The sequence below is a fragment of the Thiohalospira halophila DSM 15071 genome, from assembly GCF_900112605.1.
In the GTDB taxonomy this organism is placed as follows: Bacteria; Pseudomonadota; Gammaproteobacteria; order Thiohalospirales; family Thiohalospiraceae; genus Thiohalospira; species Thiohalospira halophila.
Genome location: NZ_FOMJ01000003.1, coordinates 57,672 through 111,138 on the forward strand (window position 1 = coordinate 57,672; position 53,467 = coordinate 111,138).

The 53,467-nt window shown below is 70.5% G+C and carries 59 protein-coding genes and 1 tRNA gene (2 of these 60 only partly in view); 7 read left to right on the forward strand and 53 right to left on the reverse strand.

What is annotated here, in order from left to right:
* Positions 1 to 904, forward strand: the 3' portion of a protein-coding gene (locus BM272_RS14170) for a DUF3427 domain-containing protein (protein WP_093427821.1). It extends 2,405 nt beyond the left edge of the window; 904 of the gene's 3,309 nt are visible here — the last part of the coding sequence; the start codon falls outside the window, past its left edge; the stop codon is at positions 902 to 904.
* On the opposite strand, the gene BM272_RS05750 is transcribed toward BM272_RS14170, so the two are convergent.
* From BM272_RS05750 to aspS, 25 genes are all read right to left on the reverse strand, one after another.
* Complete coding sequence (locus BM272_RS05750) at positions 901 to 1,512, reverse strand: class I SAM-dependent methyltransferase (RefSeq protein WP_093427822.1); 612 nt, start codon at positions 1,510 to 1,512, stop codon at positions 901 to 903. The genes BM272_RS14170 and BM272_RS05750 overlap by 4 nt on opposite strands.
* Positions 1,509 to 1,733 carry a hypothetical protein gene (locus tag BM272_RS05755; protein WP_143613189.1) on the reverse strand — a complete coding sequence of 75 codons (225 nt, stop codon included), beginning with the start codon at positions 1,731 to 1,733 and terminating at the stop codon, positions 1,509 to 1,511. Before BM272_RS05755 ends, BM272_RS05750 begins: the two co-directional genes overlap by 4 nt.
* Before the next feature lie 30 nt (positions 1,734 to 1,763).
* Positions 1,764 to 2,732, reverse strand: a complete 969-nt coding sequence (locus tag BM272_RS05760; RefSeq protein ID WP_093427824.1) for an SPFH domain-containing protein — start codon at positions 2,730 to 2,732, stop codon at positions 1,764 to 1,766.
* Positions 2,733 to 2,765: 33 nt separating this feature from the next.
* Positions 2,766 to 3,248, reverse strand: coding sequence for a hypothetical protein (locus BM272_RS05765; RefSeq protein WP_093427825.1), 483 nt, complete (start codon positions 3,246 to 3,248; stop codon positions 2,766 to 2,768).
* A 191-nt stretch (positions 3,249 to 3,439) separates the two neighbouring features.
* Positions 3,440 to 3,515: transfer RNA gene (locus BM272_RS05770), tRNA-Lys, on the reverse strand.
* Between the two features lie 60 nt (positions 3,516 to 3,575).
* Positions 3,576 to 4,841, reverse strand: coding sequence for a YeeE/YedE family protein (locus BM272_RS05775; RefSeq protein ID WP_093427826.1), 1,266 nt, complete (start codon positions 4,839 to 4,841; stop codon positions 3,576 to 3,578).
* Positions 4,842 to 5,005: 164 nt separating this feature from the next.
* Positions 5,006 to 5,698 carry a 7-cyano-7-deazaguanine synthase QueC gene (gene queC / locus BM272_RS05780; RefSeq protein WP_093427827.1) on the reverse strand — a complete coding sequence of 231 codons (693 nt, stop codon included), beginning with the start codon at positions 5,696 to 5,698 and terminating at the stop codon, positions 5,006 to 5,008.
* Complete coding sequence (gene queE / locus BM272_RS05785; protein ID WP_093427999.1) at positions 5,695 to 6,336, reverse strand: 7-carboxy-7-deazaguanine synthase QueE; 642 nt, start codon at positions 6,334 to 6,336, stop codon at positions 5,695 to 5,697. Before queE ends, queC begins: the two co-directional genes overlap by 4 nt.
* 17 nt (positions 6,337 to 6,353) lie before the next feature.
* Positions 6,354 to 7,163, reverse strand: a complete 810-nt coding sequence (ybgF, locus tag BM272_RS05790) for a tol-pal system protein YbgF (RefSeq protein WP_093427828.1) — start codon at positions 7,161 to 7,163, stop codon at positions 6,354 to 6,356.
* A complete protein-coding gene (gene pal, locus BM272_RS05795; RefSeq protein ID WP_093427829.1) occupies positions 7,160 to 7,753 on the reverse strand; it encodes a peptidoglycan-associated lipoprotein Pal in 594 nt (197 codons plus the stop codon). The genes ybgF and pal overlap by 4 nt, the downstream gene beginning before the upstream one ends.
* A 16-nt stretch (positions 7,754 to 7,769) precedes the next feature.
* On the reverse strand, positions 7,770 to 9,095 hold the full coding sequence (gene tolB, locus BM272_RS05800; protein WP_093427830.1) for a Tol-Pal system beta propeller repeat protein TolB: 1,326 nt from the start codon (positions 9,093 to 9,095) through the stop codon (positions 7,770 to 7,772).
* Entirely contained in the window at positions 9,095 to 10,096 is a 1,002-nt protein-coding gene (gene tolA, locus BM272_RS05805) for a cell envelope integrity protein TolA (RefSeq protein WP_093427831.1), read from the reverse strand. The genes tolB and tolA overlap by 1 nt, the downstream gene beginning before the upstream one ends.
* Complete coding sequence (gene tolR, locus BM272_RS05810) at positions 10,083 to 10,517, reverse strand: protein TolR (protein ID WP_093427832.1); 435 nt, start codon at positions 10,515 to 10,517, stop codon at positions 10,083 to 10,085. Before tolR ends, tolA begins: the two co-directional genes overlap by 14 nt.
* 4 nt (positions 10,518 to 10,521) lie before the next feature.
* Positions 10,522 to 11,175, reverse strand: a complete 654-nt coding sequence (gene tolQ / locus BM272_RS05815; protein WP_093427833.1) for a protein TolQ — start codon at positions 11,173 to 11,175, stop codon at positions 10,522 to 10,524.
* Complete coding sequence (ybgC, locus tag BM272_RS05820) at positions 11,172 to 11,600, reverse strand: tol-pal system-associated acyl-CoA thioesterase (protein ID WP_093427834.1); 429 nt, start codon at positions 11,598 to 11,600, stop codon at positions 11,172 to 11,174. Before ybgC ends, tolQ begins: the two co-directional genes overlap by 4 nt.
* A gap of 388 nt (positions 11,601 to 11,988) precedes the next feature.
* Positions 11,989 to 13,350, reverse strand: coding sequence for a sigma 54-interacting transcriptional regulator (locus BM272_RS05825; protein WP_093427835.1), 1,362 nt, complete (start codon positions 13,348 to 13,350; stop codon positions 11,989 to 11,991).
* Positions 13,340 to 13,825, reverse strand: a complete 486-nt coding sequence (locus BM272_RS05830) for a hypothetical protein (protein WP_093427836.1) — start codon at positions 13,823 to 13,825, stop codon at positions 13,340 to 13,342. The genes BM272_RS05825 and BM272_RS05830 overlap by 11 nt, the downstream gene beginning before the upstream one ends.
* The gene (locus BM272_RS05835) at positions 13,807 to 15,213 is read right to left on the reverse strand and encodes a sensor histidine kinase (protein WP_093427837.1); all 1,407 of its coding nucleotides are present in this window, start codon (positions 15,211 to 15,213) and stop codon (positions 13,807 to 13,809) included. Before BM272_RS05835 ends, BM272_RS05830 begins: the two co-directional genes overlap by 19 nt.
* Positions 15,214 to 15,235: 22 nt before the next feature.
* Positions 15,236 to 16,264 (reverse strand): Holliday junction branch migration DNA helicase RuvB, encoded by a 1,029-nt coding sequence (ruvB, locus tag BM272_RS05840; RefSeq protein WP_093427838.1) that lies wholly within the window; start codon positions 16,262 to 16,264, stop codon positions 15,236 to 15,238.
* Positions 16,265 to 16,268: 4 nt separating this feature from the next.
* A complete protein-coding gene (gene ruvA, locus BM272_RS05845) occupies positions 16,269 to 16,892 on the reverse strand; it encodes a Holliday junction branch migration protein RuvA (protein ID WP_093427839.1) in 624 nt (207 codons plus the stop codon).
* Entirely contained in the window at positions 16,889 to 17,395 is a 507-nt protein-coding gene (gene ruvC / locus BM272_RS05850) for a crossover junction endodeoxyribonuclease RuvC (RefSeq protein WP_093427840.1), read from the reverse strand. The genes ruvA and ruvC overlap by 4 nt, the downstream gene beginning before the upstream one ends.
* 37 nt (positions 17,396 to 17,432) lie before the next feature.
* On the reverse strand, positions 17,433 to 18,182 hold the full coding sequence (locus BM272_RS05855; protein WP_093427841.1) for a YebC/PmpR family DNA-binding transcriptional regulator: 750 nt from the start codon (positions 18,180 to 18,182) through the stop codon (positions 17,433 to 17,435).
* A 74-nt stretch (positions 18,183 to 18,256) separates the two neighbouring features.
* On the reverse strand, positions 18,257 to 18,958 hold the full coding sequence (locus BM272_RS05860; RefSeq protein ID WP_093427842.1) for a PP2C family protein-serine/threonine phosphatase: 702 nt from the start codon (positions 18,956 to 18,958) through the stop codon (positions 18,257 to 18,259).
* Positions 18,959 to 19,003: 45 nt separating this feature from the next.
* Positions 19,004 to 19,639 (reverse strand): esterase/lipase family protein, encoded by a 636-nt coding sequence (locus BM272_RS05865; protein WP_093427843.1) that lies wholly within the window; start codon positions 19,637 to 19,639, stop codon positions 19,004 to 19,006.
* 1 nt (position 19,640) lies between these two features.
* Entirely contained in the window at positions 19,641 to 21,437 is a 1,797-nt protein-coding gene (gene aspS / locus BM272_RS05870; RefSeq protein ID WP_093427844.1) for an aspartate--tRNA ligase, read from the reverse strand.
* 232 nt (positions 21,438 to 21,669) lie between these two features.
* On the opposite strand from aspS, the gene BM272_RS05875 reads away from it, so the two are divergent.
* Positions 21,670 to 23,400, forward strand: a complete 1,731-nt coding sequence (locus BM272_RS05875; protein ID WP_159433029.1) for a sensor domain-containing diguanylate cyclase — start codon at positions 21,670 to 21,672, stop codon at positions 23,398 to 23,400.
* Between the two features lie 70 nt (positions 23,401 to 23,470).
* On the opposite strand, the gene BM272_RS05880 is transcribed toward BM272_RS05875, so the two are convergent.
* Genes BM272_RS05880 through BM272_RS05895 form a run of 4 tightly spaced genes read right to left on the reverse strand, consistent with a single transcriptional unit; the run spans position 23,471 to position 27,686 of the window.
* Positions 23,471 to 24,064 carry a nucleotidyltransferase family protein gene (locus tag BM272_RS05880; protein ID WP_093427846.1) on the reverse strand — a complete coding sequence of 198 codons (594 nt, stop codon included), beginning with the start codon at positions 24,062 to 24,064 and terminating at the stop codon, positions 23,471 to 23,473.
* Entirely contained in the window at positions 24,061 to 25,026 is a 966-nt protein-coding gene (locus tag BM272_RS05885) for an XdhC family protein (RefSeq protein ID WP_205407760.1), read from the reverse strand. The genes BM272_RS05880 and BM272_RS05885 overlap by 4 nt, the downstream gene beginning before the upstream one ends.
* Positions 25,027 to 25,029: 3 nt before the next feature.
* On the reverse strand, positions 25,030 to 27,213 hold the full coding sequence (locus tag BM272_RS05890; protein WP_093427848.1) for a xanthine dehydrogenase family protein molybdopterin-binding subunit: 2,184 nt from the start codon (positions 27,211 to 27,213) through the stop codon (positions 25,030 to 25,032).
* Complete coding sequence (locus tag BM272_RS05895; RefSeq protein WP_093427849.1) at positions 27,213 to 27,686, reverse strand: (2Fe-2S)-binding protein; 474 nt, start codon at positions 27,684 to 27,686, stop codon at positions 27,213 to 27,215. The genes BM272_RS05890 and BM272_RS05895 overlap by 1 nt, the downstream gene beginning before the upstream one ends.
* A 155-nt stretch (positions 27,687 to 27,841) precedes the next feature.
* On the opposite strand from BM272_RS05895, the gene BM272_RS05900 reads away from it, so the two are divergent.
* From BM272_RS05900 to BM272_RS05910, 3 genes are read left to right on the forward strand one after another with little or no spacing between them, the layout of a single operon-like run.
* Positions 27,842 to 28,222 carry a DsrE family protein gene (locus tag BM272_RS05900; RefSeq protein ID WP_093427850.1) on the forward strand — a complete coding sequence of 127 codons (381 nt, stop codon included), beginning with the start codon at positions 27,842 to 27,844 and terminating at the stop codon, positions 28,220 to 28,222.
* 30 nt (positions 28,223 to 28,252) lie between these two features.
* Positions 28,253 to 29,809 carry a thymidine phosphorylase family protein gene (locus BM272_RS05905; protein ID WP_240308042.1) on the forward strand — a complete coding sequence of 519 codons (1,557 nt, stop codon included), beginning with the start codon at positions 28,253 to 28,255 and terminating at the stop codon, positions 29,807 to 29,809.
* The gene (locus tag BM272_RS05910; RefSeq protein ID WP_093427851.1) at positions 29,809 to 30,681 is read left to right on the forward strand and encodes a ribose-phosphate diphosphokinase; all 873 of its coding nucleotides are present in this window, start codon (positions 29,809 to 29,811) and stop codon (positions 30,679 to 30,681) included. The genes BM272_RS05905 and BM272_RS05910 overlap by 1 nt, the downstream gene beginning before the upstream one ends.
* A gap of 4 nt (positions 30,682 to 30,685) precedes the next feature.
* Here BM272_RS05910 and BM272_RS05915 read toward each other — a convergent pair whose 3' ends face one another.
* From BM272_RS05915 to BM272_RS06000, 18 genes are all read right to left on the reverse strand, one after another.
* Positions 30,686 to 31,858: a Fic family protein gene (locus BM272_RS05915; RefSeq protein ID WP_093427852.1), complete on the reverse strand. Its 1,173-nt coding sequence runs from the start codon at positions 31,856 to 31,858 to the stop codon at positions 30,686 to 30,688.
* Between the two features lie 148 nt (positions 31,859 to 32,006).
* Positions 32,007 to 33,404 (reverse strand): ribosome biogenesis GTPase Der, encoded by a 1,398-nt coding sequence (gene der, locus BM272_RS05920; protein ID WP_093427853.1) that lies wholly within the window; start codon positions 33,402 to 33,404, stop codon positions 32,007 to 32,009.
* A gap of 41 nt (positions 33,405 to 33,445) precedes the next feature.
* Positions 33,446 to 34,636 (reverse strand): outer membrane protein assembly factor BamB, encoded by a 1,191-nt coding sequence (gene bamB / locus BM272_RS05925; RefSeq protein ID WP_093427854.1) that lies wholly within the window; start codon positions 34,634 to 34,636, stop codon positions 33,446 to 33,448.
* On the reverse strand, positions 34,633 to 35,280 hold the full coding sequence (locus tag BM272_RS05930; RefSeq protein WP_093427855.1) for a YfgM family protein: 648 nt from the start codon (positions 35,278 to 35,280) through the stop codon (positions 34,633 to 34,635). Before BM272_RS05930 ends, bamB begins: the two co-directional genes overlap by 4 nt.
* A gap of 39 nt (positions 35,281 to 35,319) precedes the next feature.
* Positions 35,320 to 36,624: a histidine--tRNA ligase gene (gene hisS, locus BM272_RS05935; protein ID WP_093427856.1), complete on the reverse strand. Its 1,305-nt coding sequence runs from the start codon at positions 36,622 to 36,624 to the stop codon at positions 35,320 to 35,322.
* Positions 36,617 to 37,342 (reverse strand): type IV pilus biogenesis/stability protein PilW, encoded by a 726-nt coding sequence (gene pilW / locus BM272_RS05940; RefSeq protein ID WP_093427857.1) that lies wholly within the window; start codon positions 37,340 to 37,342, stop codon positions 36,617 to 36,619. The genes hisS and pilW overlap by 8 nt, the downstream gene beginning before the upstream one ends.
* The gene (gene rlmN / locus BM272_RS05945; protein WP_093427858.1) at positions 37,339 to 38,448 is read right to left on the reverse strand and encodes a dual-specificity RNA methyltransferase RlmN; all 1,110 of its coding nucleotides are present in this window, start codon (positions 38,446 to 38,448) and stop codon (positions 37,339 to 37,341) included. Before rlmN ends, pilW begins: the two co-directional genes overlap by 4 nt.
* A 25-nt stretch (positions 38,449 to 38,473) precedes the next feature.
* Positions 38,474 to 38,902: a nucleoside-diphosphate kinase gene (ndk, locus tag BM272_RS05950; RefSeq protein WP_093427859.1), complete on the reverse strand. Its 429-nt coding sequence runs from the start codon at positions 38,900 to 38,902 to the stop codon at positions 38,474 to 38,476.
* Between the two features lie 92 nt (positions 38,903 to 38,994).
* A complete protein-coding gene (iscX, locus tag BM272_RS05955) occupies positions 38,995 to 39,192 on the reverse strand; it encodes a Fe-S cluster assembly protein IscX (RefSeq protein WP_093427860.1) in 198 nt (65 codons plus the stop codon).
* Between the two features lie 200 nt (positions 39,193 to 39,392).
* Positions 39,393 to 39,731, reverse strand: coding sequence for an ISC system 2Fe-2S type ferredoxin (fdx, locus tag BM272_RS05960; protein ID WP_093427861.1), 339 nt, complete (start codon positions 39,729 to 39,731; stop codon positions 39,393 to 39,395).
* A gap of 21 nt (positions 39,732 to 39,752) precedes the next feature.
* Positions 39,753 to 41,636: a Fe-S protein assembly chaperone HscA gene (gene hscA / locus BM272_RS05965; RefSeq protein ID WP_093427862.1), complete on the reverse strand. Its 1,884-nt coding sequence runs from the start codon at positions 41,634 to 41,636 to the stop codon at positions 39,753 to 39,755.
* Positions 41,637 to 41,669: 33 nt separating this feature from the next.
* Complete coding sequence (hscB, locus tag BM272_RS05970) at positions 41,670 to 42,218, reverse strand: Fe-S protein assembly co-chaperone HscB (RefSeq protein ID WP_093427863.1); 549 nt, start codon at positions 42,216 to 42,218, stop codon at positions 41,670 to 41,672.
* Positions 42,211 to 42,534: an iron-sulfur cluster assembly protein IscA gene (iscA, locus tag BM272_RS05975; RefSeq protein WP_093427864.1), complete on the reverse strand. Its 324-nt coding sequence runs from the start codon at positions 42,532 to 42,534 to the stop codon at positions 42,211 to 42,213. Before iscA ends, hscB begins: the two co-directional genes overlap by 8 nt.
* 10 nt (positions 42,535 to 42,544) lie before the next feature.
* Positions 42,545 to 42,955 carry a Fe-S cluster assembly scaffold IscU gene (gene iscU, locus BM272_RS05980; protein WP_093427865.1) on the reverse strand — a complete coding sequence of 137 codons (411 nt, stop codon included), beginning with the start codon at positions 42,953 to 42,955 and terminating at the stop codon, positions 42,545 to 42,547.
* 21 nt (positions 42,956 to 42,976) lie between these two features.
* On the reverse strand, positions 42,977 to 44,194 hold the full coding sequence (locus BM272_RS05985; protein ID WP_093427866.1) for an IscS subfamily cysteine desulfurase: 1,218 nt from the start codon (positions 44,192 to 44,194) through the stop codon (positions 42,977 to 42,979).
* Between the two features lie 62 nt (positions 44,195 to 44,256).
* Positions 44,257 to 44,739, reverse strand: a complete 483-nt coding sequence (gene iscR, locus BM272_RS05990; RefSeq protein WP_093427867.1) for a Fe-S cluster assembly transcriptional regulator IscR — start codon at positions 44,737 to 44,739, stop codon at positions 44,257 to 44,259.
* 66 nt (positions 44,740 to 44,805) lie between these two features.
* On the reverse strand, positions 44,806 to 45,645 hold the full coding sequence (gene cysE, locus BM272_RS05995) for a serine O-acetyltransferase (RefSeq protein WP_093427868.1): 840 nt from the start codon (positions 45,643 to 45,645) through the stop codon (positions 44,806 to 44,808).
* Positions 45,646 to 45,650: 5 nt separating this feature from the next.
* Positions 45,651 to 46,421, reverse strand: coding sequence for an RNA methyltransferase (locus tag BM272_RS06000; protein ID WP_093427869.1), 771 nt, complete (start codon positions 46,419 to 46,421; stop codon positions 45,651 to 45,653).
* 203 nt (positions 46,422 to 46,624) lie between these two features.
* On the opposite strand from BM272_RS06000, the gene BM272_RS06005 reads away from it, so the two are divergent.
* Complete coding sequence (locus tag BM272_RS06005) at positions 46,625 to 47,425, forward strand: inositol monophosphatase family protein (protein WP_093427870.1); 801 nt, start codon at positions 46,625 to 46,627, stop codon at positions 47,423 to 47,425.
* An 80-nt stretch (positions 47,426 to 47,505) separates the two neighbouring features.
* A complete protein-coding gene (locus tag BM272_RS06010) occupies positions 47,506 to 47,853 on the forward strand; it encodes a hypothetical protein (protein ID WP_093427871.1) in 348 nt (115 codons plus the stop codon).
* A 69-nt stretch (positions 47,854 to 47,922) separates the two neighbouring features.
* On the opposite strand, the gene secF is transcribed toward BM272_RS06010, so the two are convergent.
* The 6 genes from secF to BM272_RS06040 all read right to left on the reverse strand — a co-directional run.
* Complete coding sequence (gene secF / locus BM272_RS06015; protein WP_093427872.1) at positions 47,923 to 48,855, reverse strand: protein translocase subunit SecF; 933 nt, start codon at positions 48,853 to 48,855, stop codon at positions 47,923 to 47,925.
* Between the two features lie 13 nt (positions 48,856 to 48,868).
* Positions 48,869 to 50,734 carry a protein translocase subunit SecD gene (gene secD, locus BM272_RS06020; protein ID WP_093427873.1) on the reverse strand — a complete coding sequence of 622 codons (1,866 nt, stop codon included), beginning with the start codon at positions 50,732 to 50,734 and terminating at the stop codon, positions 48,869 to 48,871.
* 7 nt (positions 50,735 to 50,741) lie between these two features.
* Entirely contained in the window at positions 50,742 to 51,071 is a 330-nt protein-coding gene (gene yajC, locus BM272_RS06025; RefSeq protein WP_093427874.1) for a preprotein translocase subunit YajC, read from the reverse strand.
* A gap of 148 nt (positions 51,072 to 51,219) precedes the next feature.
* Positions 51,220 to 52,320 carry a tRNA guanosine(34) transglycosylase Tgt gene (gene tgt / locus BM272_RS06030; RefSeq protein ID WP_093427875.1) on the reverse strand — a complete coding sequence of 367 codons (1,101 nt, stop codon included), beginning with the start codon at positions 52,318 to 52,320 and terminating at the stop codon, positions 51,220 to 51,222.
* Positions 52,320 to 53,375 (reverse strand): tRNA preQ1(34) S-adenosylmethionine ribosyltransferase-isomerase QueA, encoded by a 1,056-nt coding sequence (gene queA / locus BM272_RS06035; RefSeq protein ID WP_093427876.1) that lies wholly within the window; start codon positions 53,373 to 53,375, stop codon positions 52,320 to 52,322. The genes tgt and queA overlap by 1 nt, the downstream gene beginning before the upstream one ends.
* Before the next feature lie 25 nt (positions 53,376 to 53,400).
* Positions 53,401 to 53,467, reverse strand: partial view of a DUF4870 family protein gene (locus BM272_RS06040; protein WP_093427877.1) — the final stretch only. The gene runs 290 nt beyond the window's last position; the window shows 67 of its 357 coding nt (coding positions 291-357); its start codon lies off the right edge, out of view — the gene reads right to left on this strand; its stop codon occupies positions 53,401 to 53,403.

Genomic DNA, 53,467 nt, shown 5'->3' on the forward strand with positions numbered 1-53,467 from the left:
GTCCTCCGGGGCGTCCTCCCGGGCCTCCGCCGCCGAGCGCGGTCAGGTCATCCCCTTCCCGAACCAGGAAGACCGGACCGAGGTCCCCTACTACCCCGATCTGGGGATCGCCTGCGGCCACTTCCGCAACAGTCGAGCCGAAGACGAGGAGCGGGTCGCGGTGCCACCCGGCCAGGGGCGGCTGGACCCGGAGCGACACTTCGTCGCCCGTGCCAGCGGCGATTCCATGAACGGGGGCAAGAACCCCATCCGGGATGGCGACTACCTCCTGCTGGAGTGGGTCACGCAGACCTCCGCCGGCTCCATCACCGGGGATACCATGGCCCTCGAGCGCCAGGACGAGGCCGGTGACACCCAGTACCTCCTGCGCGGGATCTCCAAGACCGCGGATGGCCGTTACGTCCTGCAGGCCCGGAATCCCGATTACGAGGATCGGGAGGCCGATGAGTCCATGCGCACCTTCGCGCGGCTCAAGGCGGTCCTGGATCCCCTGGAGCTGGCCAAGGGCGAGAGCTTTCAGCGCGAGGAGATCCCGGCACTATTCGGCGCCACCTTCAACCAGGGCGTGTGGAACAGCGGCCACATCGTCCTCTCCGACCGCACCCACATCCTGCTGGTCACCCTGAACAAGCAGGGCAAGCAGGATGAGCACCGCTACCTCGATTACTTCATCGACGAGCAGACCTTCCACTGGCAGAGCCAGAACCAGACCACCCCCGAGAGCAAGCGCGGTCGGGAGATCGTCGAACAGGCCCAGCGCGGGACGAAGATCCACCTCTTCGTCCGCGATCAGAAACTGGGGCCCGATGGTCGTGGAGCCCCGTTCCGCTATCTCGGAACCGTGGACTACGTCTCCCATGAGGGCTCGGCACCCATGGGAGTCACCTTCCGCCTGAAGGGCTAGGCCGGCTTTCGAAGCGCCACCTCCCCCCAGGCCACCTCCGGACGGCCCAGGGCATCGGCGCTCACCCCGTTGTGGACCAACTCCAGCCCGTACGCCGCCCCGAGGGCCACCAGCTCTTCGTTGGTAACTTCCGTCATGCCCCGCTCGGCATCCGGCTCCCCCAGCCGCAGCGTAACCGCCAGCAGCCCACCCGGCCGCAGCAGTGAGACCAGGGTCTCGAAGGCGCGCTCCCGCTCCACCGGCAAGACATGCATCCAGACGGCCGAGACGAGGATCAGCGAGAAGGTCTGCCCCCTCGCCGTCACGGCCTCCAGCTCGGGGAGGCGGTCATCCAGCCACGCTATGGATGGCTCGGGATGCCGCGCCCGCGCCTCCGCGCGCAGGTTCGCCGCCGGCTCCACCGCCACTACGAAATACCCGCGCGCCGCAAACCAGGCCGCATCACGCCCGGAGCCGGCCCCGATATCCAGGACCGGCCCGTCCGTCGAGCCATCGAGAAGGGGAAGCAGCCATCCGTGGACCGTCTCGAAATCGGCCCCCTCGTACTGGTCCGCCAGCCCCGGGGCATTGCGGTCGTACCAGGCGACACCAGCACCGGAGGACGTCATTGCGGGGGCGTTTTGGGGGCCCAGTCGTTATGCCGGATCACGGCGATGGGCGCGATGATGATGGAGAGGATCCAGGCGCCAATCGGCGCGACGAGCGTTGGCCAGCCGAAGATGGTGACCAGCAGGAGGATGACCCCACCCACCGGGGTCGCGTAGATTAGCCCTATCGGGCCGAGGAGGACGGCCAGCAACAGCGCCAGGATCATGGATTTAGGGCGCATGGTCAGCCTGCGTGAGTGTGGGCCAGACCATCACCGAACCACGCCCGGGGCGCCGGCCTTCTCCCCCAGACCTGTGAACAAACCCTGGATGGACTCGATGCTGCCCATGAGGCCGGTCGCCTCGTAGGGCACCAGCACTCGTTCCCCGTCCTTGGCGATCTCGGGCAGCTTCTTGATGTATTCCTGTGCGATGAGGTAGCTGATCAGGGACTGCGGCTGGAGCTCGGTGCCGGTTTCCTGGCCCGCGGCGAGCAGTTGCTCGATGGCCTTGCGCTCCCCCTCCGCCCGGGCGATAGCAGCGTCACGATCGCCTTCGGCCTCGCGCACCTGCGCCTCCTTGTAGCCGTTGGCCTCGGTTACCGTGGCCCGGCGCTTGCGCTCGGCGGTCATCACCTGGCGCATGGCATCCTCCACCTCTTCGGGGAGAACGATATCCTGGATCTCCACCCGGTTGACCTTCACGCCCCACTTGTTGCCGGCGTCGTCCATCACCGTCTGGAGCTTGTTGTTGATCTCGTCCCGCGACGAGAACAGGGTGTCCAGCTCGCGCTCACCCACCACCGCACGGAGGGTGGTCTTGGCCAGCACTTCCACTGCCTGGATCAGGTTCTCCACCTCGTAGACGGCATCCCGAGGCGACTGGATCTGGAAATAGAGCGCACCGTCAATCCGGATGGAGACGTTATCGTTGGTAACCACCGGCTGCGAGGGGAAGTTGAGCACCGTCTCGCGGGTATCGATCTTGGTCTCCTCCACCACCCGCTCCTGCAGCTCCTTGGAGCCAATCCCGGCGCTCTCGTAGCGGCGGATCTTGATGGGCCGTGCGCGCTCGAGGACGGGGATGAGGAAGTTGATGCCGGGACCGAGGGTCCGGTTGTAGCTGCCCAGCCGCTCGACGACCACCGATTCGCTCTGCTGGACGATGAACAGGCCCTTCGCGATGAAGGCGATGAGGCCGAGGCCGATGACTGCGGCGGCGATGAGACCGATATCGAGCATGGTTCCTTCCTCCTACTGTGAGGCCCGGCAGACTCAGCCGGCCTCCGGACGATGAGCGACCAGGGTGATCCCGTCCATGTGCTCCACGATCAACTCCTCTCCCTCCACCGGTTCGCTGCCGTCGCTGAGACGAACCGGGAAGTGATCACTCTTGAGTTTCGCCACCAGTCGATCACCCTGGGCGACCACCGTGACGCGGACCCCCTGTTCCCAGCCCGGATCACGCGGAGCCACCTCCCGGCGCGTAAAACGGGTCCGGAACAGATGGATCATCAACGGCACCAGGACTGCTGTCGCCAGGACAAAGCCCCAGCCCTGCCCGGCCACGCCGAAACCGATGGCCGCCAGGCCCGCCGCAACCAACGCCGCAAGACCGGTAGCAACGAGGATGAACTGCGTCCCGACCAGAGTGAGGTCGACGACGACCAGTGCGACCGCCGCGATAACCCACATCAACCAGGCGGGTAGAACCATGGACCCCAAGGGCTGCTCCTGTTCGGGGAATGGTTTCAGCATGCATGCGCACCCTCGGTGACGCAATGCGGCTACTTGCCAGAGTGAATCGCCCCCCACCGGGAGCGATACAAAAAAGCCCCCGTCGAGGCGGGGGCCGGGAAGTCCGTCGAGTCGACGCGTCACTGGAGATGTGACTTTTCTGTGACTCGGGGGATAGGGAGTCACACCCTTCGTTGTAACTCCCTGATTTTTGGTGGGCCGTGCTGGTCTCGAACCAGCGACCAATGGATTAAAAGTCCACTGCTCTACCAACTGAGCTAACGGCCCGAAAGACCCGGGATCATACCCGAGCCCCCGCCCGTCCGGAAGGGCGGGGGCTTGCGGCCGTTAGATGGCCTCGAGCTTGCGCAGGCCCGGGGGCAGCAGCTTGAGATCCACCAGGGCGGTCACGAGGGCGCGGCCGAAGGTGGCTTCCTCCTCGTAGACCATCTTGTAGTACTGGATCTTCATGGTCGTGGCCGCGCCGAGGACGATGGAGACGAAGGTCAGCATCGAGCCCACGGAGAGGGTGGAGAAGCCGGTCACGCCCTGGCCGATGGTGCAGCCCAGGGCCATGACGCCGCCGATGCCCATGAGCACGGCGCCGATGGCGTGGTTGGCGAAGTCCCCCTTGGAGGCGAACCATTCCTTGCGGAAGGTGCCGCTGAGGATGGCGTAGAGGAACGAACCCACGATGACGCCGGCGAAGGCGGCCAGGCCGAAAGTCACGAAGGCCTTGCTGAAGCCGGAGCCAACCCAGCCCACGGCCTGGGCCGTGGGGTTCACGAAGGTGTAGGACTGGGTATCCACGAAGGCCGAGCGGATGGGCTTCACCGCGTCGGCGCCGGGGCTGTTCATGCTCCAGTCGGCGGCGAAGCCAGCGAGGTTCGTGGAATCGAACATGCCCTGCACCTGAATGGTCCCGGAGAAGTACCAGCCGGCGGTGACCACCAGGCCGACCACCAGGCCGCCCAGGATGTTGTCGAAGTTCTGGCGGAAGTCGGTGGACCGGACCACGAACAGCAGCAGCGCCAGGGCGACGATGACGCCGATGACCAGGCGGCCGGTCATGGCGGCATCAGCCCCGGCGATGAGGCTGCCCAGGTCCTGGCCACCCTCCAGCGTCACCCGCGACCAGGAGAGCAGGGGCAGGAAGAAGTTCATCAGGGTCACGTCGGTCCCCGGGAAGGGGAAGATCATGAAGTAGGCGGCGATGCCGACGATGGCGAGCACCACCAGCGACTTGAGGTTGCCGCCCCCCAGACGCACCAGGTTCTTGTTGGTGCAGCCGGAGGCCAGACTCATGCCGACGCCGAACATGGCGCCGCCGATGATGTTCTCCAGCCAGATGAAGTTGGCGCCGCGGTAGGCGGGGAAGGTGGAATCGAGATCCACCAGGCCGGTCCCCTCGATGACCAGGGCACCCACCAGGGCGACGGCGATGGCGAACATCCAGGACCGGAAACGGCCGGTGTCACCCATGTTCACCCAGTCGGAGACGGCACCCATGGTGCAGAAGTTGGTCTTGTTGGCGACGGCACCCAGGACCAGGGCGGCGACGAAGGACGTCCCCACCAGGTACCACAGGGCCGTGGTATACGACTCGAAAAGCATGTCGGGATCCTCGCTCTGGCTCCTCGTGAACGGCAGACGACGGTGGAGGGGGCTCTTTATCAGAATCTTGTAATACGAATCATTCCGCCCCACCGAAACGCCCGGTTACTATAAACCACGCGTTACGGTCTGTCATGGCGGGGGATGCCGGGTCGGGGCGCCGGTCAGTCCTGGTAGGGAGTGGGGTCGGGCACGCCGGCCTCGGCGAAGCCCGCCGCCCGCAGGCGGCAGGAGTCGCAGACGCCGCAGGCGCGGCCCGCCTCGTCGGGGTTGTAGCAGGAGGTGGTGAGGGCGTAGTCGACGCCCCGGTCGTGGCCAGCGGCGATGATCTGCGCCTTGCTCATGTCCATCAACGGCGCGCGAATGCGTAGATAGCCCTCCCCTTCCACCGTCGCTCGCAGGGCGCGGTTGGCCATCTGCTCGAAGGCGGCGATGTACTCCGGGCGGCAGTCGGGGTAGCCGGAGTAGTCCACGGCGTTGGCGCCGATGAAGATGTCCCACGCCCCCAGGACCTCGGCCCAGCCCAGGGCCATGGAGAGGAAGATGGTGTTGCGCGCCGGGACGTAGGTCACCGGGATCCCGGCGCCGGTCTCGGAGGGGATCTCGATGGCGCGGTCGGTGAGGGCCGAGCCGCCGATGGCGCCCAGATCGAGGTTCATGACCCGGTGTTCCGCCGCCCGGAGTTGCTCGGCCACGGCGGCGGAGGCGGCCAGCTCGCCGCGATGGCGCTGGCCGTAGTCGAAGGCCAGGGTATGGCAGTCGAAGCCCTCGGCCCGGGCCATGGCCAGGGTGGTGGCCGAATCCAGCCCGCCGGAGAGGAGGACCACGGCCCGCTGATCGGTTCCGCTCTGACTCATCGGCCCGCCTCGTCGCCCCAGAGGAGCTTGTGCAGCTGGACCTGGAAGCGGACCGGCAGGGCGTCGGTGACGATCCAGTCGGCCAGCTCCTGGGCCGCCAGCCCCTCGTGGACCGGGGAGAAGAGGACCTCGCAGCGCCGGTCCAGGCCGTGCTCGGCGACCACGTCCCGCGCCCACTCGTAGTCGGCGCGGTCGGCGAGGACGAACTTCACCTGGTCGGCGGGGCGCAGGTCCTCGAGGTTGGCCCAGCGATTCTGGTGCGCCTCGCCGGAACCCGGCGCCTTGAGGTCGATGACCCGCTCCACCCGGGGGTCGACCCCGGTGATGTCCAGGGCGCCGCTGGTCTCCAGGGAGACCCGGTGGCCGGCATCACAGAGCTCGCCGAGCAGCTCGAGGCAGCCGCGCTGGGCCAGGGGCTCGCCGCCGCTCACGGTCACGTGCTCGACCCCGTGGCCGGCCACCTCCGCCAGGATCGCCTCCCGGGTCCACGCCTCGCCGCCGGTGAAGGCATAGGTGGTGTCGCACCAGCCGCAGCGCAGGGGGCATCCGGTGAGCCGCACGAACACCGTCGGCCAGCCCACCTGGCGCGCCTCACCCTGGAGGGAGCGGAAGATCTCGGTAATCCGGAGGGTCTCCATCCGGTCCGCCACTTCGCTCACTCGGCCGCATCTCCCCCGGAGCCGTCCGAGCCGGAATCGCCCTCACCGGACGACTCCTCGGCGGCGGCCTCTTCCTCGGCGCGCCGGATGGCCTGGAGCCGCTTCTGGGCCTGCTCCGCCTCGGTGGAGTCGGGGAACTCCGCCACGACCTCCTCCAGCGCCTTGCGGGCCGCCTCGGTATCCCCCGTCTCTTCCAGGCTGTAGCCGATCTTCAGCCGCGCCTCGGCCTTCCGGGAGCTCTCCGGGTGGCTTTCCAGGAGGTCGCGATAGGCCTCCACCGCCCCCTCGAAACGGCGCTGGGCGTAGAGCGCCTCGGCCACCCAGTAGCGGGCGGTGTGGGCGTACCGGCTCTCCGGATACTTCTCCAGGAAGTCGCGGAAGGCGCTCACCGCCTCCTCGTAGCGGAGTTCGCGCAGCAGGCCGAAGGCATTGCGGTAGGCCTCGTTCTCGCCCTCCGCCTGCGGCGGGGCCAGGTCACTGACGGCCTCGCCCCCCGGCGCCGGGCCGCTTCGCTCCACCGCCAGCAGTCGGCGGTCGAGGTCGTCGTAGAGGTCGCGGATCCGCTGGCGCTGCTGCTCGATGGTATGGCCCTGCTCCTGGACCCGGCCGCGCAGCTCCTGGACCTCCCGCTGGAGGCTGGTCATGCGCTCGCGCATCTCGCGCAGCGCCCGGCTGCCCACGATCCGCTCCAGACGCTCCACACGACTGTCGAGCGCCGGCTTGGAACCACCGGCGGGCTCTTCCTGCCCCATGGCCGGCGTCGCCGCCAGCGCGCCGACCAGCACCAGATAACCCGTTCTTTTCATCGATCCACTCCGGAATACAGGATCTCCACGCGGCGGTTCTGCTGCCACGCCTGTTCGTCGCTGCCGTGGGCCGCGGGGCGCTCTTCACCGAAGCTCACCACCTCGATGCGATCGGCCGGCGCCCCTTCCAGCTCCAGGAAGTCGCGCACGGACTCGGCCCGGCGACGGCCCAGGCCGAGATTGTACTCCCGGCTGCCCCGGGCGTCGGTATGGCCCTCGAGGATGATATCCGCCTCCTCGTGCTCGGCCATGAAGGCGGCGTGGGCGGCCAGGACCTCCTCGAACTCGGCCTGGATGGAATCGCTGTCGAACTCGAAGTAGATGGTCCGCTTGTGGAGCAGGCTGTCCTCCTCCTCCAGCGCCTCCTCGTACTCCTGGCCGGCGAAGCCGAAGCGCTGGGCCGCCGCCGAGGCCGCGACGCCCTCCTCGGTGGTGCCCTCGGCCTCCTCGCCCTCCCGGGCGGTCTCCTCGCGCTGTTCGCCATCGGCCCAGCGCCCGTCACCCTCCCCCTCGCCATCGGGGGTGGAGGCACAGCCCGCCGCCAGCAGGGCGGCGAGGAGGGTCAGGGACAGTTTCTGTTGGATCTTCATGAGACGTTCTCCGTGTTCAGTTGCTCGTCAGGGCATCAAAGGGGGACCAGGCCGGCTCGCGGACGTTGCCGATATCCATCCCCAGCCGCTGCCGGGCGCGGCCGTCGCTGGAGACCGACTCCAGGACGCCTCGACCCGCCCGCTCGGCGGCATAGAGGATCATGTCGCCGTTGGGGGCGAAGCTGGGAGATTCCCCCATGGTGGTCTCGGCGACCACTTCCAGCCCCCCGCGTTCGCGATCCAGGACGGCGATACGGAAGCCATTATTATTGCGGTGCACCAGGGCCACGTGGCGCCCGTCCGGGGCGACGTCGGCGCTGGCGTTGTAGTTGCCCTCGAAGGTGATGCGCTCCGGGTTCGAGACCGGCCGGGCGCGGTCGTCCAGCTCCACCTCGTAGAGCTGGGGCGAGCCGGCGCGATCGGAGGTGAAGATGAGGCCCTCACCGCTGGGAAGCCAGGCCGGCTCGGTGTCGATGGCCCAGTGGCGGGTGACGCGCACCGGGTCGCCCCCGCGCTCCAGGTCGGTGATGTAGATATCGGTATTATCGCCGTCCTGGCGGGTCCAGGCCAGGTATCGCCCGTCCGGGGAGAAGGCCGGGGCGCTGCGCGACTCCGAGGCCGGGCCGATGCGTTCCCGGCTGCCGCTGGTCACCGTCTGGACCCAGAGACCCGGCCGACCACCCTCGAAGGAGACGTAGGCGACCCGGCGGCCATCCGGCGACCAGGCCGGCGACATCAGCGGCTGGCCGGAATCGAGGATGATCTGTTCGTTGCGGCCGTCGGCATCCGCCACCGCCAGGATGTAGCGCGGCTCGTCCCCTGTCTCCCGCTCGGTGCGGACGTAGGCCATGCTGGTGCTGAAGGCGCCACGCCGGTCCAGAACCGCCTCGTAGACCCGGTCCGCCAGGCGATGCCCCAGGCGGCGCAGGCCGCTCTGGGGGGCCTGGAAGCGGTAGCCGAAGACCTGCTCCTCGCGGTAGGGGTCCATGAGCTGGGTCCGGATGACGAGGCCGTCGGCGCCCCGGTCCACCTGCCCGACGAGGACGTGATCCTGGCCGGCCTGCCGCCACTGGTCCATGTCCATCTCGCCGCCCCGCTCGGGCCGCGCCGGGAGCTCCTCCCGGGCCATGGGCGAGAAGCGGCCGCTACGGGCGAGATCCGTGGCGACCACCTGGGCGATATCGGTGTTGGGCCGCACATCGTCCGGGTGGCCGAAGGAGACGACGGCGACGGGCCGCGCCCCGGAGACCCCCTCGGTGATCTCGATGGTGAGCACGGCTCCGGCCGCCGCCGGCCACAGGGCCAGGGCGAGGAGCAGGGCGGAGAAGTGGCGCATGGTCATTACATGTCCCTCGGTGAGAACTTCATGTTGAATTCGCGAAAGCTGCTCTCGAACAGTCGATCGTCATCCGGCACCGGCAGCGGCGAGGCGCGCAGCACCGCCCGCTCCAGGGAGCTGTCGAAACTGGGGTTGCCGGAGGACTCCAGCACCCGGACCGAGAGAACCCGCCCCTCGCGGTTCAGGCGGACCCGGGCTACCGCCGAGAGGCGACCGGCCCCCTCCGGGGGGCGCCAGCTGCGCGTCACCTTCGCCTCGATACGGGCGATCAGGCGGTTTCGCTCCCGCTCCATCCGGGCCTGGCGCTGTTGCTCCAGGCGGCGCTGTTCGGCCTCCAGCTCGGCCTGACGCCGTTCCTCCTCGGCCTGCCGCCGGGCCTCTTCGGCCTTGCGGCGCTCCTCTTCCTCGGCCTTGCGCTCCTGCTCGGCCCGGCGCTCCGCCTCCCGGCGGGCCTCCTCCTCGGCCTGGCGTTCCCGTTCGGCCTGGCGTTCGGCCTTCCGGCGCGCCTCTTCCTCGGCCTTGCGCTGCTGCTCGGCCTGGCGCTCGGCCTCGCGTCTGGCCTCTTCCTCGGCCTCCCGGCGGGCCTGCTCCTCGGCCCGGCGTCGCGCCTCTTCTTCCGCCTTCCGCTGGGCCTCGCGTTCCGCCTCCCGGCGGGCGGCCTCCTCGGCCTTGCGACGCGCCTCCTCTTCCGCGCGGCGCTGCTCCTCGGCCTTGCGCTGCTCTTCGGCGCGACGGCGGGCCTCGGCTTCGGCCTTCTCCCGGGCCCGCCGTTCGGCCTCCCGGCGTTCTGCCTCTCGACGCTCGGCCTCCCGTTGCGCCTGCTCCTGCCGGCGCCGCTCGGCCACCGGGTCCTGCTCCAGCGCCCGGGCCTGGATGACCTCTCTTCCGCTCTCCTCGACCTCCGGCTCCGGCCACGGGAGCTCGGTGAGCAGGAGGGCGAGCACCCCCAGGTGCAGCCCCAGGGAGACGAGAAAGGGCCAGCGCCCCCGGTTATTCCCGCTCATCGCCGCCGGGCTCCCGGGTCACCAGCCCCACGGAATCGGCACCGGCCTCCTGGAGCAGCGTCATGGCGCGGACCACGGCGCCGTACTCGGTGGCCCGATCGCCGCGCACCATCACGGCACTCTGCGGCGTCTCCTCGAGCCGGGCGACGGCTCGCTGTACCAGCTCGTCCTCTTCCAGCGGGGCGCCCTCGGCGCCGTCCTCGTCCAGGTAGAGCCGGCCCTGGCTGTCCACGGTCACCACCAGCGGCCGGGCATCGGAGTCCTCGATGGGCTCGGCCGTCTGTTGCGGCAGCTCCACCTGAACCCCCTGATTGAGCATGGGTGCGGTGATCATGAAGATGATCAGCAGCACCAGCATCACGTCGATGTAGGGGACGACGTTGATCTCGGCGATGGGGCGGCGCTTGCTCCGGCGAGCCATGGGTTCAGCGACCCGCGTGGCGCAGCAGCAGGGTCCCGAACTCCTCGATGAAGTTGTCGTAGCGCTCGGCGAGGCGCTCGGCCTGCTGCGAGAACCGATTGTAGGCGATCACCGCCGGAATGGCGGCGAACAGGCCCATGGCGGTGGCGAACAACGCCTCGGCGATACCCGGCGCCACCCGCGCCAGGGTCGCCTGCTGGACATCGCCCAGGGCCGTGAAGCTGTTCATGATCCCCCAGACGGTGCCGAAGAGGCCGACATAGGGGCTCACCGAGCCGATGGTGGCCAGCCAGCCCAGGCGGTGCTCCAGGCCGTCCACCTCACGATTGAGGACCACCCGCATGGCGCGCTGGACGGTGTCCAGCACCGGCGCGCCGCGGGGCAGGCGGCTGAATTCGTTGTAGCCCGCCTCGAAGATGGCGGCCTGGCCCCGGCTCTCGCCGTCGCGCACCTCGCGATGGATCTCGGCCAGCTCCCGGCCGGACCAGAAGCGCCCCTCGAAGGCCTCCGCCTCGGCGCGCACCCGGCGGAAGAGCTGCCAGTGCTGGAGGATGAGCATCCACGAGGCCACCGAGGCCGAGAGCAGGATGAGCATCACCAGCTGGACGAGGAGGCTGGCCTCACCGACGAGGTGGGCCAGGGAGAGTTCGCCGTTCATGTCGCCTCCGCCGCGTTCCGGATCACCTCGGGTATGGCACAGGGACGGAACCGCTCGCCGTCGATGCAGGCCACGCGCACACGCCCCCGGCAGAGGACCTCTCCCGCTGCCGAGCGGATCTCCTGCAGGAAGTCGATACGTGCGCGGGCCAGGTTGTCGATGGTCGCGGTCACCGTCAGTTCGTCGTCAAAGCGGGCCGGCTTCAGGAAGTCCAGCTCCATGGAGCGCACGGCGAAGAGAACCCCGACCTCCGCGGCCAGCTCCCGCTGGCCGAAACCCAGCGAGCGCAGCCACTCGGTCCGGGCGCGCTCCATGAAGGCGAGGTAATTGGCGTGATAGACCACGCCGCCGGCGTCGGTGTCCTCGTAGTAGACCCGCACCGGCCAAGAAAATTCCGTCAAGTCCGCTCTCCACAATACAGGCATCGCACTCTAGGCAAGCGGCTGCCGGCACGCAAGCCGCCGCGGATCCCGCCGCGCCGGCTGAAATTCACGGGCAAAAAAAGAGCGGCCGGCGAACCGGCCGCCAATCACCGGAGGGCGTCACCGCATCCCCATCGTCACGGCGGATACGGCTGCCCACGCTTGGCTCCCGTCGACCCGTCCCCGGGTCGCGCCACTGTGGTTGCAGCTCCCGTGCCAACTTTCGGGAAACCGCCGATCAGGGAGTTACGCGGCACTCCAGCCCTCTTCCCGGATACCGCTGTCGCACCGCGACGACAGGCAACGGCATCCGGGTCGCCATCGCACCGCGTGCCGCGCCTGTCCGGCGTCGCTCCGCGGCGACAGCCCCCTCCGGGAGGGCGACACCCGCCTATTCCTGAAACCGGGCCGGGTCGAGGCCGTGGCGACTGAGCAGCCGGTAGAATTCGGTCCGGTTGCGCCCGGCCAGCTCCGCGGCGCGGCGCACCTGGCCGGCGGTGATGGTCAGCAGGCGCTCCAGGTAGTCCCGCTCGAAGGCGCGGCGCGCCTCCGCCAGCGTCGGCATGGGGGCGGCCGCGCTGTCCAGCGCCTCGCGCACCAGGGAATCGGGCACCAGCGGTGTGGTCGCCAGGGCCACCACCTGCTCCACTACGTTGTAGAGCTGGCGGACATTCCCCGGCCAGGGCGCCTCGCTCAGGGTCGCCAGGGCCTCGGGGGCGAAGCCGGTGAGTTCGCGGCCGTAGCGCGCCGCCAGCTCCTCCAGGAAGGTCTCCGCCAGCAGCGGGATGTCCTCCCGCCGCTCCGACAGGGGCGGCAGGGTCAGGGAGACGACGTTGAGCCGGTAGAAGAGGTCCTCGCGGAAGTCCCCGGCGCCCACGGCCGCCTCCAGGTCGCGGTGGGTCGCGGCGATGATGCGCACGTCCACCGGGATGTCCTGGGTCCCGCCCACGGGCCGCACCCGCCGCTCCTGGAGAACCCGCAGGAGCTTGACCTGCAGCCCCGGCGGCATGTCGCCCACCTCGTCCAGGAAGAGCGTGCCGCCGTCGGCCTCCCGGAACAGGCCGGTATGGTCGCGCTCGGCCCCGGTGAAGGCGCCCTTGCGGTGGCCGAAGAGCTCCGACTCCAGCAGCCCCTCGGGCATCGCCGCCGTGTTCACGGCCACAAAGGGCCCCTGCGACCGCGGGCTGGCATCGTGGATGGCGCGCGCCAGCAGCTCCTTGCCGGTGCCGCTGGCGCCGCGGATGAAGACCCCCGCCTCGGTGGCTGCCACCTGGCCGGCACGATCCAGGACGGCCTGCATGGCGGGGCTGCGCGTCCGGATCCGGGAACACCACTCCGCCGCCTCCGGTCGGCGCTCGCCGCCGAGGCTCAGGGCACGCTGGATCTCGGTCAGCAGTTCGTCGGCGTCGAAGGGTTTGCCCAGGAAGCCGAAGACCCCCTCCCGGGTGGCCTCCACCGCCTCGGGGATGGAGCCGTGGGCGGTGAGGATGAGCACCGGCAGGCCGGGGTGGCGCTCCCGCAGGAGGCGGAAGAGCGCCATGCCGTCCATGCCCTCCATGCGCAGGTCGGTAATCACCAACTCCGGCCGTGCCTCGGCCATGGCCTCCAGGGCGCCCTCACCGCTGGTGGCGGTGGCCACCTCGTAGCCGTTGGCCTCCAGGCGCAGGGTGAGCAGGCGGAGCAGACTGGTGTCATCGTCCACCAGCAGCAGGCGCGGGGCGGCCACCTCGGCGGTCGCGGGGCTACTGCTCATCCCCGCGCCCCCGGTCCATGAGACGCCGTTCCAGCTCCTTGAGCGCCTCCAGGTCCTTCTGGCTGGCGGCCAGCTCCCCCTCCAGCATGCGGATCTCGGCGGCATCCCGGCTGGCGCGGCGCAGCTGGGTGTCGATCACGGCCACGAGGTCCCCCGCATCCGCCGGTGGCGCGGCCCGGCAGGGCTCGAAATCGCTCACCACCGTGGCCGGCTCGGGGGGCTCCACCGCCGGGTGGGTCCGCAGCATGGCCTGGTGGAGGCGGTCGCGATCGCAGGCCCCCTCCGCCGGCTCCAGCCGACGCAGGCGCTCCTCGGCCAGGCCGGGGGAGAGCGCCAGGAGGTCACGATAATCGGTCAGCAGTGCCGACTGCTCCAGGCCGGCCCCCGCGCCCCGGGGCAGGCCGGCGCAGCCCGCCAGCAGCAGGGCGGCCAGCGACAGGGCGACAGACAGGTGGTTCACGATGGTTCGGGACATGGCGGCAGGCCCTCCGGCTTGCGTGGCAGAGTCAGGCGGAAGTGGCTTCCCCGCTCCCTTCCCGGGACCAGCTCCAGCTCCCCGCCCAGGGAACGGGCCGACTCGCGGGCGATGGCCAGCCCCAGGCCGGATCCCCCCTGGGGCGGCGGGGTATCCCCGCGGAAGAAGGCGTCGAAGATACGCTCCCCCTCCGCCGGCGGAACGCCGGGCCCGGTATCCATCACCTCCAGCACGGCCGTATCGGCTCCGCGCCGGAGGGTGACCCGGACCTCGCCGCCCCGGGGCGTGAATTTCAGGGCATTGGAGAGGAGGTTGTCCACTATAGTCCGCAGGGTGCCGGCCTCCCCGGCCACCCGGGCCGGGGTCAGATCGGTGGTCAGCTCGATCTCCCGGGCCCGGCGCACCGGCTCGCTGGCGGCGATGACCTCGGCGACCACGCTCTCCAGCCCCGTCTCCGCCGTCGGTGGCGGCTCCTCGTCATCCCGGAGCCGATTGAAGCGTAGCAGATTCTCGATGAGGTCCTGGAGGCGCTCGGCATTGTCGCGGATGATGCCGGCGATCTCCGCCTGTTCCCGGGTCATGGCGCCGGCGGTTCCGTCGTGGAGCAGCCCCGCCCCCTCCCGGATCCCGGCCAGGGGGGTCTTGAGTTCGTGGGAGACGTGGCGGAGGAAGCGCGCCTTCTGGGCATCCGCCGCCGCCAGGCGGTGACGCAGCCACTCCAGCCGCTCGCCCAGCTCCTCCAGGTCCGCCGGACCGTGGATGGTCACCGCCTCCGGGTGCCCCTCCCCCAGCTGACGGATGGCACGATCCAGCTGGGAGATGGGCCGGTTCACCCGGTGGACCAGCAGCACCGCCACCAGCAGGGTCAGGGCGAGGACCGCCACCACGGCGATGAGGGCCACCTCGCGGCTGGAGCGGGCCTCCGCCTGCAGGGCCGCCGCCCGGTCGTCGATGCGTTCGCGCTCCTCCCGGCCGGCCGCCTGCACCGACTGCCGCAGCGCCTGGAAGTCGGAGGCCACCGCCGCCGGCCGGGGCCTCCCCTCGCTCAGCCGCTGGTGGAGCTCCGCCTCCCGGGCGCGCAGTTCGTCACCCTTCAGGCCGGTGGCCGCCTCCCGGAAGTCGGCCCGCGCCTCGTCGTAGGCGGCGAGCAGTTCCGGATCCTCGAGGATGGCGTACTGCCGCGCCAGCCGCTCCAGGCGGTTCACGGCGGCGGTGAGCTCCCCGCCACGGTGGGTGGTCTCCACCGCCTCGGCCACCACCGTCCGGCTGGCGTCGGCGAAGTGGTCCACGCGGTCGGTGACCCAGGCCAGGGCCCCGGCCAGCGGCAGCACCACCAGGGCGAGGCCGTAGAGCATCAGGCGGAGGGTGGAGCGGGGTCGGCCTGCCATGGCGTCCGTCTCCGTCGAGGTGTCAGCCGCCGCCGGGGACGGGATCCCCGGCCGGGGCAGCGTAGCCGAAGTGGCCCCAGGCGCGGCGCGTGGCCACCCGGCCTCGGGGGGTGCGCTGCATGAAGCCCTGCTGGATGAGGTAGGGCTCCACCACGTCCTCCAGGGTGTCGCGCTCCTCGCCCACGGCGGCGGCCAGGCTCTCGATCCCGGTGGGGCCGCCGTCGAAGCGCTCGATGAGGGCGGAGAGGAGCTTGCGGTCCATGACGTCGAAGCCCTCGCCGTCCACGTCCAGCAGGTCCAGGGCGCGACCGGCGACCTCGGCCGTGATCACGCCGTCGGCGCGGACCTGGGCGTAGTCGCGCACCCGGCGCAGCAGGCGATTGGCGATGCGCGGCGTCCCCCGGGAGCGGCGGGCGATCTCGGTGGCGCCCTCGACCACCGTGGCCACATCGAGGATCCCGGCGGCGCGCTGGACGATGGCGGTGAGATCCTCCACCCCGTAGAACTCCAGCCGCTGGACGATGCCGAAGCGGTCCCGCAGCGGCGAGGTGAGCAGGCCGGCGCGGGTGGTTGCCCCCACCAGGGTGAAGGGCGGCAGGTCGAGCTTGATGGAGCGCGCTGCCGGCCCCTCGCCGATCATGATGTCGATCTGGTAGTCCTCCATGGCGGGATAGAGGACCTCCTCCACCACCGAGGAGAGCCGATGGATCTCGTCGATGAAGAGGACGTCGCCGGATTCGAGATTGGTGAGCAGTGCGGCCAGGTCGCCGGGCTTGTCCAGCACCGGGCCGGAGGTCTGGCGCAGGTTCACCCCCATCTCGTGGGCGATGATGTGGGCCAGGGTGGTCTTGCCCAGCCCCGGCGGGCCGAAGAGCAGGGTATGGTCCAGCGGCTCGCCGCGACCGCGGGCGGCAGGGATGAAGATCCCCATCTGGTCGCGGACCGCCGGCTGGCCGGTGTAGTCGGCCAGGGTGTCGGGACGGATGGCGCGCTCCGCCGCCTCCTCGTCGGGAGTGGCGGCGCCGCTGATGAGACGGTCGGACTCGATCACGGCGCTATCCCTTCAGGGCGCCCTTGAGGGCGGCACGGATGAGGGTCTCGCTGGGGCTCTCGCCATCGTCCACGGCGGTCACCAGCCGGCTCGCCTCCGGCGGCTTGTAGCCCAGCGTGATGAGGGCGCTCACCGCCTCGCCGTGGGCATCGTTCCCGGCGGCGGCCGACTGCGTCTCGGCGGCGGCTCCGGCCATCTCCGCCGGCAGCTCGGTGGCGCCGGCCTCGGTCTCCAGGCGGTCGCGCAGCTCGATGAGCAGCCGCTCGGCGGTCTTGCGGCCGATCCCGGGCAACCGTGTCAGGGCGGCGGTGTCCTGCTCGCGGACGCAGCGGGCGAACTCCTCCAGGCTCATGCCGGAGAGGATGGCCAGGGCGAGCTTGGCGCCGACGCCATTGACCTTCAGCAGCGCACGGAAGAGCTGGCGCTCCCCCTCCCGGGCGAAGCCGTAGAGCAGGTGGGCGTCGTCGCGGACCTGGAGGTGGGTGTGCAGAACCACGGCCCCACCCTCTTCCGGCAGGTCGTAGATGGTACTCATGGGCGCCTCGACCTCGTAGCCCACCCCGCCCACGTCCACCAGCAGCCAGGGCGGCTGCTTGCGCAGGAGGGTCCCGGCCAGGCGCCCGATCATCGGTTCGCCTCCGCCGCCGCGCGCAGCCGATCCCGGGTGGGGCCGCTGCGGGCGTGGCAGAGCGCCGCCGCCAGGGCATCGGCGGCATCCTCGGCGGGGGCGCGGGAGAGGCCGAGCAGGGCCCGGACCATGTGCTGGATCTGGCCCTTCTCCGCCTGGCCGCGACCGACCACTGCCTGCTTGATGGCCGTGGGTGCGTACTCGCTCACCGGCAGCCCCGCCGCTGCCGCGGCGCAGAGCGCGGCGCCCCGGGCCTGGCCGAGCTTCAGTGCGGAGCCGGCATTGTTGCGCATGAAGACGCCCTCCACGGCGACCACCTCGGGCTGGTGGGTGGCGATGATCTCGGTAATGCCCTCGTGGATCCCGAGCAGGCGGCCCGGCAGGTCCCCCTCGCCCACCCGGATGACGCCGCTGTCCACGTAGACCCCCTCGAAGCCCTGGAGGTCGATGACGCCGTAGCCGGTACGGCGCGAGCCGGGGTCGATGCCGAGGATGCGGGTCATCGCGGGTCCATGGCGGGCAGTGTCCTCGCGGTCGGGTTCAGGAAGAGGCCTGCGCCAGGGCTTCGTCGTCGAAGTCGGCGTTGGTGTAGACGTTCTGGACGTCGTCCAGGTCCTCCAGGGCGTCCACCAGCTTCAGCGCCTTCTCCGCCTCCTCGCCGGCCAGGGCCACGGTGGTGGCCGGCCGCTGGGTGACCTCGGCGTGCTCCGGCTCCAGCCCTTGCTCGGTCATGGTATCGCGGACCGCGTAGAAGTCCTCCGGGGTGGTCAGGACCTCCTTGGAGCCGTCGTCATTGGTGATCACGTCCTCGGCGCCGGCCTCCAGGGCCGCCTCCATGAGGGCATCCTCGTCGGCATCGGGGCCGTAGGTGAGCACCCCGTGCTGGCTAAAGAGGTACTCCACGGAGCCGTCGGTACCGAGGTTGCCGCCGTGCTTGTTGAAGGCGTGGCGGACCTCCGCGACGGTCCGGTTGCGGTTGTCGGTGAGGCAATCGGCCATGACGGCCACGCCGCCGGGGGCGTAGCCCTCGTACCGCATGGTCTCATACTCGACGCCCTCCTCATCGCCCACGCCGCGCTTGATGGCGCGTTCGACGGTGTCCTTGGGCATGTTGTTGGAGAGCGCCTTGTCCACCGCCGCCCGCAGCCGCGGGTTGTCCTGGGTCTCACCGCCACCCAGTCGGGCGGCCACGGTGATCTCGCGGATGAGCTTGGTGAAGATCTTGCCCCGCTTGGCGTCCTGGGCCGCCTTGCGGTGCTTGATGTTCGCCCACTTGCTGTGTCCTGCCATGGTCGGTCTTCGCCGTCTCGGAATGGATGGGACCATTCTACAAAGAAGGCGGGGGCGAGGGCCATTTCTCGATGCTAACCGTATCGCGCCACCACCACGGCGACGTTGTCCGGCCCGCCGGCGGCGTTGGCGGCCGCCACCAGGGCGCGGGCCGCGGCGGGCGGGTCGGGATAGCGGGCCAGGATATCGGCGATGGCCGCCTCTTCCAGGGCACCGTGGAGGCCGTCGGTAGCCAGCAGCAGGGTGTCGCCGGGCTCCAGCGGCGCCCGGCCGGCATCGGGGGCAGCGCCGGGGGCCCCCAGGGCGCGGGTTAGCTGGTGGCGCAGGGGGGAGAGCCGCGCGGCCGCCGGCTCCAGCCGACCCGCGTCGATGGCCTCCGCGGCGGCATTGTGGTCGCGGGTCAGGGCGCGGAGTTCGCCCTCCCGGAAGAGATAGAGGCGGGAATCCCCGACATGGGCGTAGCTCACCGCCCCCGCCTCCACCCGGACGGCCACCAGGGTGGTGGCCATGCCGAGATGGGCGGGGTTGCGCCGCCCTTCGGCCAGGACCGCGTCGTTGGCCTCCTCCGCCGCCTCCGCCGGGAAGCGGCCCGAACGCAACGCCCCCATGGCGGCCACCGCGGCGGTGGCGGAGGCGACCTCCCCGGCCGGCCCGCCGCCCACGCCGTCGGCGACCACCGCGCTGCCGCCGTCGGCGTCCCAGTCCAGGGCATCCTGGTTCACCGAACGGACGCGGCCGATGTCCATCTCGCCGGCGATGAGGAGTTGGTCAGACATGTCCCGGGGATAGCAGGCCGCCCCGCCCGGGGCAAGCCGAGGAGCTCAGGCGGGCTGCTCGCCGAAGGCGCCGGTGGCCAGGAAGGTGGCGGTGAGACGGGCGGCTTCCCGGTGGAACAACAGCCCCATGTGCGATGCGGTAACGGTGGCGTGGGGCACACCGGGCAGGCGGGTCTCGGCCACGGCGACGGTCCCGTCATGGGGCCGCTCCAGCGAACCGAAAAACTGCCCGACCCCGTGGGGGCGGGTGCCGGCAATGGTCCCCAGCTCCCGGTCGCCCGTCCACGGCGGGAGGTCGCCGTCCAGGCCGTCTTCCCAGGCCCGGCCCAGGAGCCAGCGGGTGGTCCGGCGGCCGGCCAGGGCGCAAGCGACGCTGCTGCCCCGGTGGGGCGTCCCCAGTGTGACCACGCGCCCGGGGCGATCGATCCCGCGGTCGATCCCCCGATTCAGGGCATGGCGGATGACCAGCCCGCCCAGGCTGTGGCCCACCAGGTGGACCTCGCCTGCAGGGAGCCTGGTTACGAAACCAGCCAGCTCGGCCCCGTGCGCAGAGGCCGGCGCCCGGGTCGTGGGGTAGCGGAAGATCTCGGGGTGGTAGCCGGCCCGGCGCAGGCGCCGGGCCAGGAGCGCCATGTCCCGGCCCGGCATCCAGAGGCCGTGGACCAGGACCACGGTGGCCATGTCAGCCCTCGCTGCTGCCCCCCGACGGCCGGCGCAGCCGGATCCCCAGCTCGCGGAGCTGGGCCTCGCCCACCTCGGAGGGGGCCCGGGTGAGGGGGCAGTTGGCGCTCTGGGTCTTGGGGAAGGCCATGACCTCGCGGATGGAGTGGGCGCCGGCCATGAGCATCACCAGCCGGTCCAGGCCGAAGGCGATACCGCCGTGGGGCGGTGCACCGTAGCGCAGGGCGTCCAGCAGGAAGCCGAACTTGTCCTCGGCCTCCTCGGCGCCGATCCCCAGGGCCTCCAGGACGCGGCGCTGGGTGGGCTCGTGGTGGATACGCAGGGAGCCGCCGCCCACTTCGGTGCCGTTGAGCACCAGGTCGTAGGCGCGGGAGAGGCACTCGCCGGGGGCGCTCTCCAGCCGCTCCACGTCCTCGTCCCGGGGGGCGGTGAAGGGGTGGTGGAGGGCGTACCAGCGGTTGTCCTCGTCGTTCCACTCGAACATGGGGAAGTCCACCACCCACAGCGGCCGCCAGCCCTCCTCGACCCGATCCAGGTCGTGGCCCAGGCGCACGCGCAGGGCGCCCAGGGCCTCGTTGACCACGTGGTGCTTGTCGGCGCCGAAGAAGACCAGGTCCCCGGCCTCGGCGGCCGTGCGCTGGAGGATGCCGTCCACTGCCGCGTCGCTGAGGAACTTGAGGATGGGCGACTGCAGCCCCTCGCGGCCGGCGGCCGGGTCGTTCACCTTGATATAGGCCAGCCCCCGGGCGCCGTAGATGCCGACGAAGTCGGTGTAGTCGTCGATGGCCTTGCGGGTGAGGCTGCCGCCGCCGGGCACGCGCAGGGCGGCGACGCGACCGTGGGGATCCGTGGCCGGGCCGGAGAAGACCTTGAAGTCGGCATCGGCCACCAGGTCGGCGACGTCCACCAGCTCCAGGTCGATGCGCAGGTCCGGCCGGTCCGAGCCGTAGCGGCGCACGGCCTCGGCGTAGGTCATGCGCGGGAAGGGCTCGGGCAGCGCCGTCTCCAGCACCTCGCCGAAGAGCCGCCGCACCATCCCCTCCATGAGGTCCATGATGGTGTCCTCGTCGACGAAGGAGGCCTCGATGTCCAGCTGGGTGAACTCCGGCTGGCGGTCGGCGCGCAGGTCCTCGTCACGGAAGCAGCGGGTGATCTGGTAGTAGCGGTCCATGCCGGCGACCATGAGCAGCTGCTTGAAGAGCTGCGGCGACTGCGGCAGGGCGAAGAACTGGTTGCGGTGGGTGCGGCTGGGCACCAGGTAGTCCCGCGCCCCCTCGGGGGTGGCCCGGGTGAGCATGGGGGTCTCCACGTCCAGGAAGCCGTGGTCGTCCAGGTAGTCGCGCAGCACCCGGGTGATCCGGGAGCGCAGCTTCATGCGCTCGGCCATGCCGCGCCGGCGCAGGTCGACGTAGCGGTGGCGCAGGCGCAGCTCCTCGCCCACCTCGTCGTCCTCCACGTCGAGCATGAAGGGAGGTGTCTCGGCGCGGTTGAGGATGGTCATGGACTCACCCACGACCTCCACCTCGCCGGTGGGAAGGTCGGGATTCTCGGTACCCTCGGGGCGGCGGCGGACCCGACCGCTCACCTCGATGACGTACTCGCTGCGCAGCCCCTCGACGTCGGCGAAGACGGCCGGGGTCTCGTCGGGGTCGAAGACCACCTGCACGAAGCCCTCCCGATCCCGCAGGTCGACGAAGATGATCCCGCCGTGGTCCCGGCGGCGGTGGACCCAGCCGTAGAGCTGGACCGTGGAATCGATGTCGCTGGCACGGACCTCGCCGCAGTAGTGGCTACGCATGTTCTGTCCCGGGCTTGCTTGGTCGTTGACGGATCGGTCACGGGGGCCGATGGAAAGCCGGCCATGTTACGGTTGGCGGGGGTCGCAAGCAACTCGGATCCGAACCGACGGGCCTCGCGCCGGCCGATACTCCCCTCTCGATGCCAGAGCCCCCGATACCAACCTCGATACCGGCCTCGGTACCGGGATGGTAGAATGGCGGCAGACACTGGACGGGATTCCACAGGCCGCCATGGACAACCTGCCCGACAATCTGGCCGTCTCTGCCCTGGATCAGCTCGCCGACGGCGTCGTCATCGCCGAGGCCGACAACCCACCCGGGATCCTCTACGCCAACCGCGCCTGGGAGGCGATGACCGGCTTCACCCTCGAAGCGGTCCGCGGCCGAACCCCCTGCCCCCTGGATCCGGACAACGCCCATGCCGGACCGGAGCGCCTGCGCCGGGAGCTGGCGGCAGGCGGTACGGGTCGCGCCGAGTTCACCGACCGGCGCCAGGACGGTTCCCCCCTGCGGGTGGCCTGCTCGGCCTCGCCCATCCGCGATGCCAGCGGGGCCGTTACCCACTACATCCTCGTCTACCGCGATCTCGCCGAAGAGGCCGAGGCCAGCACCCGGATCCGCCAGCTGGAGGCGCTGGTCCGCATCCAGGCGGAGCTGGCCGCCGGCGACCACGACCTGGAGCGACTGCGCCAACGGGTGGTGGAGATCGCCCTGGAGCTCACCGGGGCCGAGGGGGCGGCCATGGAAGAGGTGCGTGAAGACGCGCTGGTCTATCGCGCCGTGGCCGGCATCGCGACCGATCAGGCGGGCCTGGAGGTACCCATCCAGGGCTCGCTCACCGGCCTGGCCTACTCCAGCGAGGAGAGCCTGCTGGTAGAGGACACCGCCACCGACCACCGCCTCTCCTCCGAGCTGCGGGAACTGGTCCAGAAGGTAGGCTTCCGCTCCGGGATCCTCGTCCCCCTCACCTACGAGGGCCGACCGTGGGGCGTCCTCAAGGTCTACGCCCGCCAGCCGGGCCACTTCGGAAAGGCCGAGTGCCGCCTGCTGGAGCTGGCCTCCGGCGCCCTGGCCGCCAGCCTGCACCGGGTCCAGGACCACGCCGAGGAGCGCGACAGGCGCGGGCTGCTCCTGGACGCCGTCCCCGCCCTCATTGCCTACATCGATGCCGACCAGCGCTACCGCGAGGTCAACGCCGCCTACCGCGAGCGCTTCGGCGTGGAGGGCGATGAACTGCGCGGCCGCTCCGTACTGGAGTTCGTGGGCCAGGAGGCCTACGACCGCGTCCGCCCCTACCTGGAGGCGGCCCTGGCCGGGGAGCGGGTGAGCTACGAGGACGACATCCCCCTGCCGGACGGGACTACCCGGACGCTCCACGGCGACTACCTGCCCCACCGCGACGCCCGCGGCCGGGTCCGCGGCCTCTATGCCATTGTCCGCGATATCACCGACCACCGGGATGCCAAGATCGACTACCTCACCGGCCTGCTCAATCGCCGGGAGTTCGAGGCGCAGGGCGGGCGGCTGCTCTCCGTGGCCCAGCGCTACCAGCACGACCTGGTGCTGGTCATGGGCGATATCGACCACTTCAAGGCGGTCAACGACGACCTGGGCCACCTGGTGGGGGACACGGTGCTCCAGGGGGTGGCCAATACCCTGCGCGCGGACCTCCGGGCGGCGGATCTGGCGGGGCGCTGGGGCGGGGAGGAGTTCGTCCTGGTCCTGCCGGAGACCTCTGCCGAGGAGGCCTTCAAGCTGGTCGAGCGACTGCGCGGGACCATCGGGGCCCAGGAGTTCGTTCCGGGGCGGCCCATCACCATGAGCTTCGGCCTAGCCGCCGCCGGGCCGGGAGACTCCCTGCACTCCCTCCAGGCGCGGGCGGACGAGGCCCTCTACCGCGCCAAGCATGGCGGCCGCAACCGGGTGGAGGGGGATGGCGCCGACCTCGAGGAACTGGACTGAGCCGGGGCACCGGGCCTGAGCCCGACCCCCGGCCCAGACCCGTTCAAGGCCCGTTCAAGGCCCGAAGGATTCAGCCCGTCGTTGCCCCCTCCCCGTCCTCGGGTCGATCGAGATCCCGATGGATCCCCGGGTCCTCCACCGGTATTGCCACCAGCCGTTCCCGGTGCGCTGCGACCACCGGCCGGGCCCCGATATCGCCATCGAGCCCCCGGAGTGCCGGCCCCAGTTCGGCGGCAAAGCCCACGGGATGGCCCCCCCGACCGGCGTGGAAGGGCGCTGCCAGCGGCGCCCCGTCGCGCAGTGCTCCGGCCACTGCGGCCACGGTGGCCGGGGCGATCCAGGGCATGTCCGCCAGCGCGACGACCCAGCCCGTTGCCCCCTCCGCGGCGGCAACCCCGGCGGCCAGGCTCGCCCCCATGCCGCGCTCGGCCGTCGGCGCGGTCACTACCTCCAGCCCCGCTGCCGCCAGCCGCTCGGCCAGTTGACCCGGTTCGACCTCCCCCCGGCCCGGCCGGACCACCGCCACTGCCCGGTCCACACCGCCCAGCAGGGAGGTGGCCGCGGCCGCGGCCACTGGCGTCCCATCGGCCAGGGGATGCAGGAGCTTGGAGCGCGGGCCGAAGCGCGTCCCCGCCCCGGCCGCCAGCAGGACCCCGGTGATCACGCCGAATCCACCGCACCACGCCGCTCGGCGGTCATCTCCGCCAGGATGGCCACGGCGATCTCCGCCGGGGTACGGCTGCCGATGGCCAGCCCCACGGGGCCCCGCAGCCGCGCTACCGCCGCGGCCGAGAGGCCCAGCTCACGCAGCCGCTCCCGGCGCTGGTCATTGGTCCGCTTCGAGCCCAGCGCGCCCACATAGCCCGCCGGGCTGACCAGCGCCGCCTCCAGGGCGAGATCGTCCAGGCGGGGATCGTGGGTGGTGGTGACCACCGCATCCCGGGGCGTGGGGGCGAGACCGTCCACCGAGTCGTCCGGCATGGCGGGGGTGAGTTCCACCCCCGACTCGTCGAAGGCGGCCCGGAACTCCTCCCGCGGCTCGCAGACGATGACGTGGTAGTCCAGTCGCCGGGCCATGGCGGCCAGGTGGCTGCCCAGCTCCCCTGCGCCGACGACCAGCAGCCGCCAGGCGGGGCCGAAGCGCTTGTCCACCGCCCCGCCCTCCCGGAGGAGATCCGGGCCACCGTGATCCGTCTCCACGGCGACCGTGCCGGTGGCACACACCACCCGGCGACGCACGGCCTCGCTGCGCTCCAGGGCAGCCGCCACCTCCCCGAGACCGCGATCCGCCCCGGGTTCCAGCCCCTCGGCCAGCAGCTCCAGGGTACCGCCGCAGGGGAGCCCGGCCCGCCGGGCCTCGTCACCACTCCAGGTGAGGGTGGCCGGCGGCTGCCCCGGCGCCGGGAGGTGTTCGGCGATGGCCGACTCGACGCAGCCGCCGGAGACGGAACCCACCACGGCCCCGTCATCCCGCCGGGCCATCAGGGCGCCCGGAGGGCGGGGCGAGGAGCCCCAGGTCCGGACCACGGTGACCAGATGCACGGCATGACCGTCGGCCAGCCACTGCCGCGCCGCGGCGACCACAGCGGCGTCACCGCCCCGGGCGTACCCCGAACGGGCGTCCACGGCCTAGGCGGGCTGGTAGCCGGCCCGGGTAAGCGGCAGCCGGCGCACCGGCTCCCCGGTGATGGCGCGGATGGCGTTGACCATGGCCGGGGCGATGGGCGGCGTACCGGGCTCGCCGACGCCGCCGGGCTCCTGGTCGCTGTCGACGATGTGGGTATGGACCTCGGGCATCTGATCGATACGCAGGATCCGATAGTCATCGAAGTTGCCCTGCTCCACCTGCCCACGGTCCACGGTGACGGCCTCGTGCAGGGCGGCGGAGAGGCCGTAGGCGACGCCGCTCTCCATCTGCTCGGCAATGATCTCAGGGTTTACCGCCGGGCCACAGTCGATGGCGACATGGACACGGTGGACGCGGACCTCGTTGTTATCGCTCACGGAGACCTCGGCCACCTCGGCGCAGTAGCTGCCGAAGGCGTGGACCACGGCGATGCCGCGGGCCCGCCCCTCGGGCAATGGCTCGCCCCAGCCGGCCTCGCGGGCGGCGCGCTCCAGCACCCGGCGGTTGCGATCCCCCTCGGGTAGCAGCCGCCGACGCAGCTCGAAGGGGTCTTCCCCGGCGGCCGCCGCGACCTCGTCGAAGAAGGCCTCGCGGATGTAGTCGTTCTGGGAGTGGCCCACGGAGCGCCACCACCACAACGGCACCGGGGTGTCGGTGCGGACGTAGTCCACGTGGATACTGGCCAGGCCGTAGGGGACCTCCTTGGCCGTCTCCACGGAGGTTCGATCCATGGGTTCCTCCGGCCCGATCATGCCGATATTCCCCATGATGGAGGGACCGACGATGCGGTGCCGCCAGCCGCTGACCTGGCCATCCTCATCGATGGCGGCGGCCAGCCGGTTGTAGGTGGCCGGGCGGTAGTGGTCGTGGCGGGTCGTCTCCTCCCGGGTCCACATGACCTTCACCGGGGCGCCGGCGGCCTTCGCGCAGGCCACGGCATCGGCGACGAAGTCGGTGTGGGAGCGCCGGCCGAAGCCGCCGCCCAGGAAGGTGGTATGGACCCGTACCTGCTCCTTGGGCAGGCCGCTGATCTTCGCCGCGACCTCCTGGGTCGCCGTCTGGTTCTGGGTGGGCGCCCAGACCTCGCAGACGCCGTCAGCGATTCGGGCGGTGCAGTTCATGGGCTCCATGCAGCCATGGGCCAGGAAGGGGACCTCGTACTCCGCCTCCACGGTGCGTGCCGCGCCGGACAGAGCCGATTCCACATCCCCCTCGCTGCGGGCCGTGGCCGCCTCGCCACTGTCGGCGGCCTCGCGGAAGCGGCGCTCGATGGCGATGGAGGTCAGATCCGCGTTCTCGCCGTAGTCCCACTCCACCGACAGCGCCTCGCGACCCTTGCTGGCCGGCCAGAAGCCGTCGGCAATGACCGCTACACCGGCGTCGATCTCCACCACCTGTCGCACGCCGGGGACCTGGCGCGCCTGCTCGGCGTCGAAGGAGCGGACCCGGCCGCCGATGACCGGGCAACGGACCACCTGGGCGGTGAGCAGACCGTCGAGCTGGACGTCCATGCCGTAGCGGGCGGAGCCGTCCACCTTGGCCGGGGCGTCCAGGCGATCCCGCGGGGTGCCGATGAGGCGGTAGTCCTTGGGGTCCTTGAGGAAGACCGTCTCCGGCACCTCGCGCTCGGCGGCGGCCGCGGCCAGCTCGCCGTAGGTGGCAGAACGGCCGCTGGCCGGGTGGCGAACGACCTGCCCCGAGGCCTCGCAGGCCTGGAATTCGACGCCCCAGCGCTGGGCGGCAGCGGCCACCAGCATCTCCCGGGCGGCGGCGCCGGCCTCGCGCAGGGGCCGCCAGGCATTGCGGATGGCGGTGGAGCCGCCGGTGGTCTGGCTCCCCAGGAGGCTGTTGGTATAGGCCTCGTCGGCGGGGGCGAATTCGGTGGCGATGCGATCCCAGTCGGCCTCCAGCTCCTCGGCGATGAGCATGGGCAGGGCCGTCATCACCCCCTGGCCCATCTCCGAGCGGTCCACCAGCACCGTCACCTGGTCGTCGGCGGTGATCCGGATCCAGGCGTTGGGGGCGAAGTCGGCGCCCTCGGTGGCCCCCTCCTCGGCACGGGCCATGCGCCCGCCCACCGGGAGGTTCAGCCCCAGCAGGAGGCCGCCGCCGGCGACGGCGCCGGCCTTGAGGAAGTTGCGCCGGCTGACGCGGAAACGATGTTCGGATTCGGTGCCCTGACTCATCAGCCCTGCTCCTTCATGTCCTGCGCCGCGCGATGGACCGCGCGCCGGATGCGCTGGTAGGTCCCGCAGCGGCAGAGGTTGCTGGCCAGGGCCGCGTCGATGTCGGCATCCGTGGGCTCGGGGTTGCGGGCCAGCAGGTCGGCGGCGCTCATAAGCTGGCCGGACTGGCAGAAGCCGCACTGGGGCACGTTCTCGGCGATCCAGGCCGCCTGCAGGGGGTGCAGCTCCTCGCCGTTGGCGAGCCCCTCCACGGTATCCACGCGCCGGCCGTCGGCCTGGGTCGCGGTGGTGGTGCAGGCGCGTACCGGCTGGCCGTCCAAGTGGACGGTGCAGGCGCCGCACTGGGCGATGCCGCAGCCGTACTTGGTCCCGGTAAGGCCGAAGTCGTCGCGCAACAGCCACAGCAGGGGGGTATCCGAGGCGACGTCCGCCTCGCGTGTCTCGCCATTCACGGTAACGGAAACCGCTGTCATGTCTGCCACTCCCGGAGATGCCTTGGATCTTCCCCAGCATGGTTCAGTCGGGAACCCTGGACAACCATCGGCAGTGCCACATGGGTGGGTCGCATGCGTCACCGCGCCGGCTGTGGTTAAATTCCGGGCATTCCACCCAAGCGACGGAGGCCGCCATGGAGAAGCGCAAGATCGTCATCATGCTCCTGAACACGGAGCCGGACCGGCCCTGGACCCTGGGCGCCCCCTTCTTCCAGGCCATCGTGGCGACGACCCTGGACCTGGAGGTGGAGATGTACTTCGCCTCCCGCAACGTGGCGCTGTTCAAGCCCGGCGTCGCCGAGGAGCTCTTCCCCGGCGAGGACAACCAGAAGTCGGTCTACTCCTTCATGCAGGATGCCCACGAGGCCGGGGTGAAGTTCTACGCCTGCGGCGGTGCCATGGACGAGAACGACCTCACCGTGGACAACGCCATCCCGGAGCTGGACGGGGCCGCCGGTGGCGCGGCCTTCCTCGGCGAGGTCATCGAGGACGACGTCGCCACCCTGACCTACTGACCCTGCCGGGTCCCCCAACGGGAGCCAGTCGTGAACCAGAGCAGCAACGGCACGGTGGAGGACACCCTGAACACTCGCCGGGTGGCCATCGACACCTACCGCGAGAATGTCGCCTACCTCCACCGCGACTGCGCCATCTACCGCGCCGAGGGTTTCCAGGCGCTGAACAAGGTGGCCATCACCAACAATGGCCAGACCATCTACGCCGTCCTGAACGTCGTCGACGACCCCAACCTAGTGGGGGCCGACGAGGTAGGGCTCTCCGAGCAGGCCTTCACCCAGCTGGAGCTGGACGAGGGGGCGACGGTGAGGGTGGCCCAGGCAGAGCCGCCCCGCTCCATGGAGGCCATTCGCCGCAAGATCGCCGGGGATCGCCTGGAGGTCGAGGACTTTCGAGGAATCATCGACGACATCACCGCCAGCCGCTACTCCAAGATGGAGATCGCCGCCTTCCTGGTGGCCTCCGGCCCCGGCGGCCTGGACCGGGAGGAGATCCTCCACCTCACCCGCGCCATGACCGACTCCGGCAGCCGGCTGGACTGGCACGAGCCGGTGGTGGTGGACAAGCACTGCATCGGCGGCATCCCGGGCAACCGCACCACCATGGTGGTGGTCCCCATCGTCGCCGCCCACGGCATGCTCATGCCCAAGACCTCCAGCCGCGCCATCACCTCACCGGCCGGCACCGCCGACACCATGGAGGTCCTCTCCGAAGTGGAGCTATCCCCGGACGCCATGCACCGCGTGGTGCGGCGCGAGCGCGCCTGCCTGGCCTGGGGCGGCACCGCCCGGCTGGCGCCGGCGGACGACATCCTCATCTCGGTGGAGCGCCCCCTGGGCATCGACTCCATGGGCCAGATGATCGCCTCCATCCTCTCCAAGAAACTCGCCGCCGGCTCCACCCACCTGGTGCTGGACATCCCGGTGGGGCCCACCGCCAAGGTCCGCCACATGCGCGAGGCCATGCGCCTGCGCAAGCTCTTCGAGTACGTGGGTGACCGGGTGGGCATCCACCTGGAGGTGATCATCACCGACGGTGCCGAGCCGGTGGGCCGCGGCATCGGCCCGGTGCTGGAGGCGCGGGACGTCATGCAGGTCCTGGAGAACGATCCGGACGCGCCCCACGACCTGCTGCAGAAGTCCCTGCGCCTGGCCGGCCGGATCATCGAGTTCGACCCCGACGTGCGCGGCGGCCAGGGCTACGCCATCGCCCGGGACATCCTGGAGTCCGGCCGGGCGCTGTCCAAGATGCAGGCCATCATCGCCGGCCAGGGGGCCCAGGAGCTGGAGACGACCCCGGGGCAGCTCACCGAAGAGATCGTCGCCGACTGCGACGGTACCGTGGTCGCCATCGACAACAAGCGCCTGGCCCACGCCGCGCGGCTGGCCGGCGCCCCCATGGACAAGGGGGCCGGCGTCGACCTGCTGGCCAAGATCGGGGATACCGTGCGCGCCGGCGATCCCCTCTACCGGATCCACGCCGAATTCCGGGCCGACTTCCACTTCGCGGTGGCCTACTGCCGGGAAGACAGCGGCTACACCATCGGCGAGCCCGACCAGATCAGCCGCCTCCACATGGAGCTGTAATGCACCTGGTGACCTTCCCCGACTACCTCGCCGCCGGCGAGGCGCTGGCGACCGAGCTGGGGCTGCCGGCCTCGGCGGTGGAGCTCCACCGCTTCCCCGACGGCGAGAGCCGGCTGCGGCTGCCGCCGCCGAGTCCCGAGCCCCTGCTCTTCTGCCGCAGCCTGGACCGGCCCAACGACAAGCTCATCGAGCTGCTTCTGGCCGCACGGACCGCGCGCGAGGCCGGGGCCGGGCCGCTGACCCTGGTAGCCCCCTACCTCTGCTACATGCGCCAGGATGCCGCCTTCCATCCCGGGGAATCGGTGAGCCAGCGCATCATCGGGGAATTCCTGGCCGACCTCTTCGACACGGTGATCACCGTGGATCCCCACCTCCACCGGGTGCGCGACCTGGCCGAGGCGGTGCCCGCCCACCGCGCGGTGGCGGTGAGCGCCGCCGACCCCCTGCGCGCCCACATTGGCCACCAGTGGCCCGGCGCCGTGGTGGTGGGCCCGGATGCCGAATCGGAGCAGTGGGTGCGGAAGGTGGCCGAACCGGCGGGGCTGGACTGGGCCGTCGGCGCCAAGGAGCGGCGCGGCGACCGCGACGTCACCATCACCCTGCCCCCGGCGGAGCTGGAGGGTCGCGACGTGGTCCTGCTGGACGACGTCGCCAGCTCCGGGCTCACCCTGGCCCGGGCCGCGGAGGCCGCCTTCGCCGCCGGCGCCGCCCGGGTGGACGCGGTGGTCACCCACGCCCTCTTCGCCGAGGGGGCGGAAGAGGCCATCGCCGCCGCCGGCGTGGGCACCGTCCACTCCACCGACTCCATCGCCCACCCCACCAACGCCGTGCCCCTTGCGCCGCTGCTGGCGACGGCCGTTCGCGGCGACTGAATCCTCAGGAAGGCAGGAACAGCCGGGGGAAATAGGCCTCCGCCGCCGACGTGGGGAATCCCATACGTACCGGCCCCTTCGGGGAGTCGCTCTCCAGCAGCCCCTCCCCGAGCAGCTCCCTGACCAGGTCCCGCGCCGTGCGCTCACCGAGGCTGGTGACTCGGGCGGCCTCGCCCCGGGGAATCTCGCCTCGCAGGGCGGCCTCTCTCAGCAGGTAAAAGGCCTCGGGACGGAGATCCGGGCTGGATTCCACGAACCGCCGGATACGCTCGGTCAGGGTCTCCAGTTCGAGGATCTCCCCCATGAAGCGTACCTGGTCGAGAGCGGTCTCGTTCATGAACTCGCAGAACTCCAGCAACCCGCGCTCCGTCAGGTGGCCGCGGCCGTCGAGCATATCGTGCTTCCGGGCATCCGCCGCGGACAGGAGCTTGCGATAGCGAGTGCTCCCTCGTGCCAGACCGCGAGCCATGGACCAGAGCCCCTCTCCCAGCAGCTCCAGCCGGTGCAGATGCGCCTGAAGGAGGATACGGGCGACCCGGCCGTTGCCATCCAGGAAGGGGTGAATCCAGAGCAGCCGATGGTGGGCGGCAAAGGCCGCGGCCAGATTCTCGGGATGGTGCAGCCGCGTGATGTCATAGCCCTTCCCGAATGCCTCCAGGAGAGTGGGGAGTTCCCCGGCGTCCGGTGGGACATGGCGCCCTATGCTGACGCCGCGGGGGCGGAGCTGACCGGGCAGGACGGGATGTCGTTCGCCGGAGTCACCCTCGACGTAACGCAGCTCTTCCGGAAGCCGGCTGTAGAAACGTTCATGGATCCAGCACAGAAAATCCGCCGAGGCGGGATTCAACGATCGATCCCGGTCCATCTCGGCCCGGACTTCCTCTTCCGTTTCCACATGGGCCACCGCCTCGAGCTGGAGATCGCGCTCAGCGGGATCGGCGGAGTACTCGTCCCGGAGGGCCTGCTCGATCTCCCGGGGATTGGTCCGGTGCCCCTCGATGAGGTTGGAGTAGTAGCTGTTCATCAGACCCAGCAACGCCGCGATGCCCTGCCGGGTTTTCGGATGGAGAGTTCCCTGGAGCCGTGAGGCCTCGCGCACGAGCGTATCCGCTCCTTCGCGGAAGGAGGCCGAGGGTGCCGGATAGAGCGGCTGCAGCGAGAAATTCAGGACACTCATTGCCGATCATAGTATCGGCATTAATGCCCTGATGAACAGGCCCCTAGGGAAAACAAAAGACCGATTATTGCCGATCCTGTTGCCGATTTCCTGGCCCGACAGGAACCGACCGTGGCCGGGAATTGCGCCCGGCCGGGGCCACCGGAAGCTAGCCGTAGCGCTTGCGGCCGCGGCGGCGGGCGCGGCGGCGCTGGTCTTCCTGGCTCTTGGTCAGGGGGTTCTTCTTGCCGGCGTAGGGGTTGTCGCCGGTGCGCAGCTCCAGGCGCAGGGGCGTGCCCTCCAGCTTGAAGTGCTTGCGGAAGGTGTTGATGAGGTAGCGCCGGTAGGCCTCCGGCGCTTTGGAGGCCTGGTTGCCGTGGACCACGATACTCGGCGGATGGGTCCCCGCCTGGTGGGCATAGCGCAGCTTGATCCGGCGACCGCGCACCATGGGCGGCTGGTGGGCCGCCACGGCATCCTCCAGCAGGCGATTGAGGTCGCTGGTGGGCAGGTCGCGGCCGGCACTGGTCCAGGCGCGGCGGGCATCGTCCAGGAGCTTGCCCACCCCGGTCCCGTGGAGGGCGGAGACGAACCGGCGGCGAGCGAAGTCGACGAAGGGCAAGCGCCGGTCGATATCCCGCCGGACCTTCTCCTTCTGCTCCGGCGGCAGGTGGTCCCACTTGTTGATGGCCAGCACCAGGGCGCGGCCGGCGTCGATGACGTGGCCGATGAGGTGGGCATCCTGGTCGGTGATCCCCTCCCGGGCGTCCATGACCAGGATGACCACGCCGGCGGCATCCACCGCCTGCAGGGTCTTCACGATGGAGAACTTCTCCACCGTCTCGTGGACCTTGGAGCGGCGGCGAACGCCGGCGGTATCGATGAGGGTCCAGCGCTCACCGTCCCGCTCGAAGGGGACGCGCACGGCATCCCGGGTGGTCCCGGCGCCGTCGTGGACCAGCACCCGCTCCTCGCCCAGCAGGCGATTGACCAGGGTGGACTTGCCGACGTTGGGGCGGCCCACCACGGCGACGGGGATCCCGGCGTCGGGCGCCTCCCCGGGCTCTTCTTCCCCCTCGGGTTCAGGCGGTAGGGCCGCCTCCACGGCGGAGACGACGCCCTGGCCGTGGGCGGCGGAGATGACCCGGGGTTCGCCCAGGCCGAGGGCGTAGAATTCCGCCGCCGTGGCCTCCCGGGGAAGCCCCTCGCCCTTGTTCACCACCAGGGTGACCGGGACGCCGCGCTCGCGCAGTCCGGTGGCCACGGCCTGGTCACCGGCGGAGAGGCCGTCGCGGCCATCCACCAGGAAGATCACACCATCGGCCTCGTCCACGGCCTGCCAGGCCTGGTCCTCCATGCCGGCCTCGACGTCGTCGCTGGCCGCGCCCAGACCGCCCGTATCGATGAGCACGAGGTCGCGATCCCCCACGCGCGCCTCGCCGTACTGGCGATCGCGGGTGAGACCGGGGAAGTCGGCCACCAGGGCATCCCGACTGCGGGTCAGGCGATTGAAGAGGGTGGACTTGCCCACGTTGGGGCGGCCCACCAGGGCAAGGATCGGTTTCATGGGGGTATTCTAACAGGAAGGGCCGACCACCGGCCCGTACCCTAGTCCCCCGAGGGCGTGAGGGTCAGCCGCTGCAGGCGGCCGGCGCGGTCGAGGATGTAGACCGCTTCGTCGACCACCACCGGGGCAGCGAGGACGCTGCGCACCGGCTTGCGGCTCAGGCCATCCGGCTCGTCGGGGGCCGGCGGCTCGGCGTGGAGATCGTGGCGCCCCACCAGGTGGCCCTCCTGGCGGTTCAGGATGTGGAGGAAGCCCTCGTAATCGGCCACCAGCAGCCAGTCTCCCTTCACCGCCGGCGCGGAGAGGCTGCGGTAGGCGAGGTCATCCCGGCGCCAGAGGGTTTCCCCGCCCCGGGCGTCCAGGGCCCAGAGGCGATCCTCGGAGTCGACCACGTAGACGGTCCCGCCGGCCACGGCCACCCCGGCATGGCCGGGGATCTCCCGGCTCCAGCGGGTATCCCCGGTATCCAGGTCCACGGCGATGGTCCGCCCCTGGTAGGCGGCGGCATAGACGGTGCCGTTCGCCACCACCGGCGGGGCATCCACGTCCACCATGCGCTCGAGTTCGGACCGGCCGCTGGGGGTGGCCACGGCGGCCTCCCACTCCACGGCCCCGCTGCGACCGTCGATGGCGGCGATGCGCCCGCTGCCGAAGCCGTCCACGAAGTAGCCGTCGGCGATCCGGGGGGCGCTGGTGCCGCGCAGGGTCAGGGAGGGGACGGTACGGTCGTAGACCCACCGCTGGTTGCCGTCATCGGCATTGAGGCCGAAGAGCTTGCCGTCGCTGCTGTGGACGGCGATCACCGACTCGGTGACCGCGGGGGCGGAGAGCACGGCGGCGGAGACCTGGCCGCGCCAGAGACGCTCACCGGTCTCTGCATCCAGGGCCCGGACCTCGCCATCCCCGGTAGCCACCACGACGCGGCCATTGCCGTAGCCGGTACCTCCGGTCAAGCGGGCGTCCAGGTCGCGCTCCCAGCGGGTAAGGCCGGAGTCCGCCTCCACCGCCCGGACCACGCCGTCCCGGGAGGTGGCGAAAATGGCCCCATCTCCCACGGCGGGGGCCAGGCGAAGGTGATCGCCCTCGGTCCCCCGACCGATCCGGGTCTTCCACTGGGTCTCGGTGGTAATCCGGTCCTTGTAGTCGGGCAACGGCGAGGGGGGATTCACCGGAGTGCTCCCGCAGGCCGCGAGCAGCAGACTGCCGGCGGCCACCAGAGCGGTTCGGATCATGATTCCTCCGCGGCAAGGCGGCTGGTGAGGTCGTCGATCTTCATGTCCAGCAGGCGGCTCTGGCCAGTCCGCGCCTGGCGGGCCGACCGGTAGGCCGCCAGGGCCGCCTCCAGCTCGCCATTGGCGGACCGGGCCTCGCCCTCGATGGCCCGGGCCGTGCCGGCGTAGGCGGGATGGGCCTCGGCGACGCCGGCGGCCAGCTCCGCTGCCTCACCGGCCTTCTCCAGCTCCAGCAGCAGCCGCGCCCGGCGCAGCTCCGCCGCCGGCCGCACGGCCACCGGCTCGGCACGCTCGCCGGCCCATTCCGCGAGGCCGGCGGCCCGCTCGTAGTCACCCTGGTCGGCCGCCATGCGGGCCCGGTAGAGGGCCGCCAGGGAGGCGTACGGCGTCCCGGCGAACTCCTCCATCAGCCGCTGGCCCAGCTCATCGGCGGCCTCCGTGGATCCACTGCCGTGCTGGAGCTGGAGGCGGCTGTAGAGGGCCGCCGCTGCCTCGGCCTGGCTGGCCTGATGGTCGAACCAGAGCCGCGTCCCGACAATGGTCAGGACGACGAGGACGACTCCGACGATAATGAGTCGGCCCCAGCGCTGCCACCACTGCTGGAGCGCCTCTGCTCGTTCCTCGTCCGTTGCACCATTTTCCATGCTGTCCTCCTCTTGCGCACACGCGCGCGGCGCGCCGCCTTAACCGAGCGATTCCGCTGCATCGATAACCCCTTTCAGCCGGTCCGCCGCGGCGTCCAGCTCCAGACGTTCCTGCTCTCCTCCGCCTTGAAGCGGCCGCCAGGTCACCTCGCCGGCCTCGGCCTCGTCATCGCCCAGGATCAGGGCGACGGCGGCGCCGCTGCGATCGGCGCGCTTCATCTGGGACTTGAAACTGCCGCCGCCGCAGTGGCGGATGAGGCGCAGATCCGGCAGCCGATCGCGCAGGGCCTCGGCCAGGCCGTCGGCCTGCTCCGCCGCGCGGTCGCCGGCGACCACCAGGTAGGCGTGGGGCCCGGCGCGCTCCGGGAGCTCCGGGTCGCGCTCGGCCATGAGTGCCACCAGCCGCTCCAGGCCGGCGGCGAAGCCGGCCGCCGGGGTCGCCGGGCCGCCGAGCTGCTCCACCAGGCCGTCGTAGCGGCCGCCGGCACAGACCGTACCCTGGGCGCCCAGGTCGTCGGTGATCCACTCGAAGACGGTCTTGGTGTAATAGTCCAGGCCGCGGACAAGCTGGGGATTGACGGTGTACTCCACGCCGGCGGCATCCAGGCGGCGGCAGAGTTCGTCGAAATCGTTGCGGGACTCCTCGTCCAGGCTGTCCGCCATGCGCGGGGCGCCCTCGAGGATGGCCCGGGTATCGGGATTCTTGGTGTCCAGGATCCGGAGCGGATTGGAATCCAGCCGCCGGCGGCTGTCCTCGTCCAGGTCGGCCTCGTGCTGACGCAGGTAGGCCACGAGTTCCTCCCGATAGGCAGCGCGCGACTCCGCGCTACCCAGGGTATTGAGTTCCAGGCGAAGACCTTCGAGGCCCACGGCCCGAAGCATCCGGGCACTCATGAGGATGATCTCGGCGTCCAGATCCGGTGTGGCGATCCCGAAGGCCTCCACGCCCACCTGGTGAAACTGGCGATAGCGGCCCTTCTGGGGCCGCTCGTGGCGGAACATGGGGCCCATGTACCAGAGCCGCTGGGCGCCCTGGTTTACCAGGCCGTGCTGGATCCCGGCGCGGACGGCGCCGGCGGTCCCCTCGGGGCGTAGGGTCAGGCTGTCGCCGTTGCGGTCCTCGAAGGTGTACATCTCCTTCTCGACGATGTCGGTGACCTCGCCGATGGAGCGCTTGAAAAGCTCGGTGGACTCCATCACCGGCAGGCGCAGCTCGCGATAGCCGTAGGTGCGCACCACGCGCCGCACGGCCGCCTCCAGCTGCTGCCACCAGGGGGTCTCCGCCGGCAGGCGGTCCCCCATGCCGCGAATGCCTCGCAGGGGCTGGGTGCGGCCCTCAGCCATTGTTGCGTTCCTCCAGGTCGCGGCGATAGGCGCGGGCACCGGCGGGGTTGCCCAGGGCGCGCTCGATCCGCGCCCCCAGTTCCAGGGCCGCCATAGCAGGCTCATCCACGGCGTCGATATAGCGCTCCAGGAAACCCCGAGCGGAGAGGTACGCCTCTCGCTGGTACTGGATCCCGGCCAGCTCTCGCAGGAATCGGCGCGGTGCCCCGTCGACGGCGAGGGCACGGCGGTAGTACGCCGCCGCCTCCTCCAGGCGCTGGGCCTCCTTCAGGCACTCCCCGGCATTGCCCAGGGCGTGGGCGCGGCGCTCGTAGACCGGATCGGCAGCCGCGGTCTCGAAGGCCGCCACCGCGCCGTCCACCTCGCCCTGCTCGCACCGGAAGACGCCGACGTTGTTGTTCAGGGCCGGCGCCTCGGGGGTCGCCTCCAGGGCCGCCGCATAGTGCTCCCTGGCCCGCTCCGGCTCCTCCAGCCGGCGATAGAGCTCGGCCAGGTAGTGGTGGGCGTCCGCATGCTCGGGGGCGAACTTCAGGGCGCGCTGGAGCTTGGTCCGGGCGCGCTGGTAATCCCCCTGCTCCAGGTAGGCCAGCCCCAGGCGGGCATTGGCATCGGCCGCCTCGGCATCTTCCCGGGCCGAGCCGGAGGGCGCCGAGGCGCAGCCGGCCAGGAGCGCAGCCAGCAGTATCACGGCGCTCAGGGCACGCAGCTTTCGCCTCATGCAGGACCCTCCGCCACCACCGGCACCTGCCGGAAGCGCCGTTTGGTCTTGTCCTGGAACTGGCCGGCGAGCTGGCCGCAGGCGGCGTCGATGTCATCCCCCCGGGTCTTGCGGGTCACGGTGACGTAACCGGCCTGGATGAGCCGGTCGCGGAAGGCGTTCACCGCGGACAGATCCGGCGCCGAGTAGCCCGAGTCGGGGAAGGGATTGAAGGGGATCAGGTTGATCTTGGAGGGGATCCCCTTGAGCAGCCGCGCCAGCTCCCGGGCGTGCTCCGGGGCGTCGTTGACGCCGCGGATGAGGACGTACTCGAAGGTGATCTTCCGCCGGGCCTCGCCCTCCACGTAGTGGCGGCACGCCTCCAGCAGCTCCTGGATGGGATACTTCTGGTTCAGCGGCACGAGCTCGTCGCGCAGCTCGTCGTTGGGGGCGTGCAGGGAGATGGCGAGGCTGACGTTGCTCACCTCCCTCAGCCGGTAGAGGGCGGGGACCACGCCGGAGGTGGAGAGCGTCACCCGGCGCCGGCCCAGCCCGTAGGCATTGTCGTCCATCATGATCTCCATCGCGCGGACGACATTGTCGAAATTCAAGAGCGGCTCGCCCATGCCCATGAGGACCACGTTGGTGAGCACCCGGTTGCTGGAACGCGGGTCGTGCCCCAGCGCCTCCGCCGCCACCCGGACCTGGGCGATGATCTCCGCCGCCGAGAGGTTGCGGTTGAAGCCCTGATAGCCGGTGGCGCAGAAGCTGCACTCCAGCGCGCACCCCACCTGGGAGGAGATGCAGAGGGTCCCCCGCCCGTCCTCGGGGATGAAGACCGTCTCGATGGCGTTGCCATCGTCCAGCTCCAGCAGCCACTTGCGGGTGCCGTCACTGGCGGTGCGGTCGGCAATCACCGTGGGGACGTCCACGCGGGCGTGTTCGGCGAGCCGGGCGCGCAGCGACTTGGAGAGATTGGTCATCTCGCCGAAGTCGCTGACGCCCATCTGGTGGATCCACTTCTGAACCTGCGCCGCCCGGAAGGGCTTCTCGCCGAGCCCCGTAAGGAAGTCGGCGAGGCCCTCGCGATCGAGACCCAGGAGATTGACGGGACCCTCGGTGGCCATGGCGGCGGGCTCTCCGGCGGCGCTATCAGCCGCGGCTGTGGATGTCGTTGCTGTCGAAGAAGAAGGCGATCTCGGTGGCCGCGGTCTCCGGGGAGTCGGAGCCGTGGGCGGCGTTGGCGTCGATGCTCTCGGCGTAGTCGTGACGGATGGTGCCCGCCTCGGCCTCGGCCGGGTTGGTCGCGCCCATGATCTCGCGGTTCTTGCGGATGGCGTCCTCGCCCTCCAGGACCTGGACCATGATGGGACCGGACATCATGAACTCCACCAGGGCGTTGAAGAAGGGCCGCTCGCGGTGAACGGCGTAGAAGCCCTCGGCCTGCTCGCGGCCGAGATGAGTCATGCGGGCGGCGACGACCTGGAGACCGGCGCGCTCGAAGCGCGAGTAGATCTCGCCGATGACGTTCTGCGCCACCGCGTCGGGCTTGATGATGGAGAGGGTACGCTCGACAGCCATGCTGACTCCCTGAAAATGGACGCTGGATCACGGATTGGAAAGCCAGCGATTATACGCGGCCGGCAGGGAGGCTGCCAACGTGGGGCGGCGGCTCAGTCCTCGCGCTCGTCCAGCCACATCATCTGGATGGCCTCGAGGACCTTCTCGTTGGACCCCTCGGGGTCGTCATCGAACTCCTCGAGTTCGGTGACCCAGCGGTGGAGGTCGGTGAAACGCACCCACTGCGGGTCCACGTCGGGGTGGGCCTCGTCCAGGGCGATGGCGATGTCTCGGCTGTCGGTCCACTTCATGGCACAAGCTCCGTCGGATGGGTCGCGGTGGCCTTTTTGGGGCGCGGGGGGCGGGGCAGCGGGGCATCAGGGACGCCGTACATACGTCCGTGTAGGCTCCACGACGGCATCCCTGCCGTCGAGGCCCTGATGCCCCCCTGCCCCACCCCCCGCGCGGAACTCATTCCGCCCCCGGCGAACCGGGGGCCTGGCTCAGGGATTCAGTGCCCCTCGGAGACCATGTTGATGGTGTACTTGGGGATCTCCACCACCAGGTCCTCTTCGGCCACCAGGGCCTGACAGGACAGTCGGGACTCCGGCTCCAGGCCCCACGCCTTGTCCAGCATGTCCTCCTCGTCCTCGGTGGGCTCGCCGAGGGAGTCGTAGCCCTCGCGCACGACGACGTGGCAGGTGGTGCAGGCGCAGGACTTCTCGCAGGCGTGCTCGATCTCGATGCCGTGGGCCAGGGCGGCATCGCAGATGCTCGTCCCGGCCTCGGCCTCGATGGCCTCGCCCTCGGGGCAGATCTCCTCGTGGGGGAGAAAGATGATCTGGGGCATGATTTCGCTCTCCGTGGGCGGTCAGGCGTCGTGGAACTCTTCCACTCGGTGGCCGGCCAGGGCCTCGTTGATACCGGCATCCATGCGCCGCTGGGCGAACTCGGCGGTGGTGTTCTCCACCGCCTCCAGGGCGCGACGGATCGCGGTGGTGTCATCACCGTCCCGGGCCCGGCGCAGCTCCGCAAGGCTCTCGTCGATGGCCGTGCGCTCCTCGTCGCTGAGGAAGCGGTCGCCATCGGCTTCCAGGGCGGCCTCCACGGCCTCCAGGGAGCGATCGGCCTCCACCTGCTGTTCACGCAGGCTGCGGGCGGCGACGTCCTCCTCGGCGTGGGTCATGGACTCCCGCAGCATCCCCTCGATCTCCCCTTCGGTGAGGCCGTAGGAGGGCTTGATCTGGATGCTCGCCTCGGCGCCGGTGGTCTCCTCCTGGGCGGCAACGGAGAGGAGGCCGTCGGCATCCACCTGGAAGGTCACGCGGATGCGGGCGGCCCCGGCCACCATGGGCGGGATCCCGTGGAGGTTGAACTGGCCCAGGGAGCGGTTGTCCGCCACCAGTTCGCGCTCGCCCTGGACCACGTGGACCCCCATGGCGGTCTGACCGTCCTTGAAGGTCGTGAACTCCTGGGCGCGGGCCACCGGGATGGCCGTGTTGCGCGGGATGACCTTCTCGGTAAGCCCGCCCATGGTCTCGAGACCCAGGGAGAGCGGCGTGACATCCAGCAGGAGCATGTCGTCATCGGGCCGGTTGCCGGCCAGCAGGTCGGCCTGGCGGGCGGCGCCAATGGCGACCACCTTGTCCGGGTCGATGGAGACCAGCGGCTCGCGGCCGAAGGTCTCACCCACCCGCTGGCGCACCAGCGGCACCCGGGTGGAGCCACCGACCATGACCACCTCGCGGATCTCGTCGGTCTCGATGCCGGCATCGCGCAGGGCGCGGCGGCAGGGGGTCAGGGTCCGGCGGACGATGGGCTCCACCAGCTCGTCGAAGGTGGCGCGATCCAGCTCGCCGGACCAGTGGCGGCCATCGCCCAGGTCCACCTCGATGGACGCCGTGTCGGCCTCGGTAAGGGTCTCCTTGGCGGCGCGGGCATCGCGCTTGAGGCGGCCTACCAGGCGCGTGTCCTCGGTATCCCCGATCCCGGCCTGCTCGATGATCCACTCGGCGACCACGCGGTCGATGTCGTCACCGCCCAGGGCGGAATCGCCGGCGGTGGCCAGGACCTCGAAGACCCCCTGGGTGAGCCGCAGGACGGAGACATCGAAGGTGCCGCCGCCCAGGTCGTAGACGACGTGGACGCCCTCGGCCTCCTCGTCCAGGCCGTAGGCGACGGCGGCCGCGGTGGGCTCGTTGAGCAGCCGCAGGACCTCGACCCCGGCCAGCCGGGCGGCGTCCTTGGTGGCCTGGCGCTGGGCGTCGTCGAAGTAGGCCGGAACGGTGATCACGGCCCCGTGGAGCTCGTCGCCCAGGCTGGCCTCGGCCCGGTGGCGCAGGGTGCGCAGGATCTCCGCGGAGACCTGGACCGGCGTGACATCGCCGCCGGCGGTCCGGATGCGCGGCACCCCGGACTCGCCCTCGGCGACGAATTCGTAGGGGAGCCGATGGCCGCTGGCGCGGATGTCTTCCACCCCTCGGCCCATGAAGCGCTTCACCGAGACCAGGGTGTTCTCCGGGTCGTCGGCGGCGGCGGCCAGGGCGTCGTAACCCACCTCCGGCTCGCCGTCGGCCCGGTAGCGCACCGCCGAGGGCAGGGTGTGGCGGCCCTGTTCGTCCGGCAGGGTCACCGCCTCGCCGGAGCGGACGGTGGCGACCAGGGAGTTGGTGGTCCCCAGGTCGATGCCCACCGCCAGCCGGTGTTCGTGGGGGGCCGTGGACTGGCCCGGTTCGCTGATCTGCAGCAGTGCCATGGGGTATTCCGTGTCGCTTGGGGGCGTATCGCTTCAGGAGGCCTCGGTGAGGTCCTCGTCCACCGCATCGGCCTCGGCGGCGAGCTTCTGGAGGAACTGGAGCTTGCGCACGCCTTCGCGCGCCCGCTCCAGGGCCTCCTGGGAGCCGTCGGCGAAGTCGGCGGCCAGCGCCTCCCGTTGTTCCCGGGCGGCACCGTCGACGGTCCGGCGCAGGTCCTCCAGCGCGGCAAAGGGGTCGTCAGCCTGGCGTACCGCGGCGAGCTGCTCCCGCAGCTCCATCTGCTGCATGAGGAAGGACGGATCCATGGTGGTATCCGTCTCGTCGTTCATGGGCAAGCCGCGCCGCTCCAGGAGATGGCGGGCCCGGGCCACCGGGTCCTTGAGCACCCGGTAGCCCTCGTTGATGTTGGCCGCCTCCTGGACCGCTATGCGCCGCTGGCGGTCATCGCCGCCGGCGTGGCGGTCGGGATGGGCCTCGCGCTGGAGTTCGCGGTAGCGCTCGGCCAGGGCCTCGGTATCCACCTCGAAGGACTCCGGGAGGCCGAACAGGCCGAAATAGTCCGGGCCGGAGGCCTCAGACATTGAAGCTCTCGCCGCAGCCGCACTCGTCGCTGACGTTGGGGTTGTTGAACATGAACCCCTCGTTGAGACCCTCGCGGCCGTAGTCGAGCTCGGTGCCGTCCAGGTAGACCAGGCTCTTGGGGTCGATGACCACCTTGACGCCGTGGTTCTCGAAGACCTGGTCCTCGGGCTCGATCTCGTCGGCGAACTCCAGCACGTAGGCCATGCCGGAGCAGCCGGAGGTACGAACCCCTACCCGGAGGCCCTCGCCCTGCCCGCGGTTCTCGAGATAGCGCCGCACGTGGTCGGCGGCCGCCTCGGTCATGGAGATCGCCATGCTCACCCCCTCAGGCCTGGCCAGTGGCGGCTTCGGTGCTGCCCTGCTGGTGGGACTCGTAGTCCTGGATGGCGGACTTGATGGCGTCCTCCGCCAGCACCGAGCAGTGGATCTTCACCGGCGGCAGCGCCAGCTCCTCGGCGATGTCCGTGTTCCGGATCTGCTGGGCCTCCTCCAGCGTCTTGCCCTTCACCCACTCGGTGAGCAGGCTGCTGGAGGCGATGGCCGAACCGCAGCCGTAGGTCTTGAACTTGGCATCCTCGATGACGCCCTCGTCGTTGACCTTGATCTGCAGCCGCATCACGTCCCCGCAAGCGGGGGCGCCGACCATGCCGGTGCCCACCGACTCGTCGCCCTTCTCGAAGGCGCCGACGTTGCGCGGATGCTCGTAGTGGTCGATGACCTTGTCGCTGTAAGCCATGTCCGTTACCTCGCTGAAAGCTTAATGGGCCGCCCATTCCACGGAGTCGAGATCGATCCCCTCCTTGTACATCTCCCAGAGGGGGGAGAGCTCACGCAGCTTGTCCAGGTTCTTGTGGATGACGTCCACTGCGTAGTCGATCTCCTCCTCGGTGGTGAAACGGCCCAGGGAGAAGCGGATGGAGCTGTGTGCCAGCTCGTCGTTGCGGCCCAGGGCGCGCAGGACGTAGGAGGGCTCCAGGCTCGCCGAGGTGCAGGCGGAGCCGGAGGAGACCGCCAGCCCCTTGAGCGCCATCATCAGGGACTCGCCCTCGACGAAGTTGAAGCTCAGATTCAGGTTGTGCGGCACCCGGCGCTCCAGGTCGCCGTTGACGTAGATCTCCTCGATGTCGGAGAGGCCGTCGAGCATGCGGTCGCGCAGCATGCGCACCCGCTCGCTCTCGGCGGCCATTTCCTCCTTCGCCAGGCGGAACGCCTCGCCCATGCCGACGATCTGGTGGGTCGGCAGGGTACCGGAGCGCATGCCGCGCTCGTGCCCGCCACCGTGCATCTGCGCCTCGATGCGCACCCGCGGCTTGCGCCGGACGTAGAGGGCGCCCATGCCCTTGGGGCCGTAGGCCTTGTGGGCCGAGAGCGCCAGCAGGTCGGCCTTCATGGCGTCGACATCAATCGGCACCTTGCCGGCGCTCTGGGCGGCGTCCACGTGGAAGACCACCTTGTTCTCCCGGCAGATCTCGCCGATGGCGGCGATGTCCTGGATGACGCCGATCTCGTTGTTCACGTGCATCACCGAGGCGAGGATGGTGTCCTCACGCAGGGCGTCGCGGAACTTGTTCAGGTCCAGAAGCCCGTCGGACTCGGGGTGGAGATAGGTGACCTCGTAGCCCTCGCGCTCCAGCTCCCGGCAGGTGTCCAGCACCGCCTTGTGCTCGGTGCTCATGGTGACGATGTGCTTGCCCTTCTTCTGATAGAAGTGGGCCGCCCCCTTGAGCGCCAGGTTGTCGGATTCCGTCGCCCCGGAGGTCCAGACGATCTCCTTGGGCGAGGCGTTGATGAGGTCAGCCACGTGGCCGCGTGCGGCCTCCACCGCCTCCTCGGTCTCCCAGCCGAAGGCGTGGGAGCGGGAGGCGGGGTTGCCGTAGAGGCCCTCCGCCGGCGTGAGGTAGCGACACATCTGCTCCGCCACGCGCGGGTCCACCGGCGTGGTCGCCGAATAGTCCATGTAGATGGGTTTGGTCATGGCCCTCTCCTGACTCCTGGAACCGCTGTCGGTCCGCGTTGTTTCCCCGTCGCCGCCGATCTTCAACCGGCGGTGGGCTTGTCCTCGGCTACCAGGGGCGTGCCCCCGAGCTCGCGATCCTGTCGTTCGGCCACCTCCCGGACTCCGCGCCGTTCCACCAGCTGGCCCAGGGAGATGCTGCCCAGGAACTGGTAGATCTGATCGCTGAGATCGGACCAGAGGTCGTGGGTAAGGCAGCGTTCATTGCCCTGGCAGTTGGCCTCACCAGCGCAGCGGGTGGCATCCACCTTCTCGTCCACCGCCGTGATGACGTCCACCACCGGGATCTCCTCTCCCGGCCGGCTCAGGCGATAGCCGCCGCCGGGGCCCCGGGCGCTGTCCACCAGGCCGCGCTTGCGCAGCTTGGCGAAGAGCTGCTCCAGGTAGGAGAGCGAGATCCCCTGGCGCCGGGAGATGTCCGCCAGCGTGATCGGGCCTTGGTCGTAGTGCAGTGCCAGATCGAGCATGGCGGTCACTGCGTATCGCCCTTTGGTGGTAAGCCTCATGGCGAAATCCTTCCGTCTCTTGCGCGCTTGTGGGGGGTATTGTGCATGTCCCAGTAAAAAAGTCAACTATTCCCGGGGGGCGCCACCCTCGCTGTCAGGTCCGCCCTGGCGCGCCTCGGCGCCCTCGCCTTCCTGCTGCTCGGTGAAGACGCTGCCGGCGTTGATCTCGCAGTCGGGGAGCTGCGGCATACCGTTCTCGTCGATCTCTCCGCCCAGCCGCTTGATGGCGCTGCACATCTCCTCCAGCCGATTGTCGGTGGCGTGGAGGTGGTCGAGCATGCAGTTGATGGCACTGGCCACCGGGTCCGGCATGTCCCGAGTGGTGCCGTAGGCGTCGAAGCCCATCTTGCGCGCCATGGCATCCCGGCGTTGCTGGTGCTCGTCCGCCGGCGGCTCGCGATTGACCACCCGGCCGGGGATACCCACCACCGTGGATCCCTCGGGGATATCCTTGACCACCACGGCGTTGGAGCCGACCCGGGAGCCGGCCCCGACATTGATGGGCCCCAGGACCTTGGCCCCCGCTCCCACGACGACATCGTTGCCCAGCGTGGGGTGGCGCTTGCCGCGGTCCCAGCTCGTCCCGCCCAGGGTCACGCCGTGGTAGAGGGTGACGTCATCGCCGATCTCGGCAGTCTCGCCGATGACCACCCCCATGCCGTGGTCGATGAAGAAGCGCCGACCGACCCGGGCGGCCGGATGGATCTCGATGCCGGTGAGCAGGCGGCTGATGGCCGCCAGCAGGCGCCCGAGCCAGCGCAGTCGATGGTTCCAGAGCCAGTGGGCGGCCCGGTGGTGGACCACGGCGTGGAAGCCGGGATAGGAGAGGACGATCTCCCAGGCGGAGCTGGCCGCCGGGTCGCGCTCGAAGATGCAGCGAATATCCTCGCGCAGGCGCTGGAACATGGTCCTCATTCCCTATCGTTCGACTCGGTGATTATAACGCCATCCTCGCCGCGACGCGCCCGTTTCTGGCCCGCCCGGAGGATGCCACGCAGCAGATTGATCTCCTCCGCCGTGGGCCGGCTCCGCGCCAGCATCCGGCGCAACCGGCGATCCACGGCGGTGCGCCGCTCGGGGTCCAGGTACCCCCACTCGACGGCAGCGGTCTCCAGGTGCTCCCGCAGGCCCTCCACCGCCGCCGCGGTAGCCGGGCCCTCCGCCGCCTCCCCGGCGGGGATGTCCGCCTCCAGGACCGCCGAGCGCAGTTCCCAGGCGACGATCTGGACGGCCTGGGCCAGATTCAGCACCGAGTATTCCGGGTTCGCCGGGATGTGGACCACGGCGTGGGCCCGTTCCACCTCGGCGTTGGTGAGCCCGGAACTCTCGCGGCCGAAGAGCCACGCCACCCGGCCACCGGCCGCCAGCTCCGCCGCCGCCCGACCCGCAGCCGTGCGGACATCCAGCGCGGGCCAGCCGTTGTCGCGCCCGCGCGCGGTGGTCGCCAGCACCAGCGTCGCCGGGGCGATGGCCTCGTCCAGGCCCTCGTGGACCGACGCCGCCGCCAGGCAGTCCCGACCGCCGGCGGCCCGGGCCACCGCCTCCTCGTCATCGGGGCCGCGCAGGGGCGACACCAGCGCCAGGTCGGAGAGACCCATGGCCCACATGGCCCGCGCCGCCGCCCCGACATTGCCGGGGTGCGTGGGCTCCACCAGGACCGTGCGCACACCTTCCAGGGACATGGGTATTCCTCACCGGGGTTTGCGGGATTTTCCCAGATCGGCACCATCGGGGGAAACCCGGCGTTCGGGCTCCCCCGGGCACTCCTCCCGGAGCCCCTGCAGTCGGGGAATAGCTCCTGCTGCCGACTACCCGCCAATGGCGGTGAAAGGCGCCGCCGTTCGCGCTACAATGGCCGGCTTGACCCAGCCAGCCGGAGGACTCCATGGATCCGATGCTCAATATCGCCGTTCGCGCGGCGCGCCGGGCCGGCAAGACCATCACCCGGGCCATGGGGAACGTGGATCGCCTCAACATCGAGACCAAGGCGCACAACGACTTCGTCTCCGAGGTGGACTACGCCGCCGAGCAGGCCATCATCGACACCATCCGCGATGCCTATCCCTCCCACGGCTTCATCGCCGAGGAGAGCGGGCTGCACGATCAGGAGCGGGATTCGGTCTGGATCATCGACCCCCTGGACGGGACGACCAACTTCCTCCACGGCTTCCCGCAGTTCGCCGTCTCCATCGCCCTGCGCCACAAGGGCAAGCTGACCCAGGCGGTGGTCTACGACCCGACCCGGGAGGAGATGTTCACCGCCAGCCGCGGCGGCGGTGCCCAGCTGGATGGCCGCCGGATCCGCGTCTCCGGGCGCCGGGGTCTGGAGGGGGCCCTGCTGGGGACCGGCTTCCCCTTCAAGGAGCCGGAGCACCTGGACTCCTACCTGGCCATGTTCCGCGCCTTCCATCCCGTCGTCGCCGGGATCCGCCGGCCCGGCTCGGCCGCCCTGGACCTGGCCTGGCTGGCTGCCGGCCGCATCGATGGCTTCTGGGAGATCGGGCTCAACGCCTGGGACATCGCTGCCGGGGTCCTGCTCATCCGCGAGGCCGGCGGCCTGGTGGGCGATTTCGAGGGCGGCGAGGCCTACATGGAAACCGGCAACCTCGTGGCTTCCTCGCCCAAGATCTTCCCGCCCATGCTCCAGACCATCGCCCCCCACCGTAGCGAGGCGCTCACCCGCTGATCCCCCGCTGACCTGGTCGTTCTGGTGAACTACTCTTCACAGAGAGGAGTTACGCACCAAGGGACAACGGGAGGAAGCCCATGCGGACCAGGAATCTCGCCTACATCGCCCCGCCGCTGGCCGTCATGCAGGCCGGCGGCACCGGCATCCCGTGCGCGGGACCGGTGGGATTGTTCTGGCTGGGGGGAATCGGGGCCCTCGTCGCCGGCACGATAACCACGCACACCTGGCTAGTGGGGCTGGGCCTCATCCTCTGGGCGCTCGCGGCCATCTGGGCCCGGGAGACCGTTCAGGCCATCCGCGAGGACCGCTTCGACCTGCGCCGTGGCTGCCAGAGCGGGGACAGTACCCTGTGTCGGCAGGCCCCGCCCGAGGCCCACGAGGCCGATCCCCTGGAGCAGTTCCGCAACGGCCCCAGCGGCAACTAGGGCCGATAGCGGCTCAATCCCCCGGCGGGTGGTTGCCACCCGCCTGCAGACCGTTCCGGAGCCCGGCCCTCAGGGCATCTCGTCCTGGTCCGCCCCTTCCTTCTCCACCGGCTGCAGGTCGGCCTTGCTGATCCCCAGCGCCAGGGCGGTGCTGGAGGCGACGTAGATGGATGAGTAGGTCCCCACGATGACGCCGGCCAGCAGGGCGGCGGCAAAGCCGTGGATGATCTCCCCGCCCAGGAAGAAGAGGGCCAGGACCACCAGCAGGGTGGTCACGGAGGTCATCAGGGTCCGGGAGAGCATCTGGTTCAGGGAGGCGTTGACCACCTCCTCCCGTTCACCCTTGCGCATGCGGCGGAAGTTCTCCCGGATGCGGTCGAAGACCACGATGGTGTCGTTGAGGGAGTAGCCCACCACCGCCAGCAGGGCGGCCAGGACCGTGAGGTCGAACTCGATCCCGAACAGGGCCAGCAGCCCCACCACGATGACCACGTCGTGGATCAGCGCCGCCACCGAGCCCACGGCGAAGCGGAACTCGAAGCGCAGGGCGACGTAGATGAGCACGCCGATGAGGGCGTAGAGCATGGCCAGGCCGCCGTCCTCGGTGAGCTCATCCCCCACCTGCGGTCCCACGAACTCCACCCGCCGCATCTCCACGCCGGGGGTATCCTCGCGCAGTCGCTCCAGGACCCGGTTGCTCAGCTCCGCGTCCGAGAGGGACTCCACCGGCGGGACCCGGACGAGGATCTCCCGGGCGCCGCCGAAGGTCTGCACCGTGGCGTCCAGACCGGCCCCCTCCAGGGCGCCGCGAACCTCCGCAAGCTGCGGCGCCTCGGGGTAGCCCACCTCGATGAGGGTGCCGCCGGTGAAGTCGATCCCGAAATTGAGACCCCGCACCGCCAGGGCGCCCACAGCCAGCAGCAGGAGCGCTGCGGTGAGCCAGACCGCCTGACGACGGCGGGCCATGAAGTCGATGGCGGGGATGCGCTGGAAGAGATCCATGAATGCCTCCCGCTTAGCCGATGGAGACCCGGTCGAGACGCTTCTTGCGCCCCCAGGTCAGATTGACGATGGCCCGCGTGAGCATGATGGCGGTGAACATCGAGGTGACGATGCCGATGGAGAGCGTCACGGCGAAGCCCTTCACCGGACCGGTGCCGAAGCCGAAGAGCACCAGGGCGGCGATGAGGGTGGTGACGTTGGCATCGGCGATGGTCGACAGCGCCTTGTCGTAACCGGCGGCGATACTCGCCTGGGGCGTATTGCCGTTGCGGATCTCCTCGCGGATGCGTTCGAAGATGAGCACGTTGGCGTCCACCGCCATGCCCACCGTGAGCACGATGCCGGCGATACCCGGCATGGTCAGGGTCGCCTGCATCATGGAGAGCACCGCCACGATGACCACCAGGTTGGCGGCCAGGGCCGCATCGGCCACCAGCCCGAAGCCGCGGTACCAGAAGATCATGAAGGCCAGGACCAGGACGAAGCCGACGATCACCGAGGCGAAGCCGCGGTCGATGTTCTCCGCCCCCAGGCTCGGGCCGACGGTGCGCTCCTCGACGATGTCCATGGGGGCGGCCAGCGCCCCGGCCCGCAGGAGCAGGGCGAGGTTGCGCGCCTCCTCGCTGGAGTCCAGGCCGGTGATCTGGAAGCGGTGGGCCAGCTCGTCCCGGATGCGGGCGACGTTGATGACCTCTTCCACCTTCTCGGTGTACTCCTCGGTCCCGCCATCCGGCGTCTCCCGGAACCGGGTCTCGTTCTCGATGAAGACCACGGCCATGAGCTCGCCGATGTTGTCCCGGGTGATCCGGCTCATCATGGCCGCCCCCTGACCGTCCAGGCTGATGTAGACGGCGGGGCTGCCGCTCTGCTGGTCCAGGCCGGAGGAGGCGTCGGTGATGGCGTCACCGGTGACGATGACCCGCCGCTCCAGGAGGATGGGCTCGCCACTGCGCTCCCTGAGGAGGCGCGCATCCGGCGGCACCCGACTGTCCTCACTCACCGAGGGGCCGTTGTCCTCGTGGACCAGCCGGAACTCCAGGGTCGCCGTGGCGCCCAGGATATCCTTGGCCCGCGCCGTGTCCTGCACGCCGGGGAGCTGGACCACCACGCGGCGGTCCCCCTGGCGCTGGATGATGGGCTCGGCCACGCCGAGCTCGTTCACCCGGCTGCGCAGGGTGGTGATGTTCTGCTGCAGGGCGAAGTCGCGGACCTCGCGGGCGCGGTCCTCGGTGAGGCGCGCCTCCAGGCCCGGCCGACCCTCGATATCGGCGGCCTCGACGTCGAGGTCGTCGAATTCGGCATCCAGGTAGTCCACCGCCTCTTCCCGCGCCCCGGCATCGGTGAAGGCGACCTGGATGGTCCCCTCCTCGCTGCGCAGCACGGTGTAGCGCAGCCGCTGCTCGCGCAGGCCGCTACGGAAATCGCTCTCGTAGCGCTCCACCGCCGCCTGCAGGGCCGCCTCCATGTCCACGTCCATGAGGAAGTGGACGCCGCCGCGCAGGTCCAGCCCCAGGAACATGGGATAGGCCCCCAGATCCCGCAGCCACTGGGGCGCGGCCGGCGCAAGGTTCAGGGCAACGGTGAAGTCCGGTCCCAGCCGGGCGCGGAGACGATCCGCCACCCGGCCCTGAACGCCGGTATCGGCCAGCCGCACCAGCAGGGCGCCGCTCTCCTGGCGCTGCACGGTGGCCTCGGTGGCGCCCTCGTCATCCAGGGTGGCCAGCACCGTCTCGCGGACGCCCTCGTCCACGTCGGCGGTATCCTCGGCGTTGATCTGGATCGCCGGGTCCTGGCCGTAGAGGTTGGGCAGGGCGTAGAGCCCCGCCACCACCAGGATGGCGAGGATAAGCAGGTACTTCCAGAGGGGATAGCGGTTCATGCCCGCCTCAGGCGTCCTTCATGGTGCCCTTGGGCAGCACCGAGGTGATGGTGTCCTTCTGGACCTTGACCTGGACGCTGTCGGCCAGCTCCACGGTGACGTAGGGGTCGTTGACCTCGACGATGCGACCGAGGATGCCGCCGCCGGTGACCACCTCGTCCCCCTTGCCCAGCTCGGAGACCATCTTGCGATGCTCCTTCGCACGCTTCATCTGCGGCCGGATGAGCAGGAAGTAGAAGAGGACGATGAGGATGAGCAGCGGCAGCAGGCTCTCCAGCAGACCGGGCTGCTGGGCGCCGCCCTGCTGGGCCATGGCGTCGGCGATGAAGAAGTCCATGTTTCTCCCCTGTTCAGTCAATCCGGATTCGGATGCGGTGGACTCGGCCCCGCGGTGCGGGAATCAAAGCGTCTATCGTGCCAGTTCCGGCGCGAGCAGGATATCCCCGCCCGCGGACCCGAATTCCCGCGCAGTATGCCATACCACCCTAGGCCTGCGACCGCCGCCCCAGGAAGTCGGTGGCGAAGGCCTCCAGCTCGCCGGCGGCAATGGCCGCGCGCAGGTCGGCCATCAGGCGCTGGTAGAAGTGGAGATTGTGCAGCGTCATCAGCTGCGCCGCCAGGATCTCGCCGCAGCGGTGGAGGTGGCGGAGGTAGGCGCGGCTGTAGTGCTGGCAGGTATAACAGTCGCAGGCCGGATCCGCCGGGCCGGTATCCAGGCGGTGGCGGGCGTGGCGGATCCGCACCACCCCCTCGGAGGTGAACAGGTGGCCGTTGCGGGCGTTGCGGGTGGGCATGACGCAGTCGAACATATCCACGCCCCGGCGCACCGCCTCCACGATGTCCTCGGGCCGCCCCACCCCCATGAGGTAGCGCGGCCGGTCGGCGGGCATGCGCGGGACCAGGTCGTCGAGGATGGCGTTCATGAGCTCCGGCGGCTCCCCCACCGAGAGGCCGCCGATGGCGTAGCCGTCGAAGCCGATGGCCTGCAGACCGGCCAGGGACTCGGCCCGCAGCTCCGGGTACATGCCGCCCTGAACGATGCCGAAGAGCGCCGCCGGGTTGTCGCCGTGGGCCTCCCGGCTGCGCTCGGCCCAGCGCAGGGAGAGCTCCATGGAGGCCCGCGCGGTCGCCTCGTCCGCCGGATAGGGCGTGCACTCGTCGAAGATCATGACGATGTCGGCGCCCAGGGCCCGCTGCACCGCCATGGACTCCTCCGGCCCCATGAAGATCTTCGCCCCGTCCACCGGCGAGCGGAAGTGGACCCCGGCCTCTTCCACCTTGCGCAGCTTGCCCAGACTCCAGACCTGGAAGCCGCCGGAGTCGGTGAGGATGGGGCCGTGCCAGTTCATGAAGTCGTGGAGGTCGCCGTGGGCGGCGATGACCTCCGTCCCCGGCCGCAGCATGAGGTGGAAGGTATTGCCCAGGATGATCCCGGCCCCGGTCTCGGCCACCGCTTCCGGGGTCATCGCCTTCACCGTGCCGTAGGTCCCCACCGGCATAAAGGCGGGCGTGGGCACCCGCCCCCGGGGGAAGGTCAGCTCGCCGGTGCGGGCGGGGCCGTCGGTGGCATCCAGGCGGTAGTCCACTAGGTCTCCCCCTGCAGGGTTGGCGGGGCGACGTCGGCCGTCGGCTCCAGGTACATGGCGTCGCCGTAGGAAAAGAAGCGGTAGCACTCAGCCACGGCGTGGTGGTAGGCGGCCATGACGCGCTGGTACCCGCCCATGGCGCAGACCAGCATGAGCAGGCTGGACTCCGGCAGGTGGAAGTTGGTGACCAGCGCATCGGTGGCCCGGAAGTGGTAGCCGGGGGTTATGAAGAGGTCGGTCTCCCCGCAGAAGGGGTGGAGCCGGCCGCCCTCCCCCGCCGACTCCAGCACCCGCAGGCTGGTGGTGCCCACGGCGACCACCCGCCCCCCGGCGGCGCGCACGCGGTTCAGCCGCTCGGCGGTGTTCCTGTCGATCTCGGCGAACTCGCTGTGCATCCGGTGTTCGGCCAGGTCATCCACCCGCACCGGCTCGAAGGTCCCGGCGCCCACGTGCAGGGTCACTGTCGCGGTGGTAACCCCCGCGGCCTCCAGGGCGGCGAGCAGCGGCTCGTCGAAGTGCAGCCCCGCCGTGGGGGCGGCCACGGCACCGGGGCGGCGGGCGAAGGCGGTCTGGTAGCGCTCGCGATCCGGCTCGCCCGGCTCGCGCTCGATGTAGGGCGGCAGCGGCACCCGGCCGTGGGCCTCCAGGATGGCCAGCGGGGGCCGGGGATCGTCGAAGGCAAGGAGGAAGTGGCCCGCCTCGCGCCCCTCCACCCGGGCGGTCACCCCGCCCTCCAGCTCCAGCAGGGCGCCCTCCCCCGGCGTCCGGCTGGCCCGGACCAGGGCGCGGACCCGGCCGTCATCGCGGATCCGCTCCACCAGCACCTCCACCCGGCCGCCGCTGGCCTTCTGGCCCAGCAGCCGGGCGGGGACCACCCGGGTGTCGTTGAAGACCAGGCAATCGCCGGCGCGCAGGAGGTCGGGCAGCTCCCGGAAGGCACGGTCGACGGGGGCCTCCCCCGAGAGGTCCAGCAGCCGGCTGGCGCTGCGTTCGGCGGCCGGCTCCTGGGCGATGAGCTCGGTGGGGAGGTCGTAGTGGAAGTCCTGACGGCGCATGGCGGCGCAGTCTACTACGTCCGGTTCATCCCAGCAGCCAGGAATCGGGGTCCGGCGGCGGCTGGCGCAGGTCCGCGGCCCGCAGGCCGCGC

What these genes read in the sequence shown, in the direction of transcription:
- BM272_RS05750 (WP_093427822.1), bottom strand. Translation starts at nt 1,512, where the DNA reads ATGACGTCCTCCGGTGCTGGTGTCGCCTGGTACGACCGCAATGCCCCG.
- BM272_RS05755 (WP_143613189.1), bottom strand. Translation starts at nt 1,733, where the DNA reads ATGCGCCCTAAATCCATGATCCTGGCGCTGTTGCTGGCCGTCCTCCTC.
- BM272_RS05760 (WP_093427824.1), bottom strand. Translation starts at nt 2,732, where the DNA reads ATGCTCGATATCGGTCTCATCGCCGCCGCAGTCATCGGCCTCGGCCTC.
- BM272_RS05765 (WP_093427825.1), bottom strand. Translation starts at nt 3,248, where the DNA reads ATGCTGAAACCATTCCCCGAACAGGAGCAGCCCTTGGGGTCCATGGTT.
- BM272_RS05775 (WP_093427826.1), bottom strand. Translation starts at nt 4,841, where the DNA reads ATGCTTTTCGAGTCGTATACCACGGCCCTGTGGTACCTGGTGGGGACG.
- queC (WP_093427827.1), bottom strand. Translation starts at nt 5,698, where the DNA reads ATGAGTCAGAGCGGAACCGATCAGCGGGCCGTGGTCCTCCTCTCCGGC.
- queE (WP_093427999.1), bottom strand. Translation starts at nt 6,336, where the DNA reads ATGGAGACCCTCCGGATTACCGAGATCTTCCGCTCCCTCCAGGGTGAG.
- ybgF (WP_093427828.1), bottom strand. Translation starts at nt 7,163, where the DNA reads ATGAAAAGAACGGGTTATCTGGTGCTGGTCGGCGCGCTGGCGGCGACG.
- pal (WP_093427829.1), bottom strand. Translation starts at nt 7,753, where the DNA reads ATGAAGATCCAACAGAAACTGTCCCTGACCCTCCTCGCCGCCCTGCTG.
- tolB (WP_093427830.1), bottom strand. Translation starts at nt 9,095, where the DNA reads ATGACCATGCGCCACTTCTCCGCCCTGCTCCTCGCCCTGGCCCTGTGG.
- tolA (WP_093427831.1), bottom strand. Translation starts at nt 10,096, where the DNA reads ATGAGCGGGAATAACCGGGGGCGCTGGCCCTTTCTCGTCTCCCTGGGG.
- tolR (WP_093427832.1), bottom strand. Translation starts at nt 10,517, where the DNA reads ATGGCTCGCCGGAGCAAGCGCCGCCCCATCGCCGAGATCAACGTCGTC.
- tolQ (WP_093427833.1), bottom strand. Translation starts at nt 11,175, where the DNA reads ATGAACGGCGAACTCTCCCTGGCCCACCTCGTCGGTGAGGCCAGCCTC.
- ybgC (WP_093427834.1), bottom strand. Translation starts at nt 11,600, where the DNA reads ATGCCTGTATTGTGGAGAGCGGACTTGACGGAATTTTCTTGGCCGGTG.
- BM272_RS05825 (WP_093427835.1), bottom strand. Translation starts at nt 13,350, where the DNA reads ATGAGCAGTAGCCCCGCGACCGCCGAGGTGGCCGCCCCGCGCCTGCTG.
- BM272_RS05830 (WP_093427836.1), bottom strand. Translation starts at nt 13,825, where the DNA reads ATGTCCCGAACCATCGTGAACCACCTGTCTGTCGCCCTGTCGCTGGCC.
- BM272_RS05835 (WP_093427837.1), bottom strand. Translation starts at nt 15,213, where the DNA reads ATGGCAGGCCGACCCCGCTCCACCCTCCGCCTGATGCTCTACGGCCTC.
- ruvA (WP_093427839.1), bottom strand. Translation starts at nt 16,892, where the DNA reads ATGATCGGGCGCCTGGCCGGGACCCTCCTGCGCAAGCAGCCGCCCTGG.
- ruvC (WP_093427840.1), bottom strand. Translation starts at nt 17,395, where the DNA reads ATGACCCGCATCCTCGGCATCGACCCCGGCTCGCGCCGTACCGGCTAC.
- BM272_RS05855 (WP_093427841.1), bottom strand. Translation starts at nt 18,182, where the DNA reads ATGGCAGGACACAGCAAGTGGGCGAACATCAAGCACCGCAAGGCGGCC.
- BM272_RS05860 (WP_093427842.1), bottom strand. Translation starts at nt 18,958, where the DNA reads ATGTCTGACCAACTCCTCATCGCCGGCGAGATGGACATCGGCCGCGTC.
- BM272_RS05865 (WP_093427843.1), bottom strand. Translation starts at nt 19,639, where the DNA reads ATGGCCACCGTGGTCCTGGTCCACGGCCTCTGGATGCCGGGCCGGGAC.
- aspS (WP_093427844.1), bottom strand. Translation starts at nt 21,437, where the DNA reads ATGCGTAGCCACTACTGCGGCGAGGTCCGTGCCAGCGACATCGATTCC.
- BM272_RS05875 (WP_159433029.1), top strand. Translation starts at nt 21,670, where the DNA reads ATGGACAACCTGCCCGACAATCTGGCCGTCTCTGCCCTGGATCAGCTC.
- BM272_RS05890 (WP_093427848.1), bottom strand. Translation starts at nt 27,213, where the DNA reads ATGAGTCAGGGCACCGAATCCGAACATCGTTTCCGCGTCAGCCGGCGC.
- BM272_RS05895 (WP_093427849.1), bottom strand. Translation starts at nt 27,686, where the DNA reads ATGACAGCGGTTTCCGTTACCGTGAATGGCGAGACACGCGAGGCGGAC.
- BM272_RS05900 (WP_093427850.1), top strand. Translation starts at nt 27,842, where the DNA reads ATGGAGAAGCGCAAGATCGTCATCATGCTCCTGAACACGGAGCCGGAC.
- BM272_RS05910 (WP_093427851.1), top strand. Translation starts at nt 29,809, where the DNA reads ATGCACCTGGTGACCTTCCCCGACTACCTCGCCGCCGGCGAGGCGCTG.
- BM272_RS05915 (WP_093427852.1), bottom strand. Translation starts at nt 31,858, where the DNA reads ATGAGTGTCCTGAATTTCTCGCTGCAGCCGCTCTATCCGGCACCCTCG.
- der (WP_093427853.1), bottom strand. Translation starts at nt 33,404, where the DNA reads ATGAAACCGATCCTTGCCCTGGTGGGCCGCCCCAACGTGGGCAAGTCC.
- bamB (WP_093427854.1), bottom strand. Translation starts at nt 34,636, where the DNA reads ATGATCCGAACCGCTCTGGTGGCCGCCGGCAGTCTGCTGCTCGCGGCC.
- BM272_RS05930 (WP_093427855.1), bottom strand. Translation starts at nt 35,280, where the DNA reads ATGGAAAATGGTGCAACGGACGAGGAACGAGCAGAGGCGCTCCAGCAG.
- hisS (WP_093427856.1), bottom strand. Translation starts at nt 36,624, where the DNA reads ATGGCTGAGGGCCGCACCCAGCCCCTGCGAGGCATTCGCGGCATGGGG.
- pilW (WP_093427857.1), bottom strand. Translation starts at nt 37,342, where the DNA reads ATGAGGCGAAAGCTGCGTGCCCTGAGCGCCGTGATACTGCTGGCTGCG.
- rlmN (WP_093427858.1), bottom strand. Translation starts at nt 38,448, where the DNA reads ATGGCCACCGAGGGTCCCGTCAATCTCCTGGGTCTCGATCGCGAGGGC.
- ndk (WP_093427859.1), bottom strand. Translation starts at nt 38,902, where the DNA reads ATGGCTGTCGAGCGTACCCTCTCCATCATCAAGCCCGACGCGGTGGCG.
- iscX (WP_093427860.1), bottom strand. Translation starts at nt 39,192, where the DNA reads ATGAAGTGGACCGACAGCCGAGACATCGCCATCGCCCTGGACGAGGCC.
- fdx (WP_093427861.1), bottom strand. Translation starts at nt 39,731, where the DNA reads ATGCCCCAGATCATCTTTCTCCCCCACGAGGAGATCTGCCCCGAGGGC.
- hscA (WP_093427862.1), bottom strand. Translation starts at nt 41,636, where the DNA reads ATGGCACTGCTGCAGATCAGCGAACCGGGCCAGTCCACGGCCCCCCAC.
- hscB (WP_093427863.1), bottom strand. Translation starts at nt 42,218, where the DNA reads ATGTCTGAGGCCTCCGGCCCGGACTATTTCGGCCTGTTCGGCCTCCCG.
- iscA (WP_093427864.1), bottom strand. Translation starts at nt 42,534, where the DNA reads ATGGCGATCTCCATGACCGAGGCGGCCGCCGACCACGTGCGGCGCTAT.
- iscU (WP_093427865.1), bottom strand. Translation starts at nt 42,955, where the DNA reads ATGGCTTACAGCGACAAGGTCATCGACCACTACGAGCATCCGCGCAAC.
- BM272_RS05985 (WP_093427866.1), bottom strand. Translation starts at nt 44,194, where the DNA reads ATGACCAAACCCATCTACATGGACTATTCGGCGACCACGCCGGTGGAC.
- iscR (WP_093427867.1), bottom strand. Translation starts at nt 44,739, where the DNA reads ATGAGGCTTACCACCAAAGGGCGATACGCAGTGACCGCCATGCTCGAT.
- cysE (WP_093427868.1), bottom strand. Translation starts at nt 45,645, where the DNA reads ATGTTCCAGCGCCTGCGCGAGGATATTCGCTGCATCTTCGAGCGCGAC.
- BM272_RS06000 (WP_093427869.1), bottom strand. Translation starts at nt 46,421, where the DNA reads ATGTCCCTGGAAGGTGTGCGCACGGTCCTGGTGGAGCCCACGCACCCC.
- BM272_RS06005 (WP_093427870.1), top strand. Translation starts at nt 46,625, where the DNA reads ATGGATCCGATGCTCAATATCGCCGTTCGCGCGGCGCGCCGGGCCGGC.
- BM272_RS06010 (WP_093427871.1), top strand. Translation starts at nt 47,506, where the DNA reads ATGCGGACCAGGAATCTCGCCTACATCGCCCCGCCGCTGGCCGTCATG.
- secF (WP_093427872.1), bottom strand. Translation starts at nt 48,855, where the DNA reads ATGGATCTCTTCCAGCGCATCCCCGCCATCGACTTCATGGCCCGCCGT.
- secD (WP_093427873.1), bottom strand. Translation starts at nt 50,734, where the DNA reads ATGAACCGCTATCCCCTCTGGAAGTACCTGCTTATCCTCGCCATCCTG.
- yajC (WP_093427874.1), bottom strand. Translation starts at nt 51,071, where the DNA reads ATGGACTTCTTCATCGCCGACGCCATGGCCCAGCAGGGCGGCGCCCAG.
- queA (WP_093427876.1), bottom strand. Translation starts at nt 53,375, where the DNA reads ATGCGCCGTCAGGACTTCCACTACGACCTCCCCACCGAGCTCATCGCC.